The 57,671-nt window shown below is 58.5% G+C and carries 46 protein-coding genes and 1 pseudogene (1 of these 47 running past the window's edge); 16 read left to right on the top strand and 31 right to left on the bottom strand.

What is annotated here, in order from left to right; translation table 11 throughout:
• Nucleotides 1-1,563: the 3' portion of a phosphoenolpyruvate carboxykinase (ATP) gene (gene pckA, locus ABLU50_RS20520; protein ID WP_004202159.1), read on the top strand. 60 nt of this gene lie to the left of the window's left edge; 1,563 of the gene's 1,623 nt are visible here — the last part of the coding sequence; the start codon falls outside the window, past its left edge; its stop codon occupies nucleotides 1,561-1,563.
• A 77-nt stretch (nucleotides 1,564-1,640) separates the two neighbouring features.
• On the opposite strand, the gene envZ is transcribed toward pckA, so the two are convergent.
• A complete protein-coding gene (gene envZ, locus ABLU50_RS20515; RefSeq protein ID WP_004202158.1) occupies nucleotides 1,641-2,996 on the bottom strand; it encodes a two-component system sensor histidine kinase EnvZ in 1,356 nt (451 codons plus the stop codon).
• Nucleotides 2,993-3,712 carry a two-component system response regulator OmpR gene (gene ompR / locus ABLU50_RS20510; RefSeq protein WP_001157751.1) on the bottom strand — a complete coding sequence of 240 codons (720 nt, stop codon included), beginning with the start codon at nucleotides 3,710-3,712 and terminating at the stop codon, nucleotides 2,993-2,995. The genes envZ and ompR overlap by 4 nt, the downstream gene beginning before the upstream one ends.
• A 227-nt stretch (nucleotides 3,713-3,939) precedes the next feature.
• Here ompR and greB point away from each other — a divergent pair, with 227 nt between their 5' ends.
• The 5 genes from greB (at nucleotide 3,940) to feoC (ending at nucleotide 10,083) form a co-directional block, all read left to right on the top strand.
• Nucleotides 3,940-4,413 (top strand): transcription elongation factor GreB, encoded by a 474-nt coding sequence (gene greB, locus ABLU50_RS20505; protein WP_002920503.1) that lies wholly within the window; start codon nucleotides 3,940-3,942, stop codon nucleotides 4,411-4,413.
• 100 nt (nucleotides 4,414-4,513) lie between these two features.
• A complete protein-coding gene (locus tag ABLU50_RS20500; protein WP_023319252.1) occupies nucleotides 4,514-6,844 on the top strand; it encodes a Tex family protein in 2,331 nt (776 codons plus the stop codon).
• A 412-nt stretch (nucleotides 6,845-7,256) separates the two neighbouring features.
• Nucleotides 7,257-7,484: a ferrous iron transporter A gene (gene feoA, locus ABLU50_RS20495; protein WP_004202154.1), complete on the top strand. Its 228-nt coding sequence runs from the start codon at nucleotides 7,257-7,259 to the stop codon at nucleotides 7,482-7,484.
• Between the two features lie 28 nt (nucleotides 7,485-7,512).
• Complete coding sequence (gene feoB / locus ABLU50_RS20490; protein ID WP_023319253.1) at nucleotides 7,513-9,831, top strand: Fe(2+) transporter permease subunit FeoB; 2,319 nt, start codon at nucleotides 7,513-7,515, stop codon at nucleotides 9,829-9,831.
• A 12-nt stretch (nucleotides 9,832-9,843) separates the two neighbouring features.
• Nucleotides 9,844-10,083 carry a [Fe-S]-dependent transcriptional repressor FeoC gene (feoC, locus tag ABLU50_RS20485; protein ID WP_004202151.1) on the top strand — a complete coding sequence of 80 codons (240 nt, stop codon included), beginning with the start codon at nucleotides 9,844-9,846 and terminating at the stop codon, nucleotides 10,081-10,083.
• An 87-nt stretch (nucleotides 10,084-10,170) separates the two neighbouring features.
• Here the strand turns inward: feoC and ABLU50_RS20480 are convergent, their stop codons facing one another.
• On the bottom strand, nucleotides 10,171-10,440 hold the full coding sequence (locus tag ABLU50_RS20480) for a YdgH/BhsA/McbA-like domain containing protein (protein ID WP_004202149.1): 270 nt from the start codon (nucleotides 10,438-10,440) through the stop codon (nucleotides 10,171-10,173).
• A 120-nt stretch (nucleotides 10,441-10,560) separates the two neighbouring features.
• The gene (gene bioH, locus ABLU50_RS20475; protein WP_004202147.1) at nucleotides 10,561-11,334 is read right to left on the bottom strand and encodes a pimeloyl-ACP methyl ester esterase BioH; all 774 of its coding nucleotides are present in this window, start codon (nucleotides 11,332-11,334) and stop codon (nucleotides 10,561-10,563) included.
• A 39-nt stretch (nucleotides 11,335-11,373) separates the two neighbouring features.
• Here bioH and gntX point away from each other — a divergent pair, with 39 nt between their 5' ends.
• From gntX to gntT, 3 genes are all read left to right on the top strand, one after another.
• Nucleotides 11,374-12,048, top strand: coding sequence for a DNA utilization protein GntX (gene gntX / locus ABLU50_RS20470; RefSeq protein ID WP_087832500.1), 675 nt, complete (start codon nucleotides 11,374-11,376; stop codon nucleotides 12,046-12,048).
• Between the two features lie 58 nt (nucleotides 12,049-12,106).
• Nucleotides 12,107-12,682, top strand: a complete 576-nt coding sequence (gene nfuA / locus ABLU50_RS20465; protein WP_004202143.1) for a Fe-S biogenesis protein NfuA — start codon at nucleotides 12,107-12,109, stop codon at nucleotides 12,680-12,682.
• Between the two features lie 336 nt (nucleotides 12,683-13,018).
• Entirely contained in the window at nucleotides 13,019-14,335 is a 1,317-nt protein-coding gene (gene gntT, locus ABLU50_RS20460; RefSeq protein WP_004202142.1) for a gluconate transporter, read from the top strand.
• 102 nt (nucleotides 14,336-14,437) lie between these two features.
• Here gntT and malQ read toward each other — a convergent pair whose 3' ends face one another.
• Together malQ and malP are read right to left on the bottom strand one after the other, a co-directional pair.
• A complete protein-coding gene (malQ, locus tag ABLU50_RS20455) occupies nucleotides 14,438-16,531 on the bottom strand; it encodes a 4-alpha-glucanotransferase (RefSeq protein WP_087832499.1) in 2,094 nt (697 codons plus the stop codon).
• A 10-nt stretch (nucleotides 16,532-16,541) separates the two neighbouring features.
• Nucleotides 16,542-18,932 (bottom strand): maltodextrin phosphorylase, encoded by a 2,391-nt coding sequence (gene malP, locus ABLU50_RS20450; RefSeq protein ID WP_004202140.1) that lies wholly within the window; start codon nucleotides 18,930-18,932, stop codon nucleotides 16,542-16,544.
• Nucleotides 18,933-19,556: 624 nt separating this feature from the next.
• Between malP and malT the strand changes: the two genes are divergently transcribed.
• Nucleotides 19,557-22,262, top strand: coding sequence for an HTH-type transcriptional regulator MalT (malT, locus tag ABLU50_RS20445; RefSeq protein WP_087832498.1), 2,706 nt, complete (start codon nucleotides 19,557-19,559; stop codon nucleotides 22,260-22,262).
• A 15-nt stretch (nucleotides 22,263-22,277) separates the two neighbouring features.
• Here malT and ABLU50_RS20440 read toward each other — a convergent pair whose 3' ends face one another.
• Genes ABLU50_RS20440 through glpE form a run of 3 tightly spaced genes read right to left on the bottom strand, consistent with a single transcriptional unit; the run spans nucleotide 22,278 to nucleotide 24,296 of the window.
• Nucleotides 22,278-23,036 (bottom strand): DeoR/GlpR family transcriptional regulator, encoded by a 759-nt coding sequence (locus ABLU50_RS20440; RefSeq protein WP_002920548.1) that lies wholly within the window; start codon nucleotides 23,034-23,036, stop codon nucleotides 22,278-22,280.
• A gap of 49 nt (nucleotides 23,037-23,085) precedes the next feature.
• Complete coding sequence (gene glpG, locus ABLU50_RS20435) at nucleotides 23,086-23,916, bottom strand: rhomboid family intramembrane serine protease GlpG (protein WP_004151408.1); 831 nt, start codon at nucleotides 23,914-23,916, stop codon at nucleotides 23,086-23,088.
• 50 nt (nucleotides 23,917-23,966) lie between these two features.
• Nucleotides 23,967-24,296 (bottom strand): thiosulfate sulfurtransferase GlpE, encoded by a 330-nt coding sequence (gene glpE, locus ABLU50_RS20430; RefSeq protein ID WP_004202138.1) that lies wholly within the window; start codon nucleotides 24,294-24,296, stop codon nucleotides 23,967-23,969.
• 204 nt (nucleotides 24,297-24,500) lie between these two features.
• On the opposite strand from glpE, the gene glpD reads away from it, so the two are divergent.
• Nucleotides 24,501-26,009, top strand: coding sequence for a glycerol-3-phosphate dehydrogenase (gene glpD / locus ABLU50_RS20425; protein WP_004202136.1), 1,509 nt, complete (start codon nucleotides 24,501-24,503; stop codon nucleotides 26,007-26,009).
• 89 nt (nucleotides 26,010-26,098) lie between these two features.
• Here glpD and glgP read toward each other — a convergent pair whose 3' ends face one another.
• The 6 genes from glgP to asd form a co-directional block, all read right to left on the bottom strand.
• Nucleotides 26,099-28,546, bottom strand: coding sequence for a glycogen phosphorylase (glgP, locus tag ABLU50_RS20420; protein WP_004202135.1), 2,448 nt, complete (start codon nucleotides 28,544-28,546; stop codon nucleotides 26,099-26,101).
• 17 nt (nucleotides 28,547-28,563) lie between these two features.
• A complete protein-coding gene (gene glgA, locus ABLU50_RS20415; protein ID WP_004202133.1) occupies nucleotides 28,564-29,997 on the bottom strand; it encodes a glycogen synthase GlgA in 1,434 nt (477 codons plus the stop codon).
• Nucleotides 29,997-31,292, bottom strand: a complete 1,296-nt coding sequence (gene glgC, locus ABLU50_RS20410; protein ID WP_002920566.1) for a glucose-1-phosphate adenylyltransferase — start codon at nucleotides 31,290-31,292, stop codon at nucleotides 29,997-29,999. Before glgC ends, glgA begins: the two co-directional genes overlap by 1 nt.
• Nucleotides 31,293-31,371: 79 nt before the next feature.
• Entirely contained in the window at nucleotides 31,372-33,348 is a 1,977-nt protein-coding gene (glgX, locus tag ABLU50_RS20405) for a glycogen debranching protein GlgX (RefSeq protein ID WP_087832497.1), read from the bottom strand.
• Complete coding sequence (gene glgB, locus ABLU50_RS20400) at nucleotides 33,345-35,531, bottom strand: 1,4-alpha-glucan branching enzyme (protein WP_087832496.1); 2,187 nt, start codon at nucleotides 35,529-35,531, stop codon at nucleotides 33,345-33,347. The genes glgX and glgB overlap by 4 nt, the downstream gene beginning before the upstream one ends.
• 237 nt (nucleotides 35,532-35,768) lie before the next feature.
• A complete protein-coding gene (gene asd / locus ABLU50_RS20395) occupies nucleotides 35,769-36,875 on the bottom strand; it encodes an aspartate-semialdehyde dehydrogenase (RefSeq protein WP_049093784.1) in 1,107 nt (368 codons plus the stop codon).
• Nucleotides 36,876-36,978: 103 nt separating this feature from the next.
• Between asd and ABLU50_RS20390 the strand changes: the two are divergent.
• Nucleotides 36,979-37,341 (top strand): annotated as a pseudogene (locus tag ABLU50_RS20390) (hypothetical protein).
• Here the strand turns inward: ABLU50_RS20390 and gntU are convergent.
• From gntU to ABLU50_RS20365, 5 genes are all read right to left on the bottom strand, one after another.
• Complete coding sequence (gene gntU / locus ABLU50_RS20385) at nucleotides 37,338-38,678, bottom strand: gluconate transporter (RefSeq protein ID WP_004202127.1); 1,341 nt, start codon at nucleotides 38,676-38,678, stop codon at nucleotides 37,338-37,340. The pseudogene ABLU50_RS20390 and the gene gntU sit on opposite strands and share 4 nt — an antisense overlap.
• Nucleotides 38,678-39,208 carry a gluconokinase gene (gene gntK / locus ABLU50_RS20380; RefSeq protein ID WP_087832495.1) on the bottom strand — a complete coding sequence of 177 codons (531 nt, stop codon included), beginning with the start codon at nucleotides 39,206-39,208 and terminating at the stop codon, nucleotides 38,678-38,680. Before gntK ends, gntU begins: the two co-directional genes overlap by 1 nt.
• Nucleotides 39,209-39,390: 182 nt before the next feature.
• On the bottom strand, nucleotides 39,391-40,386 hold the full coding sequence (gene gntR, locus ABLU50_RS20375) for a gluconate operon transcriptional repressor GntR (protein WP_002920777.1): 996 nt from the start codon (nucleotides 40,384-40,386) through the stop codon (nucleotides 39,391-39,393).
• Between the two features lie 239 nt (nucleotides 40,387-40,625).
• Nucleotides 40,626-41,321 (bottom strand): pirin family protein, encoded by a 696-nt coding sequence (locus ABLU50_RS20370; protein WP_002920779.1) that lies wholly within the window; start codon nucleotides 41,319-41,321, stop codon nucleotides 40,626-40,628.
• Nucleotides 41,322-41,442: 121 nt separating this feature from the next.
• Nucleotides 41,443-42,480 carry an oxidoreductase gene (locus ABLU50_RS20365; protein WP_087832494.1) on the bottom strand — a complete coding sequence of 346 codons (1,038 nt, stop codon included), beginning with the start codon at nucleotides 42,478-42,480 and terminating at the stop codon, nucleotides 41,443-41,445.
• Between the two features lie 264 nt (nucleotides 42,481-42,744).
• On the opposite strand from ABLU50_RS20365, the gene ABLU50_RS20360 reads away from it, so the two are divergent.
• The gene (locus ABLU50_RS20360) at nucleotides 42,745-43,386 is read left to right on the top strand and encodes a polymer-forming cytoskeletal protein (protein ID WP_106479123.1); all 642 of its coding nucleotides are present in this window, start codon (nucleotides 42,745-42,747) and stop codon (nucleotides 43,384-43,386) included.
• A 239-nt stretch (nucleotides 43,387-43,625) separates the two neighbouring features.
• A complete protein-coding gene (yhhY, locus tag ABLU50_RS20355) occupies nucleotides 43,626-44,102 on the top strand; it encodes an N-acetyltransferase (RefSeq protein WP_072140523.1) in 477 nt (158 codons plus the stop codon).
• A gap of 89 nt (nucleotides 44,103-44,191) precedes the next feature.
• Here the strand turns inward: yhhY and ggt are convergent, their stop codons facing one another.
• Nucleotides 44,192-45,937, bottom strand: coding sequence for a gamma-glutamyltransferase (ggt, locus tag ABLU50_RS20350; RefSeq protein ID WP_017899976.1), 1,746 nt, complete (start codon nucleotides 45,935-45,937; stop codon nucleotides 44,192-44,194).
• Nucleotides 45,938-46,060: 123 nt separating this feature from the next.
• On the opposite strand from ggt, the gene ABLU50_RS20345 reads away from it, so the two are divergent.
• The gene (locus ABLU50_RS20345; protein WP_004202118.1) at nucleotides 46,061-46,381 is read left to right on the top strand and encodes a DUF2756 family protein; all 321 of its coding nucleotides are present in this window, start codon (nucleotides 46,061-46,063) and stop codon (nucleotides 46,379-46,381) included.
• Between the two features lie 24 nt (nucleotides 46,382-46,405).
• Here ABLU50_RS20345 and ugpQ read toward each other — a convergent pair whose 3' ends face one another.
• The 10 genes from ugpQ to livK all read right to left on the bottom strand — a co-directional run bounded on the left by ugpQ (nucleotide 46,406) and on the right by livK (nucleotide 56,489).
• Entirely contained in the window at nucleotides 46,406-47,146 is a 741-nt protein-coding gene (ugpQ, locus tag ABLU50_RS20340; protein WP_004202117.1) for a glycerophosphodiester phosphodiesterase, read from the bottom strand.
• A complete protein-coding gene (locus tag ABLU50_RS20335; protein ID WP_004150074.1) occupies nucleotides 47,143-48,213 on the bottom strand; it encodes a sn-glycerol-3-phosphate import ATP-binding protein UgpC in 1,071 nt (356 codons plus the stop codon). Before ABLU50_RS20335 ends, ugpQ begins: the two co-directional genes overlap by 4 nt.
• Nucleotide 48,214: 1 nt before the next feature.
• A complete protein-coding gene (gene ugpE, locus ABLU50_RS20330) occupies nucleotides 48,215-49,060 on the bottom strand; it encodes a sn-glycerol-3-phosphate ABC transporter permease UgpE (protein ID WP_004202115.1) in 846 nt (281 codons plus the stop codon).
• Complete coding sequence (gene ugpA / locus ABLU50_RS20325; RefSeq protein ID WP_002920792.1) at nucleotides 49,057-49,944, bottom strand: sn-glycerol-3-phosphate ABC transporter permease UgpA; 888 nt, start codon at nucleotides 49,942-49,944, stop codon at nucleotides 49,057-49,059. Before ugpA ends, ugpE begins: the two co-directional genes overlap by 4 nt.
• A gap of 106 nt (nucleotides 49,945-50,050) precedes the next feature.
• Nucleotides 50,051-51,367: a sn-glycerol-3-phosphate ABC transporter substrate-binding protein UgpB gene (ugpB, locus tag ABLU50_RS20320; RefSeq protein WP_004174008.1), complete on the bottom strand. Its 1,317-nt coding sequence runs from the start codon at nucleotides 51,365-51,367 to the stop codon at nucleotides 50,051-50,053.
• A 271-nt stretch (nucleotides 51,368-51,638) separates the two neighbouring features.
• The gene (livF, locus tag ABLU50_RS20315) at nucleotides 51,639-52,352 is read right to left on the bottom strand and encodes a high-affinity branched-chain amino acid ABC transporter ATP-binding protein LivF (RefSeq protein ID WP_004145133.1); all 714 of its coding nucleotides are present in this window, start codon (nucleotides 52,350-52,352) and stop codon (nucleotides 51,639-51,641) included.
• A gap of 1 nt (nucleotide 52,353) precedes the next feature.
• Nucleotides 52,354-53,121 (bottom strand): high-affinity branched-chain amino acid ABC transporter ATP-binding protein LivG, encoded by a 768-nt coding sequence (gene livG, locus ABLU50_RS20310; protein ID WP_002920803.1) that lies wholly within the window; start codon nucleotides 53,119-53,121, stop codon nucleotides 52,354-52,356.
• Nucleotides 53,118-54,395 (bottom strand): branched chain amino acid ABC transporter permease LivM, encoded by a 1,278-nt coding sequence (livM, locus tag ABLU50_RS20305; protein WP_004202111.1) that lies wholly within the window; start codon nucleotides 54,393-54,395, stop codon nucleotides 53,118-53,120. The genes livG and livM overlap by 4 nt, the downstream gene beginning before the upstream one ends.
• Nucleotides 54,392-55,318 (bottom strand): high-affinity branched-chain amino acid ABC transporter permease LivH, encoded by a 927-nt coding sequence (gene livH / locus ABLU50_RS20300; RefSeq protein WP_002920807.1) that lies wholly within the window; start codon nucleotides 55,316-55,318, stop codon nucleotides 54,392-54,394. Before livH ends, livM begins: the two co-directional genes overlap by 4 nt.
• A 61-nt stretch (nucleotides 55,319-55,379) precedes the next feature.
• A complete protein-coding gene (gene livK, locus ABLU50_RS20295) occupies nucleotides 55,380-56,489 on the bottom strand; it encodes a high-affinity branched-chain amino acid ABC transporter substrate-binding protein LivK (protein ID WP_002920808.1) in 1,110 nt (369 codons plus the stop codon).
• Between the two features lie 423 nt (nucleotides 56,490-56,912).
• Between livK and panM the strand changes: the two genes are divergently transcribed.
• The gene (panM, locus tag ABLU50_RS20290) at nucleotides 56,913-57,296 is read left to right on the top strand and encodes an aspartate 1-decarboxylase autocleavage activator PanM (RefSeq protein WP_323084269.1); all 384 of its coding nucleotides are present in this window, start codon (nucleotides 56,913-56,915) and stop codon (nucleotides 57,294-57,296) included.
• The last annotated feature ends 375 nt before the right edge of the window (nucleotides 57,297-57,671 follow it).

The following is a 57,671-nucleotide window of genomic DNA, read 5'->3' as shown; positions in this document are numbered from 1 at the left end:
CAGGATATCGTCCACAATCCCAGCTACGACATGTTGTTTCAGGAAGAGCTCGACCCCAACCTGGAAGGCTACGAACGTGGCGTATTAACCAGTCTCGGTGCTATCGCCGTCGACACGGGCATTTTTACCGGTCGTTCTCCGAAAGATAAGTACCTCGTGCGCGACGACACCACCCGCGATACCGTCTGGTGGTCCGATAAAGGCAAGGGTAAAAACGACAACAAGCCGCTTTCGCAGGAAACCTGGCAGCATCTAAAAGGGCTGGTAACACAGCAGCTGTCCGGTAAACGCCTGTTTATCGTCGACGCCTTCTGCGGCGCTAACGCCGATACCCGTCTCAGCGTACGTTTCATTACCGAAGTGGCCTGGCAGGCGCACTTCGTTAAAAACATGTTCATCCGCCCGAGCGACGAAGAGCTGGCGGAATTCACGCCCGACTTCATCGTGATGAACGGCGCGAAGTGCACCAACCCGCAGTGGAAAGAGCAGGGCCTGAACTCGGAAAACTTCATCGCTTTCAACCTCACCGAGCGCATTCAGCTGATCGGCGGCACCTGGTACGGCGGCGAGATGAAGAAAGGGATGTTCTCGATCATGAACTACCTGCTGCCGCTGAAGGGCATCGCCTCCATGCACTGTTCTGCCAACGTGGGCGAGAAAGGCGATGTCGCCATTTTCTTCGGCCTCTCAGGCACCGGCAAAACCACCCTCTCCACCGACCCGAAACGCCGCCTGATTGGCGATGACGAACATGGCTGGGATGACGACGGTGTGTTTAACTTCGAAGGGGGCTGCTACGCCAAGACCATCAAGCTCTCTGAAGCGGCCGAGCCGGATATCTATCACGCCATCCGCCGCAACGCCCTGCTGGAAAACGTGGTGGTGCGCGCCGACGGGACAATCGATTTCGATGACGGCTCAAAGACCGAAAACACCCGCGTCTCCTACCCCATCGACCATATCGATAATATCGTCAAACCGGTCTCCAAAGCGGGTCACGCCACCAAAGTGATCTTCCTGACGGCCGATGCGTTCGGCGTACTGCCGCCGGTCTCCCGCCTGACCGCCGATCAGACGCAGTACCATTTCCTGTCCGGGTTTACCGCCAAACTGGCCGGCACCGAGCGCGGCGTGACCGAACCCACGCCAACTTTCTCCGCCTGCTTCGGCGCCGCCTTCCTGTCGCTGCACCCGACGCAGTACGCCGAAGTGCTGGTCAAACGCATGCAGGCGGCCGGCGCGCAGGCTTATCTGGTCAATACCGGCTGGAACGGCACCGGCAAGCGCATCTCGATTAAAGATACCCGCGCCATCATCGACGCCATCCTCAATGGCTCGCTGGACAACGCGGAGACCTTTACCCTGCCGATGTTTAACCTGCAGATCCCGACGGCCCTCCCGGGCGTGGATCCTCAGATCCTCGATCCGCGCAGCACCTATGGTTCCCCGGAGCAGTGGCAGGAAAAAGCCGACCAGCTGGCGAAGCTGTTTATTGAGAACTTTGAGAAGTATACCGATACGCCAGCGGGCGCCGCGCTGGTGGCGGCAGGGCCGCAGCGCTAACGGGCGCAAAGATGAAAAAGCCGGGCTTGCCCGGCTTTTTATTGTGCAGCGTTCTGACCAACCAACCGCGGGCGCGATCAGCTCTCTTTGGCCGGTTTCATCGGCGCCAGTACCCGGTGCACCGGCAGCCAGGCGCGGATCAGTAACCCGCCGCGTTCGCTGGAGCCAATCTCCAGCCGCCCGTTGTGATTATCGATAATACGCTGAACAATCGCCAACCCCAGCCCGGTGCCGCTGGTGCTGCGGGCGCTGTCTCCACGTACAAACGGCTGAAACAGGTGCTCTCGCTGCTCAGGTTTAATCCCCGGTCCGTCATCTTCTACCTGGAACCAGGCCCGGCTCGCTTCGCTGCCGCTGCTGACCTTGATCCAGCCATTGCCATAGCGGGCCGCGTTGACCACCATATTCGCCAGCGCGCGCTTGATAGACAGAGGATGCATGCGTACCGGAATTTCGCCGGCCTGCAGGGCGGTGGCGATCTCCCGCTCATAGCCGCTCTCCGCAGCGATCACTTCCCCCAGCACCGCATTCAGATCCGCCAGCTCCATCGGCATCTCCTGCCCGGTGCGCAGATAGTCGATAAACTGCTCGATGATGGCGTTGCACTCTTCGATATCTTTGTTGATCGACTCCGCGAGATAGCCGTCCTGCTCGCCCATCATCTCGGTAGCCAGACGAATGCGGGTCAGCGGAGTCCGTAAATCATGGCTGACCCCGGCCATCAGCAGCGTACGGTCGTCGGCCAGCTGCTTCACGCCCGCGGCCATGTGGTTGAAGGCACGGGTCACCGATCGCACCTCAGAGGCGCCATACTCGCGCAGCGGCGGCGGAATAATGCCGCGCCCGACCTGCAGCGCCGCATGCTCCAGATCCACCAGCGGGCGGTTCTGAATACGGATAAACAGCCAGGCGCCGCCTATCGCCAGCAGCATGATCGCCAGGGTATAGCGGAACAGCGGCGAGAAGTCGCCCTGATGGATCTCGGTCAGCGGCACCCGCACCCAAATATTGGGCGACAGCCAGGTCTTCAGCCACACCACGGGGGAGCTTTTATTGACCTCCACCCGCACCTCAGTGGGGCCGCCAAGCTGATGAGCCATCTGCTGGCTCAAGAATTCATAATGCTGCGCCCAGCGCAGGCCTGCGTCTTCCGCCGCTTCATTGGAATAGAGAGAAATCCCCAGCTCGCGATAAATTTCACGGCGAAACGCCGGGGGCACCACCAGCTGGGTGCCATCCTCCAGCTGCAGCTTATCAGTCATCAGCATACGCACTTCGTAGGCCAATACTTTATTAAACTGCTGGAGACTTGGCAGGATCGCGAAATTCAGTACTACCAGATAGGTCGTCACCAGGCTGACGAACAGCAAGGTGACGATCAGGAGCAGCGTGCGAGCAAAGGAGCTGCGCGGCGAAAAGCGCACGCGTTTCATGCCTTAGAACCGTCCGGGACGAAGACGTAGCCCAGACCCCAGACGGTCTGGATATAGCGCGGATGCGCCGGGTCCTCTTCCACCATGCGGCGCAGGCGGGAGATCTGTACGTCGATGGAACGCTCCATCGCAGAGTATTCGCGGCCGCGAGCGAGGTTCATTAACTTATCGCGCGACAGCGGCTCACGAGGATGGCTTACCAGCGCCTTCAGGACCGCAAACTCGCCGCTGGTCAACGGCATCGGCTCGTCTTCACGGAACATCTCGCGGGTGCCCAGGTTCAGTTTGAATTTACCAAAGGCGATAACCGCCTCTTCCTGCGACGGCGCGCCCGGCAGCTCGTTCGCCTGACGGCGCAGCACCGCCCGGATGCGGGCCAGCAGTTCACGCGGGTTGAACGGCTTCGGAATGTAGTCGTCGGCCCCGATCTCCAGGCCCACAATACGATCAACCTCTTCGCCTTTCGCCGTCACCATAATGATCGGCATCGGGTTGCTCTGGCTGCGCAGACGGCGGCAAATCGAGAGACCATCTTCCCCAGGCAGCATCAGATCCAGCACCATCAGGTGGAAGGATTCGCGGGTTAACAGACGATCCATCTGTTCGGCGTTCGCCACGCTACGAACCTGGAAGCCCTGCTCGGTCAGATAACGTTCGAGCAGCGCACGCAGGCGCATGTCGTCATCCACAACCAGAATCTTATAATTCTCTTGCATTGTTTGTACTCCCAAAGGTTCACTGCAATAGTCAGTGCGTATTCTCAAAAAAGCCCGGCGCGCTCACCAGCTAAATCTGGTATATATTCCAGGCTAAATTGTTACAAAGCATATTTAACAGCAGGTTAAGTATACATTTAATCATAAGACACAGTATTTATCCTGTCGGTATTATTACGCGCTACAAATTGTGCGCAACGACAGACTGTCAGAAGGTTGAACTCACGATGAAAACGCCGCTGATCACCCGCGAGGGATATGAAAAACTGAAGCAGGAGATGGACTACCTGTGGCGCCAGGAGCGCCCGGAAGTGACCAAAAAGGTGACCTGGGCCGCCAGCCTTGGCGACCGCAGCGAGAACGCGGATTACCAGTACAACAAAAAGCGCCTGCGCGAGATCGATCGCCGGGTCCGCTATCTGACCAAATGTCTGGAACAGTTGAAAATTGTCGATTACTCGCCGCAACAGGAAGGTAAAGTCTTCTTCGGCGCCTGGGTAGAGATTGAAAACGATGAAGGCGATATCAAGCGCTTTCGCATCGTCGGTTACGATGAAATTTTTGGCCGCAAAGACTATATCTCCATCGACTCGCCGATGGCGCGCGCACTGTTAAAAAAAGAGGTTGGCGATCTGGCCATCGTCAACACGCCGGCGGGCGAAGCCAGCTGGTATGTCAACGAGATCGAATACGTTAAATAGACAAGAACTTTCCGAGAGACGCCCGGCGCGACTGGCATTTTTAGCCGTCAGTCCGTATAACTAGTCCCTGTTTTTTGACCCTAAAGATGAATTAAAAGCCATGATGAATGATTCGCTCTGCCGCATTATTGCGGGTGAACTTCAGGCCAGAGCCGAACAGGTAGAAGCTGCCGTTCGCCTGCTTGATGAAGGGAACACCGTGCCGTTTATTGCACGTTATCGTAAAGAAGTCACCGGCGGTCTGGATGACACGCAGCTGCGTAATCTGGAAACCCGCCTCGGCTATCTGCGCGAACTGGAAGACCGTCGTCAGGCGATCCTCAAATCCATCGCTGAACAGGGCAAACTGACCGACGCGCTGGAAAAAGCCATCAACACCACGCTCAGCAAAACTGAACTGGAAGATCTCTACCTGCCGTATAAACCGAAGCGCCGCACCCGCGGGCAAATCGCTATCGAAGCGGGGCTGGAGCCGCTGGCTGACCTGCTGTGGAACGAACCGTCCCACGATCCGGAAACGGAAGCCGCAAAATATATTGATGCCGATAAAGGCGTGGCCGACAGCAAAGCGGCGCTGGATGGCGCGCGCTATATCCTGATGGAGCGTTTTGCCGAAGACGCCGCGCTGCTGGCGAAGGTCCGTGACTATCTGTGGAAAAACGCCCACCTGGTCTCCACCGTCGTCAGCGGCAAAGAAGAGGAAGGTGCCAAATTCCGCGACTACTTCGATCACCATGAACCGATCGCCACCGTGCCGTCGCATCGCGCACTGGCGATGTTCCGCGGTCGCAACGAAGGCGTCCTGCAGCTCTCTTTAAACGCTGACCCGCAGTTTGACGAGCCGCCGAAAGAGAGCCACGGCGAGCAGATTATTATCGACCATCTGGGCCTGCGCCTGAATAACGCCCCGGCGGACAGCTGGCGTAAAGGCGTCGTCAGTTGGACCTGGCGGATCAAAGTCCTGATGCATCTCGAAACCGAGCTGATGGGTACCGTGCGCGAGCGCGCCGAAGACGAAGCTATTAACGTCTTCGCCCGCAACCTACACGACCTGCTGATGGCTGCGCCCGCCGGGCTGCGCGCTACCATGGGCCTTGACCCGGGCCTGCGCACCGGGGTGAAAGTGGCCGTGGTTGACGGTACCGGCAAACTGGTGGCCACCGATACCATCTACCCCCACACCGGCCAGGCGGCTAAAGCGGCGGTTGTCGTGGCGGCGCTGTGCGAGAAGCACAACGTCGAGCTGGTGGCGATCGGCAACGGCACCGCCTCGCGTGAAACCGAGCGTTTCTTCCTCGACGTGCAGAAACAGTTCCCGAAGGTCACCGCCCAGAAGGTGATCGTCAGCGAAGCCGGGGCTTCCGTTTACTCCGCCTCCGAGCTGGCGGCGCAGGAGTTCCCTGACCTCGACGTGTCGCTGCGCGGCGCGGTCTCCATTGCCCGCCGTCTGCAGGATCCCCTGGCCGAGCTGGTGAAAATCGACCCGAAATCCATTGGCGTCGGCCAGTATCAGCACGATGTCAGCCAGACCCAGCTGGCGCGTAAGCTGGACGCGGTGGTGGAAGACTGCGTGAACGCCGTTGGCGTTGACCTGAACACCGCCTCCGTGCCGCTGCTGACCCGCGTGGCCGGCCTGACCCGCATGATGGCGCAGAACATCGTCGCCTGGCGCGACGAGAACGGCCAGTTCCAGAACCGCCAGCAGCTGCTGAAGGTCAGCCGCCTGGGGCCGAAAGCCTTTGAACAGTGCGCCGGCTTCCTGCGTATCAACCACGGCGACAACCCGCTGGATGCCTCCACCGTTCACCCGGAAGCCTACCCGGTGGTCGAACGCATTCTGGCCGCTACCCAGCAGGCGCTGAAAGATCTGATGGGCAATAGCAGTGCGCTGCGCCACCTGAAGGCCGTGGATTTCACCGATGAGAAGTTCGGCGTACCGACCGTGACCGACATCATCAAAGAGCTGGAAAAACCGGGCCGCGACCCGCGTCCGGAGTTTAAGACAGCGAAGTTCGCCGACGGCGTAGAGACCATGAACGATCTGCTGCCGGGGATGATTCTGGAAGGGGCCGTCACCAACGTCACCAACTTCGGCGCATTTGTCGATATCGGCGTCCATCAGGACGGACTGGTCCACATTTCGTCGCTTTCTGACAAGTTTGTTGAAGATCCGCACACCGTGGTGAAAGCGGGCGACATCGTGAAGGTCAAGGTCATGGAAGTCGATCTGCCGCGTAAGCGTATCGCCCTGACCATGCGTCTCGACGAGCAGCCGGGCGACAGCAACGCCCGCCGCGGCGGCGGTCAGGATCGCCCGCAGGGCAACCGCCCGGCCGCGAAAGCCGCCAAACCTCGCGGTCGCGACGCGCAGCCTGCCGGCAACAGCGCGATGATGGATGCCCTCGCGGCGGCGATGGGTAAAAAACGCTAATCCCACCCTGCCCCTTTTCAGGGGCAGTTTTCTTTTCATGACCAGGCCATCGCCATCACGCGCAAAACAGGTTCAGTTGTTTCTGAAAACCTGTTTTTATTCCACGCCTGAAGACAGCGAAATTAATATTTTCATTTCGTTAACTTAAGAAACCTTAATTAAACATTAGATCGCCGAAATAATATTTCGTGCATTTTCGATCACAGAAAGATTTTGCGGCACATCAATAAAAAAGTGATTTCCGCTTTAAAAATAGCGTTGATCGCATCATATGTATTGATGATAAAAACCATTCTCATTATCATCACTTTCAGAATGATTTTTTCTTTTTTCGTTGGCTATGGTATCCGGCGCGGTGACATCCCGACGCCCGGTCAATTCATCTTCGGTTAGCGATAGACAAGTAGGCCCTATGCAATTCACACCTGATAGTGCGTGGAAAATCATTGGATTCTCCCGCGATATTAGCCCAGCATACCGTCAGAAATTGCTCTCCCTCGGCATGCTGCCCGGATCCTCTTTTCATGTGGTGCGCGTGGCGCCGCTCGGCGATCCTGTTCATATTGAAACCCGACGCGTCAGTTTGGTATTACGCAAAAAAGATCTCGCCTTAATCGAACTGGAAGCGGTTGCACAATAACGGCTGGCCCGGCACAAGAGTCTGAAATATGAAAAAATTAACCGTTGGTTTAATTGGTAATCCTAATTCCGGCAAGACCACTTTATTTAATCAACTGACCGGCGCCCGCCAGCGCGTGGGCAACTGGGCCGGGGTCACCGTTGAGCGTAAAGAGGGCGTATTCGCCACCACTGACCACCAGGTCACGCTGGTTGACCTCCCCGGGACCTACTCTCTGACCACCATCTCTTCGCAGACCTCGCTGGACGAGCAGATCGCCTGCCACTACATCCTCAGCGGCGAGGCCGACATGCTGATTAACGTGGTCGACGCCTCCAACCTCGAGCGAAACCTCTATTTGACGCTGCAGCTGCTTGAGCTGGGGATCCCCTGCGTCGTGGCGCTGAACATGCTGGATATTGCCGAAAAGCAGCAGGTGCGTATCGATATCGATGCCCTCGCCGCGCGCCTCGGCTGCCCGGTCATTCCGCTGGTTTCGACCCGCGGACGCGGGATCGAAGCGCTGAAGATTGCCCTCGACCGTCATCAGGCGAACAGCGATATTGAGCTGGTCCATTATCCGCAGCCGCTGCTGCGCGAAGCTGACCTGCTGGCGCAGCAGATGTCAGCGCAGATCCCGGTCAAACAACGGCGCTGGCTCGGTCTGCAGATGCTGGAGGGCGACATCTACAGCCGGGCCTATGCCGGCGACGCCGCCGATAAACTGGATATCGCCCTGGCGAATCTTAGCGACGAGATCGACGACCCGGCGCTGCATATCGCTGACGCGCGCTATCAGACCATCGCCGCCATTTGCGACGCCGTCAGCAACACCCTGACCGCCGAGCCAAGCCGCTTTACCGCGGCGATGGACAAGGTGATCCTCAACCGCTTCCTCGGGTTGCCGATTTTTCTCTTTGTCATGTATCTGATGTTCCTGCTGGCGATCAACATCGGCGGCGCGCTGCAGCCGATTTTTGACGCCGGCTCGGTCGCGGTCTTTATTCACGGTATTCAATGGCTGGGCTACACCCTGCACTTCCCGGACTGGCTGACCGTGTTCCTCGCCCAGGGGATCGGCGGCGGTATCAACACCGTGCTGCCGCTGGTGCCGCAGATCGGCATGATGTATCTGTTCCTCTCTTTCCTTGAGGACTCCGGCTACATGGCGCGCGCCGCCTTTGTCATGGACCGCCTGATGCAAGCCCTCGGCCTGCCGGGAAAATCCTTTGTCCCGTTGATTGTCGGTTTCGGCTGTAACGTGCCGTCGGTAATGGGCGCCCGCACCCTCGACGCCCCGCGCGAACGTCTGATGACCATTATGATGGCGCCGTTTATGTCCTGCGGCGCGCGGCTGGCGATCTTCGCCGTCTTCGCGGCCGCGTTCTTTGGTCAGAACGGCGCGCTGGCGGTCTTCTCGCTCTACGTGCTGGGCATTGTGATGGCCATTCTCACCGGCCTGATGCTGAAGCACACCATTATGCGCGGCGAAGCCTCGCCGTTCGTGATGGAGCTGCCGGTGTACCACGTCCCGCATATCAAGAGCCTCATTATCCAGACCTGGCAGCGCCTGAAAGGCTTTGTGCTGCGCGCCGGGAAGGTGATCGTCATTGTCAGCATCTTCCTCAGCGCGCTGAACAGCTTCTCGCTGAGCGGTAAGGTCGTCGACAACATCAACGACTCCGCGCTGGCCTCGGTGAGCCGGGTCATTACTCCGGTGTTTAAACCGATCGGCGTGCATGAAGATAACTGGCAGGCCACCGTGGGCCTGTTTACCGGCGCGATGGCGAAGGAGGTGGTGGTCGGTACGCTGAACACCCTCTATACCGCCGAAGATATCCAGAACGAGGAGTTCAATCCGCAGACCTTCAGCCTCGGCGAAGAACTGCTGGCCGCCGTCGACGAGACATGGCAGGGACTGAAAGACACCTTCAGCCTCAGCGTCCTGGCCAACCCCATCGAAGCCAGCAAAGGCGATGGCGAAATGGCCACCGGCGCGATGGGCGTGATGGGCAGTAAATTTGGCAGCGCCGCGGCGGCTTACAGCTATCTGATCTTCGTTCTGCTCTACATCCCCTGCATCTCGGTGATGGGCGCCATCGCCCGCGAATCGAGCCGCGGCTGGATGACCTTCTCCATTCTGTGGGGGCTGAATATCGCCTATTCGCTCTCGACGCTCTACTACCAGACCGTCAGCTTTAGCGACCATCCGCGCTACAGCCTGGCGTGTATCCTGGCGGTGGTATTGTTCAACGTGGTGCTCTTCGGTCTGCTGCGTCGGGCGCGCAGCCGGGTTGACGTCTCGCTGCTGGCCACCCGGAAAACGCCGACCTCCTGCTGTTCCAGCCCGGCTGGCGATTGCCACTAAGGAGGAGCGGTGGTGGCGTCGTTAATGGAAGTCCGCGATATGCTGGCCCTGCAGGGCCGCATGGAGGCGAAACAGCTCAGCGCCCGCCTGCGGACGCCTCAGCCGCTGATTGACGCCATGCTCGAACGCATGGAAGCCATGGGCAAGGTGGTACGGATCAGTGAAACGAGCGAGGGCTGCCTCTCCGGCAGCTGTAAAAGCTGTCCTGAAGGGAAAGCGGCGTGCCAGCAGGAGTGGTGGGCGCTGCGATGAAGGGAGTAAGGCCAGCCAGCGCCATGGGGTAAAACGAGTGTGACAGGAGAGAAAAACGGGCCAACAGGCCCGTTTTTTATGACTGGATTATTTATACACGTCAGCGTTAGCGTGAACGGTTTTTTCGTTTTTCTGCCCGGCAATCACCACAAAGTATTTTCCACCCAGCTCATCAGCTTTTTTCGACAGATCGCGTCGGGCGTCCATCGGCGAGGTCGTCCTTGAGGTCGTGATGCTGCCGACCTTGGTCAGATTCATCTTCGCCACGTCCTCTTTTTGGATCTCTTTCGCTGCGAATGCGCCAAAAGACAGACAGCCAATCACCAGAGATGCAACCATTCCTGTAACAAGTTTCATAGCCTCTACTCTCCATTAGGTTGTTATTGTAGGTCACGGTGGCGGAATGAAATAATCAACCACCGTAACAACCTAAGTATTGCTGTGAATGGCCCTTTTACCATGGCGCGGCAAAAAAAATTACCCCAGCCGTTTTTTCAGCGCCATCAGCGGCTCGCAAAAGGCCGCGGGATGGGAAACAAACGGCGCATGCGCTGCCTTGTCAAAGAGAATTGACTCGCTTTCCGGCCATAGCTTATCCAGCAGCGGGACAATCTTGCGCGGCACCAACCCGTCCAGTCGACCGTACAGCCGCAGAAACGGCATCGGCAGCCCGACCAGCGCCTGGCGCAGATCAACGGTTCTGAGGATCTCCAGACCGCCGTTCAGCGCCTCAGCGGAAGGCATCGGCAGCGAGAGCACCGCCTGCTTTAACGCCCGCGCATCCTGACGGGCGCTCTCCGTTCCCATGGTTTGCAGTGCGAGGAACCGCTCGACGGTGCGCTGGAAATCCTCGCTCAGCTGCTGCTGAAATCCGGCCAGCACCTCCGGCTTGATGCCGGGCCAGTCCTCATGAGCCGCGAAACAGGGGGAAGAGGCAACCGTTACCAGCGCCTGCACCCGTTGCGGACGCATAATCGCGACCTGGCTGGCCACCAGCCCGCCCAGGCTCCAGCCCAGCCACACCGCCTGAGGCGGAGCCTGCTCCAGCACCCGCTGCGCCATCGCCTCCAGCGACATCGCCCCAAACCCGCCGCTACGGCCATAGCCAGGCAGGTCCACCAGGTGAAGGGTAAAATGCGAAGCCAGCTGCGGCGTGATGCAATCCCAGACCTGAGCGTTCAGTCCCCAACCGTGCAGCAGCACAAGATGACAATCACCTTCGCCGATTGTTTGCCACCAGATGTCGTTCATCCGTTACCGTTCTCTTTTTTACTGGACAGAAGGCCAAATATGCTAACAGCACACAGCTTATGCTGGCTATGCCAAATGCCGCTGGCGGTCGCCCGCTGGGGGATCTGCTCTCGCTGCAGCCGCGCCCTGCTCGCCTGCCCCCCGCTCTGCCCGCAGTGCGGCCTGCCGGCGGCAATGTCCCGGCATCCCTGCGGCCGCTGCCTGCAAAAGCCGCCGCCCTGGCATCGAATGGTGGCGGTCAATGACTATCGTTCGCCGCTGAGCGACCTGGTGCGGCAGCTGAAGTTTCACCATCGTCCGGAACTGGGCCCCGCCCTGGCGCGCCTGCTGCTGCTGCGCCTTAAACAGCGCGACGATTTGCCGCCGGTAGACGCGCTGGTCGGCGTGCCGCTGTGGCATCGCCGCCGCTGGCGCCGGGGTTATAATCAGTGCGATGAGCTGTGCCGACCGTTGGCCCGCTGGCGTGGGTGCGTCTGGCGTCACGACGGCCTGACGCGCCAGCGAGCGGGCGCCGTGCAGCATTCGCTCAATGCCCGCCTGCGCAGGCAGAACCTGAAAAATGCCTTTCAGCTTGAATTTGCCGTCCAGGGACTCCATATCGCTCTGGTGGATGATGTCGTCACGACCGGCAGCACCGTCGCCGAGATATCCCGCCTGCTTTTGCGAAACGGCGCCGCGACGGTTCAGGTATGGTGTATATGCCGTACCTTGTAGACCCCCGCTGATGGGCGTATTATAACCCAGTAAAATAGTCAACTATTAGGCCAACGCTATGATCCGTATTTCCGATGCTGCACAAGCGCACTTTGCCAAACTGCTGGCAAATCAGGAAGAAGGGACGCAAATTCGCGTATTTGTGATTAATCCCGGCACCCCAAACGCTGAGTGCGGAGTATCCTACTGCCCACCGGATGCGGTGGAAGACACCGACACGGCGCTGAAATTTGAACAGCTGACCGCCTATGTCGATGAGCTCAGCGCGCCCTATCTGGAAGACGCTGAAATTGATTTCGTCACCGACCAGCTTGGCTCGCAGCTGACCCTGAAAGCGCCGAACGCCAAAATGCGCAAAGTCGCTGACGATGCCCCGCTGATGGAGCGCGTCGAGTACCTGCTGCAGTCGCAGATTAACCCGCAGCTGGCCGGCCACGGCGGTCGCGTGTCGCTGATGGAGATCACCGACGACGGTCTGGCTATCCTGCAGTTCGGCGGCGGATGCAATGGCTGCTCGATGGTCGACGTAACCCTGAAAGAAGGTATTGAAAAACAGCTGCTGAACGAGTTTCCAGAGCTGAAAGGGGTTCGCGATCTGACCGAGCACCAGCGCGGCGAGCACTCCTACTACTAAGCCTTTCCTCCGGCGGCACCCTGTCGCCGGCTCTCCTTGCTCCTTTCTGTGTTACCGCGCAACATCTCCCACTAAACGACCGGCAAAAACCGGGGAAAGAGTATGACTTAAGTCTCATATTTAACATTTTCCCCGGTCAGGTGATTCTCAACCCTCACATGTTACCCGTATCATCCACTTCAGGCACCACCGGCAAAAAAATAGCCAGCTATCCTTTCTCTGGGTAAGGATAATGCTAGCGTTTACGGTGCCAGACTATTTTGCTCCCTGACGGAGCGGATGCTCTACAGGTTCAAACTTTGACGTTACCCATAACAAATTAAGGCCAGGTAAATCATGCCATTAGTCATCGTTGCTATCGGGGTTGCCCTGTTATTGCTGTTAATGATCCGTTTCAAAATGAACGGCTTCATTGCGCTGGTTCTGGTGGCGCTCGCCGTCGGATTAATGCAGGGTATGCCACTGGATAAAGTGATCGTTTCCATCAAAAACGGCGTTGGCGGCACCCTTGGCAGCCTCGCGCTGATCATGGGCTTCGGCGCTATGCTCGGTAAGCTGCTGGCAGACTGCGGCGGCGCTCAGCGTATCGCCACCACGCTTATCAATAAGTTCGGTAAGAAGCATATTCAATGGGCGGTGGTCCTGACCGGCTTCACCGTCGGTTTCGCCCTGTTCTATGAAGTGGGCTTCGTACTGATGCTGCCGCTGGTGTTTACCATCGCCGCCTCGGCCCGTATTCCGCTGCTGTACGTCGGCGTACCGATGGCCGCCGCGCTCTCCGTCACCCATGGCTTCCTGCCGCCGCACCCGGGTCCGACCGCGATCGCCACCATCTTCCACGCCGATATGGGTAAGACGCTGCTCTATGGCACCATTCTGGCTATCCCGACGGTTATTCTCGCCGGCCCGGTTTTCGCCCGTTTCCTGAAAGGCATTGATAAGCCGATCCCGGAAGGCCTGCATAACCCGAAAGTGTTCACTGAAGAAGAGATGCCTGGCTTTGGCGTCAGCGTCTGGACCTCGCTGGTTCCGGTGATCCTGATGGCGATGCGCGCCGTGGCCGAGATGATCCTGCCGAAGGGCCACGCCTTCCTGCCGATTGCCGAATTCTTCGGCGACCCGGTCATGGCCACCCTGATTGCGGTACTGATCGCCCTGTTCACCTTCGGTTTGAACCGCGGCCGCTCCATGGAGCAGATCAACGATACCCTGACCTCTTCTATTAAAATCATCGCCATGATGCTGTTGATCATCGGCGGCGGCGGCGCCTTCAAACAGGTGCTGGTGGATAGCGGCATGGATAAATACATCGCTTCTATCATGCACGAATCGAATATGTCTCCGCTGTTTATGGCATGGTCCATCGCCGCGGTACTGCGTATCGCGCTGGGTTCGGCGACCGTTGCCGCCATCACCGCGGGCGGGATCGCCGCGCCGCTGATCGCCACCACCGGTGTCAGCCCGGAGCTGATGGTTATCGCGGTCGGCTCCGGCAGCGTTATCTTCTCCCACGTGAACGATCCGGGCTTCTGGCTGTTCAAAGAGTACTTTAACCTGACCATCGGCGAGACCATCAGGTCCTGGTCGGTACTGGAAACCATTATCTCGGTCTGCGGCCTGGTAGGCTGTCTGCTGCTGGGGATGGTGGTGTAAGGCCACTCCCGCCACAGAAAAAGGCCGGTCCGCATGATGCGGACCGGCCTTTTTTATCGGACATACTCTTCGCCGCGTAGAGGAGCGCGCGGCGGGGTGTCATCAGGAGGCGGCTTTTTTGCTCGCCGCCTTGCGCCGTTTATCCAGATCCTTAATCAGCTTATTGACCTGTTCATCGGCAAACATCTGCTCAAGGGTGACGGAAAGCTTCCGGCGCCAGTTCGGGTACTCGGTGCTGGTGCCCGGAATATTGACCGGCGACGCCATCTCCAGCCAGTCTTCCGGCTGCAGGCCCAGAAGGGCGCTGTTGCTGTCGGCAATATAACGTTGCATCCCCCGGTTGAGGATCCCCGTCATGCTCATCAGGGAGGCCTTATGGCCGGCACGCTTGGGCAGACAGCCGTACTTATGCAGCGCATCCAGCAGCCCTTGTTTCGCCAGCTCACGGTCCTGGTACAGCCCGCGCAGCACCACCTCATCAGGATAGAGACCCAGCGCTTTACCTAACGTCAGATCGCCGCTTTCCCAGTAGCCGCGGAGGGTGGGCAGGTCGTGCGTCGTCGCCACAGCCATTGATTGCTCCGGGTACAGCGCCGGCGCGCGGAACGTTTTCTCTGCATCGCTCTCAAAATAGAGCACCTTATAAGAATAGACGCCGCTGTTGCGTAACTTGCTGACGATCTCCACCGGTACCGTACCCAGATCTTCGCCGATCACCATGCAGCGATGACGCTGACTTTCCAGCGCCAGCAGCGACAGCAGATCGTCGACGGGATACTGAACGTAAGCGCCAAGGTCGGCGGTTTCACCATAGGGGATCCACCACAGACGCAGCACAGACATCACGTGATCGATGCGCAGCGCGCCGCAGTTCTGCATATTGGCGCGCAGCAGGTCGATAAACGGCTCATAGGCGCGAGCGGCAATAATATGCGGATCCATCGGCGGCAGGCCCCAGTTCTGGCCCAGCGGACCCAGAATATCCGGCGGCGCGCCCACGGACGCTTTCAGGCAGTACAGCTCACGGTCGCACCAGGTCTCCGACCCGCCTTCGGCGACGCCCACCGCCAGATCGCGGTAGAGGCCGATCGGCATCCCATCGCGCTGGCTGGTTTCCCAGCAGGCGGCAAACTGGCTCCAGGCCAGCCACTGCAGCCAGAGATAGAAACTGACGTCGTCCTCATGCTCGACGCAGAAGGCTTTCACCTCCGGGCTGTCGATATCCTGAAAGGCCTTCGGCCAGGCCGGCCAGCCCCAACGCAGCGGGTCCTGTTGAACCTGCCAGGCGTGCAGCGCATCGAAAGCGGCCTGCCAGTAAAGGCTTTCCCCTTCACGCAGAACAAACTCGCGGAACGCCGTCACCTGCTCATCTTCACGACGAGAGAATCGTTTCCACGCCATACGCAGCGCGGTCATTTTCAGCGTGGTGACCGCGGTATAGTCCACATCATCCGTTTGCCGCGCCGCCTGCAAGGCCTGCTGCGTCGCTGAGGACTGCCACCACGCCTGCGCCTCTTCGCTATGCTGGAAATCTTCAACCGCATTGACGTCGATGTAGATAACGTTCAGCCAGCGACGTGAAGACGGGCTATAGGGGCTGGCGCTCTCCGGGTTCGCCGGATAGAGGGCATGGATCGGGTTGAGACCAATAAACGACCCGCCGCGGCGGGCGATTTCCGGCAGCATGGCGCGCAGATCGCCAAAATCGCCGATCCCCCAGTTTTTCTCCGAACGCAGGGTATACAGCTGCACGCAGGTGCCCCACAGCTTTTTCCCCTCTTTCAGCGGCTGCGGCTCATAGCAGCGGGCCGGGGCGACGATGGTACGGCAGTGCCAGCGCTCCCCCTCCTGGGTGAGCGTCAGGGAGTGATACCCCTCCGGCAGTTTGGCCGGCAGCGGCAGCGTCTCGCCGCCGCGGGTTTTACCCTGATACTGCTTACCGTCCTCAGTGGTCAGGATCCACTGATACTCACCGCGTCCTGCCACCGGCAGCGACATTTTTTTGCCGTGGGTGAAGATCTTCACGTTCGGCAGCGGGTTAACCGCCACTTTCGTGGCGGCGGTTGAGCGATGCATCGCATCCAGTAGACGCTGTTTGGTGACAGCCGCGATAGACTGCGGCTTGCCGTGCGCGTTGATATAGCTGGGGCTGATGCCCGCCGCCAGCGCGGCATTATCGAGGCGTTTACTCTCCATAGGCCTTCCTTTAGCGTTTCGCCTGCCAGATACGTTGCTGATAATCGCGGATCGAGCGGTCGGAGCTGAACATGCCGCAGCGCGCGGTGTTGAGAATTGTCGCGCGGGTCCAGGCCTCCTGGTCGCGATACAGCTCATCTACCCGTTTTTGCGCCGCCACGTAGGCTTCGAAATCGGCCAGCACCAGATACGGGTCGCCGCCCTGCAGCAGGCTGTGCAGCATCTGGTCGAAGGCATGCTTGTCGCCGTTGCTATAGGTGCCGTTCTCCAGCTCCTTAAGCACCGCATCAAGCAGTTTGTCTTTTTTACGCCATTTCAGCGGATCGTAGCCTTTCGCTTTCAGGGCTTTCACTTCTTCTACCGTGTGGCCGAAGATAAAGATGTTCTCTTCACCGACCTGCTCGGCGATTTCCACGTTGGCGCCATCCAGCGTCCCGACGGTCAGCGCGCCATTCAGCGCCAGTTTCATGTTGCCGGTGCCAGAGGCTTCTTTGCCCGCGGTGGAGATCTGCTCGGAGATATCTGCCGCCGGGATCAGTTTTTCCGCAGCCGAAACACAGTAGTCCGGCAGGAAGACCACTTTCAGCTTATCGCCGACTTTCGGGTCGTTGTTGATCGCTTCCGCTACCTTGTTGATGGCGAAAATAATGTTCTTCGCCAGATAGTAGCCCGGCGCCGCTTTCGCGCCGAACAGGAAGACGCGCGGTACGCGATCGGCCTGCGGGTTTTCGCGGATCTCTTTGTACAGCGCAAGGATATGCAGCAGGTTGAGGTGCTGACGCTTGTACTCGTGCAGACGTTTGATCTGAATGTCGAAAATCGCCTGCGGGTTGATCTCAATCCCGGTACGCTGCTTCACAAACTCGGCCAGATGAACTTTGTTGGCCTGCTTAATATCGCGATAGGTCTGACGGAATGCCGCATCGTCAGCGTATTTTTCCAGATTGATCAGCTGGTCAAGGTCATTGGCCCACTCTTTTTTCAGCGTCTCATCCAGCAGCGTGGCCAGCGCCGGGTTGCACTGCTTGATCCAGCGGCGCGGTGTGATGCCGTTGGTCACGTTATGGAATTTGTTCGGCCACAGCTGGTTATATTCCGGGAACAGATCTTTCACCACCAGGTCCGAGTGCAGCGCCGCTACGCCGTTGACGGCAAAACCGCCCACCACGCACATGTTGGCCATCCGCACCTGCTTGTTATGCACCACCGCCAGTTTCGCCCAGACCTGCTTATCGCCCGGCCAGGTTTTGTCCACCAGCAGTTTAAAGCGGTCGTTAATCTCTTTAATGATCTGCATATGGCGCGGCAACAGCGCTTTCACCAGCTTCTCATCCCAGCACTCCAGCGCTTCCGGCATCAGGGTATGGTTGGTGTAAGCAAAGGTTTTGCTGGTGATCGCCCAGGCGTCATCCCAGCTCAACTGGTGCTCGTCGATCAGCACGCGCAGCAGCTCCGGGATGGCGATGGTCGGGTGCGTATCGTTCAGCTGGATCACTTCGTAATCCGCCAGCTCGGCCAGCTTGCGGCCTGCCAGATGATGACGACGCAGGATATCGGCCACTGAGCAGGCACACTGGAAGTACTGCTGCATCAGGCGCAGTTTTTTACCGGCCTGATGGTTGTCGTTCGGGTACAGCACCTTGGTCAGTTTTTCCGCGTCGATGCCCTGCTGCTCGGCGCGCAGGAAATCGCCGTCGTTGAATTTGGTCAGGTTAAACGGATGAGCGTGTTTGGCCTGCCACAGACGCAGCGGCTGGGCGACGTTGTTGCGATAGCCTAGCACCGGCAGGTCCCAGGCTTCGCCGGTAATGACGAACGCCGGCTGCCACTCGCCGTTTTTACTGACTTTGCCGCCGATACCGACCTGGACATCCAGCGCGTCGTTATGGCGGAACCACGGGTAGCTGCTGCGGCCCCAGTCGTCCGGAGCTTCCTTCTGCTGGCCGTCGTCAAAGGACTGGCGGAACAGACCATACTGGTAATTGAGGCCGTAACCGGTCGCCGACTGCCCCACGGTCGCCATGGAGTCGAGGAAGCAGGCTGCCAGACGGCCCAGGCCGCCGTTACCCAGCGCCGGGTCGGTCTCTTCTTCCAGCAGATCGGTGAGGTTGACGTCATAGCCTTTCAGCGCGTCGCTCACGCCCTCGTACCAGCCCAGGTTGAGCAGGTTGTTGCCGGTCAGGCGGCCAATCAGAAACTCCATCGAGATGTAGTTAACGTGACGCTGTCCTTGCGCTGGTTTTGCCACCGGCTGCGCCGACAGAAGTTCCGCCAGCGCTCCGCTGACGGCGCGCCACCATTGACGCTGCGTCATCTCGGAAGCGGACTGTAAACCAAAACGCTGCCACTGACGCGTCAGTGCAGCCTGAAACTGAGCTTTGTTAAATGAAGTCTGTGACATAATGAGATCCGGGTCCTTTACTAAAACGATGGCGCTAGTGTGCCGACCTCCCGATTCATCGTCCTCATCCCGACGGGGATTAGACAGGGAGGAGTGCCGGGGATGAGCGAAAAGTGTGATCCTGACCACTATAGTGTGGGTGAGAAGGCCAAAATATGCTGTAAAAATCACCGCAGTATGACAGTCGAGATGCCATTTCTGCCGACCAAAAATTTGTTACAGGCCAATACGCGGCAAAAATTTTCCCGCCCTTCGCAGGGTTATTAAAAAAATAAATAGAGACCTCCGGGAAAATAAGCACATTTCATCACATTAACCCGCAAAAAAGATTACTTCTAAGAAATCACTGACAATAATTTAATAAAAACAAACAACTACTTCAGACATAAAATTAATCTCTCCCCGCTCCGCTCACCACCGGCTAAAAACCGCTAATGACGAGCCCTGCCTGCGATTTTTCCCCATTCGCAACCAATGTCGAAATTTGTGACATAGAGCAAATTCAAGAGCATAAACTTCGGACATAACTTGCAATAAATTTCATAATCACCGACCTTATTAGATATTAATTACGAAGCGCAAAAAAAATCGCAACCTCTCTCTTGCACAGCGAAATGTAGAACTATGTTGATTCCGTCCAAATTAAGTCGTCCGGTCCGCCTTGAACACACCGTGGTTCGTGAGCGTTTACTGGCGAAACTTTCCGGCGCGAACAATTATCGTCTCGTGCTGATCACCAGTCCTGCCGGGTACGGTAAAACAACGCTCATTTCTCAGTGGGCCGCAGGTAAAAACGATCTTGGGTGGTTTTCGCTGGACGAAGGCGACAACCAGCAGGAGCGTTTTGCCAGTTATCTGATCGCGGCGATCCAGCAGGCCACCGGCAACCACTGCGCGGCCAGTGAAGCGATGGTGCAAAAGCGCCAGTACGCCAGCCTCTCCTCTCTTTTTGCGCAGCTGTTTATTGAACTCGCCGACTGGCAGCGCCCGCTGTACCTCGTCATTGATGATTACCATCTGATCAATAATCCGGTGATCCATGACGCGATGCGCTTTTTCCTCCGCCATCAGCCGGAGAATATGACCCTCGTGGTCCTGTCGCGGAACCTGCCGCAGCTGGGGATTGCCAACCTGCGCGTCCGCGATCAGCTGCTGGAGATTGGCAGCCAGCAGCTGGCCTTTACCCACCAGGAAGCGAAACAATTTTTCGACTGCCGTCTGACGTCGCCTATCGAAGCCGACGACAGCAGCCGGCTGTGCGACGACGTCGCCGGGTGGGCCACCGCGCTGCAGCTCATCGCCCTCTCCGCCCGCCAGAATAACTCCTCCGCCCAACACTCCGCCCGCCGACTCGCCGGGATTAACGCCAGCCATCTGTCGGATTATCTGGTGGATGAAGTGCTGGATAACGTCGACGCCCGCACGCGCAACTTTTTGCTGAAGAGTTCGCTGCTGCGCTCAATGAACGACGCGTTAATCGTTCGCGTCACCGGCGAAGAGAATGGCCAGATGCAGCTGGAGGAGATCGAACGTCAGGGGCTGTTCCTGCAGCGGATGGATGATTCCGGCGAATGGTTCCGCTATCACCCGCTGTTTGGCAGTTTCCTGCGCCAGCGCTGTCAGTGGGAGCTGGCGGTTGAACTGCCGGAGATCCACCGCGCCGCGGCGGAGAGCTGGATGGCGCAAGGCTTCCCCAGCGAGGCTATCCACCATGCGCTGGCGGCCGGCGATGCCAAAATGCTGCGCGATATCTTGCTCAATCACGCCTGGGGCATGTTTAACCATAGCGAACTGGGTCTGCTGGAGCAGTCGCTGTCGGCGCTGCCCTGGTCAAATCTGCTGGAAAATCCACGCCTGATCCTGCTGCAGGCCTGGCTGATGCAGAGCCAGCATCGCTACAGCGAAGTCAACACCCTGCTGGCGCGCGCCGAACAGGAGATGAGCGTCGAAATGGATACCGCGATGCATGGCGACTTTAACGCCCTGCGCGCGCAGGTGGCGATTAACGACGGCGACCAGGACGAAGCGGAACGTCTGTCGATGGTGGCTCTGGAAGAGCTGCCGCTGGCCAACTATTACAGCCGCATCGTCGCCACCTCGGTACATGGCGAAGTCCTCCACTGTAAGGGTAAACTGACCAAATCTCTCGCCGTGATGCAGCAGACCGAACAGATGGCCCGCCGTCACGACGTGTGGCATTACGCCCTGTGGAGCATCATTCAGCAAAGCGAAATTCTGTTCGCCCAGGGCTTCCTGCAGGCCGCCTGGGAGAGCCAGGAGAAAGCCTTTCAGCTGGTACGCGAACAGCATCTTGAGCAGTTGCCGATGCATGAGTTCCTGTTGCGCATCCGCTCTCAGCTGCTGTGGGCATGGGCGCGCCTCGACGAAGCTGAAGCCTGCGCCCGTCAGGGGATGGAGGTCCTCTCAACTTATCAACCACAGCAGCAGCTACAGTGCCTGGCGCTCATGGTGCAATGCTCGCTGGCGCGCGGCGATCTGGATAATGCCCGCAGCCACCTGAACCGACTGGAAAACCTGCTCGGTAATGGTCACTATCACAGCGACTGGGTCTCCAACGCCGACAAGGTGCGGGTGATCTACTGGCAGATGACCGGCGATAAAACCGCGGCGGCCAACTGGCTGCGCCAGACGCCGAAGCCGGAATTCGCCAATAACCACTTCCTGCAGAGCCAATGGCGCAATATTGCCCGCGCGCAGATCCTGCTGGGCGATTTCGAACCCGCGGAAATGGTGCTGGAAGAGCTGAACGAAAATGCGCGTTCGCTGCGTTTGATGAGCGATCTCAACCGCAACCTGCTGCTGCTCAACCAGCTGTACTGGCAGGCAGGACGCAAGAGCGAAGCGCAGAAAGCCCTGCTGGAAGCCCTGACGCTCGCCAACCGCACCGGCTTTATCAACCACTTTGTGATTGAAGGCGAGGCGATGGCCCAGCAGCTGCGCCAGCTGATCCAGCTGAACACCCTGCCGGAGCTGGAGCAGCATCGCGCCCAGCGTATTCTGCGCGACATCAACCAACATCATCGCCACAAATTCGCCCACTTTGACGAAGGGTTCGTCGAGCGGCTGCTGAATCACCCGGAGGTGCCGGAGCTTATCCGCACCAGCCCGCTGACCCAGCGCGAATGGCAGGTGCTTGGCTTAATCTATTCCGGCTACAGCAACGAGCAGATTGCCGGCGAGCTTGACGTGGCGGCTACCACCATCAAGACCCACATTCGCAATCTGTATCAGAAACTGGGCGTCGCCCACCGTCAGGACGCGGTGCTGCATGCCCAGCAGTTGCTTAAGATGATGGGATACGGCGTCTGACGACGCCGTTGCCGTTTAGCACAGCTCGAGCTGGAGGTTGTTATCGGTAATGACCTTCAGCACGCCCGCCGGGGGCAGCACGTCGGTATAGACCGCATCGACCATGCTGATGCTGCCCATGTTGACCATCGCGTTACGGCCAAACTTAGTATGGTCCACCACCAGCATCACGTGGCGTGAATTCTCAATGATCGCGCGCTTGGTGCGCACTTCATGATAATCAAACTCCAGCAGCGAGCCATCGCTGTCGACGCCGCTGATGCCGAGAATGCCGAAGTCGAGACGGAACTGCGAGATAAAGTCGAGGGTAGCTTCTCCAATGATCCCGCCGTCGCGGCTGCGCAGTTCGCCGCCGGCGAGAATAATGCGGAAGTCCTCTTTCACCATCAGCGTGTTGGCGACGTTAAGGTTATTGGTCACAATCCGCAGATCGTTGTGATCGAGCAGGGCGTGCGCCACCGCTTCCGGCGTGGTGCCGATATCGATAAACAGCGTCGCCCCGTCCGGGATCTCGCTGGCCACCCGCCGGGCGATACGCTCTTTCTCCGCCGTCTGGGTCGCTTTGCGATCGTGCCAGGAGGTGTTCACCGAGCTGGAGGGCAGCGCCGCGCCGCCGTGGTGGCGGAGGATCATTTTCTGTTCGGCTAAATCGTTCAGGTCGCGGCGGATGGTCTGCGGGCTGACCGCAAACTGCTCAACCAGCTCTTCCGTGCTAACGTAACCCTGTTTTTTTACCAGCTCGATAATGGCGTCATGACGTTGTGTTTGTTTCATGAAATATCCCTGGAAAAATGTCGCCTACCCGACCCCTGTCGGTAAGTCTTTATGCGCGTTTTCGCCCATGCAAGGTATCGACAAACGCCATCGCCAGACCGGTCGCCAGACCAGCCACGTGCGCGCCGTTGGCGATCGCCATGCCGAAAACATCAAACCAGCCAGCAATTAACCACACTAAAGAGAAGAGTATTAACCCGCGCTGCAGATAAATACCGCTCTGCGGATCGCGCTCGCCCCGCAGCCAGACATAGCCCATCAGCGCGTAGACCACGCCCGACAGGCCGCCAAACCACGGGCCGCTAAACTGGTGCTGCACAAAGCCGCTCAGCAGGGCGCTGATGACGGTGATCACCACCAGCTTGCCGCTGCCGATGCGCTTTTCCACCGCGCCGCCGAGATACCACCACCATAGCAGGTTGAAGAGAATATGCATCAGCGAGAAATGCATGAAAGCATGGCTGAAATAGCGCCAGGCTTCGAACTGCAGCGAAGGATCGTAGGGCCAGGCCAGCCAAATCATCACCGGCTGATCGCCCAGCAGATTTTGCAGGATGAACACCGCGATGCAGATTAGCAGAATCGCCCAGGTGAACGGGCCGGCGTTATGCCGCAGCGTGGCAAAGAAAGGAAAGCGCTGATAGCGCAACCCGCTATTGGTCTGTCCGGACTGCCAGCTCGCCGCCAGATAGCGCGGGTCCGCCGGGTTTTCGAGAAAACGCGCCAGCTCAGCCCTGACGCGCCCGGCCTGGCTCTCATCAGCCAACCAGACGTCGCTCTGGGTGTGCTGCTGGATAGTCAGGATAATCCCCTGCGTCGCCATATAATCGACAAACGCCTGGGCCACGCGCGGGTTGGCAAAAGAGGTAATCATTAACATGCAGCGAATCGCTTATTCCACACAAAGGGAGATAGTATACCTGCCAGTCGTTAAAACGTCCCGTGCGCCACTTCCGCCGGGAAATGGCGATGCCAGGCGTCGAACCCGCCGTCAACGCTGTAGACCTTATCAAACCCCTGCTGCAGCAGATACTGCGCGGCGCCCTTGCTGCTGTTGCCGTGATAGCACATCACCATCACCGCCGTGTCAAAGTCGTGGTCACGCATAAACGCGCCCAGCGTATCGTTGGTCAGATGAAACGCGCCCGGCGTATGGCCCATCGCATAGCTTTGCGGATCGCGGATATCGACCAAAACCGCCGTCTGCTGATGCAGTTTCTGGTGCGCTTCTTCAACGTTGATACATTCAAACTGTTCCATGGTTCTCTTCTCTTTCTCGTCATGACGGGCGATGGCCGGCCCAATTTTACCCTGTAGTGTACCGTCAGGCGGTAAAGAAACGCCAATATGTTACACCCATCACTCCAAAATGTTTTTTTGATGTTACCAAAAGCGCGTTTGTTTGCTATAGTGAGCGATATCGAGCATTTGTGAGCTTAAACGAAAGTGTGAGAGGGTAAGAACGTGGAAACCAAAGATCTGATTGTGATAGGCGGAGGCATCAACGGTGCCGGTATCGCGGCAGATGCCGCCGGGCGTGGTTTATCCGTACTGATGCTGGAAGCGCGCGATCTCGCCTGCGCCACCTCCAGCGCCAGTTCCAAACTGATCCACGGCGGGCTACGCTACCTCGAACACTATGAGTTCCGCCTGGTCAGCGAAGCGCTGGCCGAACGCGAAGTGCTGTTAAAAATGGCCCCGCATATCGCCTTCCCGATGCGCTTTCGTCTCCCGCATCGCCCGCATCTGCGTCCGGCATGGATGATCCGTATCGGCTTGTTTATGTACGATCATCTGGGCAAACGCACCAGCCTGCCGGGATCCACCGGCTTGCGTTTTGGCGCAGAATCGGTACTTAAGCCGGAAATTGTGCGCGGTTTCGAATATTCCGACTGCTGGGTCGACGATGCCCGCCTGGTGCTGGCCAACGCGCAGATGGTCGTCCGCAAAGGCGGCGAAGTACGCACCCGCACTCGCGCCATCTCGGCAAAACGAGAGAATGGCCTGTGGGTGGTGGAAGCGGAAGATATTGATAGCGGCGAGAAGTTTACCTGGAAGGCGCGCGGTCTGGTCAATGCCACCGGTCCATGGGTCAAACAGTTCTTCGACGAAGGGATGCATCTGCGCTCGCCTTACGGTATCCGCCTGATTAAGGGCAGCCACATCGTGGTGCCGCGGGTACATACCCAGAAGCAGGCCTACATTCTGCAAAACGAAGATAAACGTATTGTGTTTGTTATCCCGTGGATGGATGAGTTCTCGATCATCGGCACGACGGACGTCGAGTATAAGGGCGATCCGAAAGCGGTGGCCATTGATGATAAAGAGATTAACTACCTGCTGAACGTCTATAACGCGCACTTTAAAAAAACCCTCAGCCGGGACGATATCGTCTGGACCTACTCCGGCGTCCGTCCGCTGTGCGACGACGAGTCGGATTCGCCGCAGGCGATCACCCGCGACTACACGCTGGATATTCACGATGAGAACGGCCAGGCGCCGCTGCTCTCCGTCTTCGGCGGGAAGCTGACCACCTATCGCAAACTGGCCGAGCACGCGCTGGAAAAACTGACCCCTTATTACAAAGGGATCGGCCCGGCATGGACCAAAACCGCGGTGCTCCCCGGCGGCGATATTGGCGGCGACCGCGACGACTACGCGGCAAAACTGCGCCGTCGCTTCCCGTTCATCAGCGAATCACTGGCCCGCCATTATGCCCGCACCTACGGGAGCAACAGCGAGTGGATCCTGAAGGAAGCCAGCGCCCTGAGCGATCTGGGAGAAGATTTTGGCCATGAGTTTTATGAAGCCGAGCTGAAGTATCTGGTGGAGCATGAATGGGTGCGCAGCCTGGATGACGCCATCTGGCGCCGTACCAAACAGGGCATGTGGCTGAATGGCGAGCAGCAGGCGCGCATCAGCGAATGGCTGGCGCAGCATGCGGGAAAGTCTGAGCTGTCGTTAGCGTCGTAACGCTGCCCGGCGGAAACGCCTGAGGCCAGGTTCAACCGCAATAATCAAACAACGGGGCCAAATGGCCCCGTTGTGTTGCGTTGACTGGCTTACAGCCTTACCGGGTCGATATGCCAGATATATTTCGCGTACTCCTGGATCGTCCGGTCGGAAGAGAAGTAGCCCATGTTGGCAATATTCAGCATCGCCTTATAGGCCCACTCTTCCGGATGTTGATACAGCTCGTCGACGCGATCCTGGCAGTCCACATAGCTGCGATAGTCCGCCAGCACCTGGTAGTGATCGCCAAAGTTAATCAGCGAATCCAGCAGGTCGCGGTAGCGCCCCGGTTCCGACGGGCTGAAAACGCCGGTACCGATCTGGGTCAGCGCCTGGTGAAGCTCTTCATCCTGTTCGTAGTATTCGCGTGGTTTATAGCCGCTGCGACGCAGCTCCTCCACCTCTTCCGCGGTGTTACCGAAGATAAAGATATTCTCTTCGCCCACGTGCTCCTGCATCTCCACGTTCGCCCCGTCGAGGGTGCCGATAGTCAGCGCGCCGTTAAGGGCAAACTTCATATTACTGGTGCCGGAAGCTTCCGTGCCTGCGAGGGAGATCTGTTCCGACAGGTCTGCTGCCGGAATGATCAGCTGCGCCAGGCTGACGCTGTAGTTGGGGATAAAGACCACCTTCAGCTTGTCGCCAATCTGCGGATCGTTATTGATTACCGCTGCCACATCGTTGATCAGGTGAATAATATGCTTGGCCATGTAGTAGGCTGAAGCCGCCTTACCGGCGAAAATATTCACCCGCGGCACCCACTCGGCCTGCGGATCGGCTTTGATCCGGTTATAGCGGGTAATAACGTGCAGCACATTCATCAGCTGGCGTTTGTACTCGTGAATGCGTTTGATCTGCACATCAAACAGCGCCTTCGGATTCACCACCACATTGAGCTGCTGCGCAATATAGCTGGCCAGCCGCTGTTTGTTTTCCAGTTTAGCCTGACGCACTGCCTGGTTGACCGTCGGATAGTCGATATGCTGCTTCAGCTCGTCAAGCTGGCTCAGATCGGTCCGCCAGGTGCGGCCGATATGCTCATCCAGCACTTTCGACAGCGGCGGGTTGGCCAGCGCCAGCCAGCGGCGCGGCGTGACGCCGTTGGTCACGTTGGTAAAGCGCATCGGGAAAATTTTAGCGAATTCGGCAAACAGCGACTCCACCATCAACCGGGAATGGAGCTCCGACACCCCGTTGACTTTGTGGCTGACCACCACCGCCAGCCAGGCCATCCGCACGCGACGGCCGTTGGACTCGTCAATGATCGAGGTACGGCTGAGCAGCGCGGTATCGTTGGGATACTGCTCCTGCAGGGTCTTGAGAAAGTAGTCGTTAATCTCAAAGATAATCTGCAGATGGCGCGGGAGAATTTTACCCAGCATATCCACCGGCCAGGTCTCGAGCGCTTCGCTCATCAGGGTATGGTTGGTATAGGAGAAGACCTGGCAGGTCACCTCGAACGCCTCGTCCCAGCTGAATTTATGCTCATCGATAAGCAGACGCATCAGCTCCGGTATCGATAGCACCGGGTGGGTATCATTCAGATGAATGGCAATCTTGTCCGCCAGGTTGTCATAGGTCTTATGCAACATGTAATGGCGGCTCAGGATATCCTGCACCGTGGCCGAGACGAGAAAATACTCCTGGCGTAGGCGCAGCTCGCGGCCGGAGTAGGTTGAGTCGTCCGGATAGAGCACGCGGGAGACGTTTTCGGAGTGGTTCTTATCCTCTACCGCGGCGAAATAGTCACCCTGGTTGAACTTACCGAGGTTTATTTCGCTACTGGCCTGTGCGCTCCACAGACGCAGCGTGTTGGTGGCGTCAGTGTCAAAGCCGGGGATAATCTGGTCGTAGGCTTCGGCGATGATCTCTTCCGTCTCAATCCAACGGGTTTTCTTCCCCTCCTGCTGAATGCGGCCGCCGAAGCGCACTTTATAGCGGGTATTGTGGCGCTCAAACTCCCACGGGTTACCGTACTCCAGCCAATAGTCAGGGGACTCTTTTTGCCGGCCATCGACGATATTCTGTTTAAACATCCCGTAGTCGTAGCGGATCCCATAGCCGCGTCCCGGCAGGCCTAGCGCCGCCAGGGAGTCAAGGAAGCAGGCCGCCAGGCGGCCCAGACCGCCGTTGCCAAGCCCGGGGTCGTTCTCTTCATCGATCAGCTCTTCGAGATCGAGCCCCATCTCCGCCAGCGCGCTGCTCACATCGTCATAGATGCCGAGCGACAGCAGGGCATTCGAGAGGGTACGGCCGATCAGGAACTCCATCGACAGATAGTATACCTGGCGCACTTCCTGCGAGAGCTGCGCGCGGTTGGAGCGCAACCAGCGCTCCACCATGCGATCGCGAACGGCAAACAGCGTGGCGTTAAGCCATTCATGCTTGTTGGCGATGGCCGGATCTTTGCCGATGATAAACATCAGCTTATAGGCAATAGAATGCTTTAACGCCTCAACGCTCAGCGTCGGTGATGCATAGCTAAAGGGTACATTCATAACAATGACTCCAGTGGTTACATCAAGCGTTGATAAAGTTCGCGATAGGAGTTCGCGGCAACCTGCCAGCTAAAATCCATATTCATCGCCTGACGCTGCACATAGCGCCAGAGCGATGGGCGCGACCAGAGGACAAAGGCGCGACGAATAGCGCGCAGCAATGACAGCGCATTGCTGTCCTCAAAGACAAAACCTGTCGCCAGACCATCGGCAAGGTTCTCCAGCGAACTGTCTGAGACCGTGTCCGCCAGACCGCCGGTGCGGCGCACCAGCGGCAGCGTACCGTACTTCAGACCGTACAGCTGGGTCAGGCCGCAGGGTTCAAAGCGGCTCGGGACCAGAATGACGTCGGCGCCCCCCATAATGCGGTGGGAGAAGGCCTCATGGTAGCCAATCTGCACGCCCACTTTGCCTGGATGTTCGGCGGCGGCGGCGAGGAACCCTTCCTGCAGCACCGGATCGCCGGCGCCCAGCAGCGCCAGCTGGCCGCCCTGCTCAAGCAGGCCCGGCAGCGCTTCGAGCACCAGATCCAGCCCTTTCTGGCTGGTGAGACGGCTAACGACAGCAAACAGCGGCGCTTTATCATCGACCTTCAGGCCCATGGCGATCTGCAGCTGACGCTTGTTCTCCGCCTTCTCCTCCAGCGTGTCGCGATCGTAGCGCATCGGCAGCAGGAGGTCGTTTTGCGGGCTCCAGATACCGTCGTCAACGCCGTTGAGAATTCCCGACAGCCGCCCTTCATGATGGCGCTGACGCAGCAGCCCCTCCATGCCGTAGGCGTACTGCGGCTCGGTGATCTCGCGCGCGTAGGTCGGGCTCACCGCCGTAATATGATCGGCGTAGTAAAGACCGGCCTTCAGAAACGAGATCTGGCCGTTAAACTCGAGGCCATGCATGTTGTAAAACGACCACGGCAGTTCGATATCATTCATATGCCAGGAGTAAAACATCCCCTGGTACGCTAGGTTATGCACGGTAAAGACCGATTTAGCCGGGCGGCCGCGCGCCGCCAGGTAGGCCGGCGTCAGGCCGGCGTGCCAGTCGTGGGCATGGACCACATCCGGACGCCAGAATGGATCCAGTCCGCTGGCCATTTCGCTTCCCACCCAGCCCAGCAGCGCAAAGCGCAGAACGTTGTCGGTATAAGCGTGCTGGTTGGTATCGTGGTAAGGGCTCCCCGGCCGGTCATAGAGATGCGGGGCGTCTATCAGATAGATCCCCACGCCGTTAAAGTGGCCGTACAGCAGCGTGATCCGCCCGGCGAACGTATCCCGGCGGGTCACCACCTGGGCATCCACCACGCCGCGGCGGATATCAGGAAACGCCGGCAACAGCACACGCGTATCGATACCCTCCGCGATTTGCGCCGCCGGCAGCGCGCCGATGACGTCCGCCAGACCGCCCGTCTTTAACAGCGGGAACATCTCAGAACATACATGTAAGACCTGCATTAGCGCTCCTGTTTGTGCCCCAATTTCCGCAGCATGTCGCGGGTCACCAGCACGATACCTTCCTCTGAGCGATAGAAGCGGCGTGCATCCTCTTCCGCGTTCTCACCAATCACCATACCTTCCGGGATGACGCAGGCGCGGTCAATCACGCAGCGACGCAGGCGGCATGAGCGCCCCACCCAGACATCTGGCAACAAGACTGCCGAATCAATGTTACAGAATGAGTTCACCCGCACGCGCGGGAACAGCACCGACTGCACCACCACCGACCCTGAGATAATGCACCCCCCGGAAACCAGCGAGTTCAGGGTCATGCCGTGGCTACCGGAGCGGTCCTGCACGAACTTCGCCGGCGGCAGCGATTCCATATGGGTACGGATCGGCCAGTTCTGGTCGTACATATCCAGCTCCGGCGTGACTGACGCCAGATCGAGGTTGGCCTTCCAGTAGGCTTCCAGCGTCCCCACGTCGCGCCAGTACGGCTCGGCGTTCGGGTCGGACTGCACGCAGGAGAGCGGGAAAGGATGTGCATAAGCCATGCCAGCTTCAGTGATCTTCGGAATGATGTCTTTGCCGAAATCATGGCTGGAGTTCTCGTTGCGATCGTCTTCTTCCAGCAGCTCATAAAGATAGGCGGCGTCAAAGACATAAATGCCCATGCTGGCCAGCGATTTGGTCGGATCGGTCGGCATCGCCGGCGGGTTGGCGGGTTTCTCGACAAACTCAATGATCTTTTCGTTTTCGTCGACCGCCATGACGCCGAAGGCGGATGCCTCTTCAATGGGCACCGGCATGCAGGCCACGGTGCAACGCGCCCCTTTTTCGACATGGTCGATCAGCATGCGCGAGTAGTCCTGCTTATAAATATGGTCGCCCGCGAGGATCACCACGTACTCGGCCTTGTAGCGGCTGATGATATCCAGGTTCTGCGTCACCGCATCCGCCGTGCCGCGATACCAGTTTTCGCCGTGTACGCGCTGTTGAGCCGGCAGCAGATCGACAAACTCGTTCATCTCTTCGCTGAAGAAAGACCAGCCGCGCTGGATGTGCTGCACCAGCGTATGCGACTGATACTGGGTAATAACGCCGATGCGGCGGATCCCTGAGTTAATGCAGTTAGATAATGCGAAATCGATAATACGGAACTTGCCGCCGAAGTGAACGGCAGGTTTCGCACGCTTAATGGTGAGATCCTTAAGCCGGGTGCCACGGCCGCCCGCGAGGATCAACGCCACGGATTTGATGGGTAATTGACGCGCCAGCATCAGCGGATCGTTTTTTTCAAGCCTAACCATGATTAACTCCTTTTTACACCCCCGCTTTCCTGCTCATCCCGCCGCGCCGCCGCCACGGGTTTACCGGAAGCTTCAGGGCTTACGACCTTTGAAATACGCACACTCCGTGCGCGGGCCCATGCCAGACAGCCATGATGACCGGATTATCCTCTCCGGCGAATGGAGGAACGGCGCGCCATTCCCCCTCGGGTAAAACCATATCGACCACCTCTGCGGTGGCGTTCAGCGTGAGCAGCCAGCGATCCGACAACTGGATTTGCATACACGCTGCCCCCTGCTGCCACTCCCCGGCAGTCAGCGGCTGGGCATTGCGATTAAGCCAACGGACGCTGCCATCCCCCTCCTGCCACCAGCGGTTGCGGGTGAGCGCCGGAATGCGCCGGCGCAGGTGGATCAGCGCCGCGGTAAAGGCGGTTAATCCCGGGTTCGCCTGGCGCCAGTCCAGCCACGTCAGGGCATTGTCCTGGCAGTAAGCATTATTGTTGCCGTGCTGGCTGTGGCCTTGCTCATCGCCCGCCAGCAGCATCGGCGTCCCCTGAGCCAGCAGCAGCGTCGTCAGCAGCGCATGCACGCTGGCGCGTCGCCGTTCAATCACCGCAAAATTAGCTTCTAATCCTTCTATACCATGATTGTTGCTGTAGTTATTGTTAGTCCCATCGCGATTCTCCTCCCCGTTTGCCTCATTGTGTTTCTGATTGAAACAAACGCAGTCGCGCAGCGTGAAGCCATCGTGGGCCGTCACCAGGTTGACCGTCGCCGATGGCGGCTTGCCATCACGGGCAAAGAGATCGCTGGAGGCCGCGAAGCGTTGCGCAAAATCCCCCAGGGAGACGTTTTGCTGCAGCCAGAAGCGGCGGGCGCTATCGCGAAAATGGTCGTTCCACTCGGCGAACAGCGGCGGAAAATTGCCCACCTGGTAGCCCCCCGGGCCGATATCCCAGGGTTCGGCGATCAGTTTCACCTGCGACAGCACGCTGTCGTGGCGGATAGCCTCGAACAGTGGCGCATCTTGGCGGAATTCCGGCGTCCGCCCCATCACTGAGGCGAGATCGAAGCGAAAACCGTCGACATGGCACTCATCCACCCAGAAGCGCAAACACTGGCGCGCCAGTTCCACTACCCCCGGGTGGCTGAGATTGAGCGTATTCCCGCACCCGGTCCAGTTGTGATAATCGCCATCTTCCCTTACCCAATAATAGCTACGGTTGTCGATTCCGCGCAGGGAGACGGTGGGACCTTCAAGATCGATTTCCGCGCTATGGTTGAGCACGATATCCAGAATCACTTCGATACCGGCGGCGTGCAGCGCCTTAACCGCATCGCGAAACTCATCCAGGGCGCGCGTCGGGTCGCTGGCATAGCGCGGATCCAGCGCGAACCATGCCAGTGGGTTGTAGCCCCAGTAGTTGCTCAACCCCATCCGCTGCAGTCGCGGCTCGCTGGCGAACTGCGCCACCGGCAACAGCTCAAGGGCGCTAATGCCCAGCGATTTGAAGTAAGCGATCATTACCGGGTGGCCCAGCGCCTTATAAGTTCCGCGAATGGCTTCCGGCAGCTGCGGATTAAGCAGGGTGAGTCCTTTCACGTGCGCTTCATAAATCACCGTTTCCCCCCACGGGGTACGCGGCGGTTGATCGCCCAGCCAGTCGTAATGCAGATCCACGACCTGCGATTTTGGCGCTATCGCGGCGCTGTCGCGATGATCCGGCTGCCACATTCCGCCGTGCAGGCGTTCGTCGTCCGGCAGCTCGCCTTCCACCCGGTGCGCGCAGGGATCGAGCAGCAGCTTGGCCGGGTTAAAGCGGTGTCCCTGCGCCGGAGCCCAGGGGCCATGCACCCGGTAGCCGTAGCGCAGGCCCGGCCCGACGCCAGCCAGCCAGCCGTGCCAGATGTCGCCGCTGCGCGCCGGGAGATCGAAGCGTTGCTCGTTGCCCTGCTCGTCGAACACGCACAGCTCCACCCGCTCCGCGTGGGCGGAGAAGAGGGCGAAGTTCACCCCTTTGCCGTCATAGCTGGCGCCCAACGGCGCAGGTTTGCCTGCCGCGAGGTTGGTCATTGCGCCTCCCGGACCAGCCAGATCGTCGCCAGCGGCGGCAGGGTCAGGGACAGCGAATGTTCGCGACCGTGGCTGGGGATAGCATCGCTTTCCACCACGCCGCCGTTGCCCTGGTTGCTGCCGTGATAGTGCATTGAGTCGGTATTCAACGCCTCGCGCCAGCGGCCCGGCTGGTTGATGCCGAAGCGGTAGTCGTGGCGCGGTACCGGCGTGAAGTTGCTGGCGACGATAATCTCGTTCCCGTCCCGGTCGCGGCGCACAAAGACAAACACCGAGCGCTCATGGTCGTCGACCACCAGCCATTCGAAGCCGTACGGGTCGAAATCCAGCTCGTGCAGCGCCTTATGGTGGCGATAGGTATGGTTCAGGTCGCGCACCAGCCGCTGGACGCCGTGGTGCCAGTTGTCACCGCCCTCCAGCAAGTGCCAGTCGAGGCTGGTGTCATGGTTCCACTCGCGGCCCTGAGCAAACTCATTGCCCATAAACAGCAGCTTTTTCCCCGGAAAGGCGAACAGCCAGCCGTAGTAGGCGCGCAGGTTAGCGAACTTCTGCCAGGCATCCCCCGGCATGCGGTCGAGAATCGATTTTTTGCCGTGCACCACTTCATCGTGGGAGAGCGGCAGCACAAAGTTCTCGGTGTAGTTGTAGAGCATGCCGAAGGTCATTTTGTCGTGATGGTAGCGGCGATGCACCGGATCGAGCTTCATGTAATCCAGGGTGTCATGCATCCAGCCGAGGTTCCATTTGAACCAGAAACCGAGGCCGCCGCCGGCTGGCGGACGGGTTACCCCGGCGAAATCGGTGGACTCTTCCGCCATGGTGACCGCGCCCGGCGTCTGTTCGCCAAGGATGCGGTTGGTGTTGCGCAGAAACTCAATGGCTTCCAGATTTTCCCGGCCGCCGTATTCGTTAGGGATCCACTCCCCCGCCTTGCGGCTGTAGTCGCGATAGATCATCGAGGCCACCGCGTCGACGCGCAGCGCATCGATGCCGAAGCGTTCGATCCAGTACAGCGCGTTACCCACCAGGTAGTTGCTGACTTCCCGACGTCCGTAGTTGTAGATCAGGGTATTCCAGTCCTGGTGATATCCCTCGCGCGGATCGCTGTGCTCATACAGCGAAGTGCCGTCAAACGAGGCAAGGGCAAAATCATCCGCCGGAAAGTGGCCGGGCACCCAGTCAAGAATGACGTTCAGTCCGGCGGCGTGCGCGGCGTTGATAAAGTAACGGAAATCGTCACGAGTGCCGAAACGGCGGGTCGGCGCATAGAGGCCGGTAGGTTGATAGCCCCAGCTGCCGTCGAACGGGTGTTCGTTAACCGGCAGCAGCTCGAGATGGGTGAAGCCCATCCATTTCGCGTAGGGGACCAGCTGGTCGGCCAGCTCGCGGTAGCTCAGCCAGAAATTATTGTCGGTATGGCGGCGCCAGGAGCCGAGATGCACTTCATAGATAGAGATCGGGGCATCAAACTGGTTCGCCGCTCTGCGGTCCGCCGGCTGTTCCACTTTGGGCGGTAGGTCGCAGATAAGCGAGGCGCTTTCCGGACGCATTTGCGATTCAAAGGCGTACGGGTCGGCTTTGACCCGCAGGTGGCCGTGGGCGTCAATCAGTTCGAATTTATACAGCTGGCCATTGTGCGCGCCGGGAACGAACAGCTCCCAGATCCCGGACTCTTTGCGGAATCGCATCGGGTGGCGTCGACCGTCCCAGTAGTTAAACTGCCCCACCACCGAGACACGGCGGGCGTTCGGCGCCCACACCGAGAAACGGGTGCCGGTAACGCCGTCCATGGTGGCGGCATGCGCTCCCAGCGTTTCGTAAGGGCGCAGGTGGGTCCCTTCCGACAGCAGCCAGACGTCAAGATCCTGCAGCAGCGGACCAAAGCGATAAGGGTCATCAATCAGATTCTGCTGTCCGTGCCAGGTGACGGCCAGCTGATAGCGAAAGGCGTTTTTACGCCGCGGCAGAACGCCGCTGAAAAAACCACGCGAGTCGAGGCATTCGAGCTTGCCGACTTTGCGTCCGGTTTTTGGTTCAATAACCCACACATCGGTGGCATCGGGTAATAATGCGCGCACTTCCAGCCCGGCGTCGGTACGGTGCATGCCGAGCACGGAAAAAGGGTCCGCGAAATGACCGGCGATTAGCGCATTAATCACGTCTCTATCGATATGATTAGACATGCTTTCATCCTGTTGTAAGTGTCGCTCATTCCTGTAACTGGCGACTTTTTTGACCTGAACGGCGCAGCGCTTTTTGCATCCTTCTGCTCCGTCCCACCTTCAGGTAAGGAATTCCTTACTTAAAGCATAGCCAAGGCTGAGTTACCTCCGTGGGGAAAAATCTAACATCCGCGTTTACTCCTTGTATTACGCAAAAAAAAAGGGGGCTCGAAGACCCCCTTTCTGTTCATCCTGCGCTTACGCCAGCTGGCGAAGCATCCGGCGCAGCGGCTCGGCGGCGCCCCACAGCAGCTGGTCGCCAACGGTAAAGGCCGACAGGTATTCCGGTCCCATATTCAGTTTACGCAGGCGTCCGACAGGGGTGGTCAGGGTGCCAGTCACCGCGGCTGGGGTCAGCTCGCGCATGGTAATGTCGCGATCGTTCGGTACCACTTTGGCCCACGGGTTGTGCGCGGCCAGTAGCTCCTCAACGGTCGGGATAGAGACATCTTTTTTCAGCTTGATGGTGAACGCCTGGCTGTGGCAGCGCAGCGCGCCAACGCGGACGCACAGGCCGTCTACAGGGATAACGGACGAGGTGGCGAGGATCTTGTTGGTCTCCGCCTGGCCTTTCCACTCTTCGCGGCTCTGGCCGTTATCCAGTTGTTTGTCGATCCACGGGATCAGGCTGCCCGCCAGCGGAACGCCGAAGTTATCCACCGGCAGCTCGCCGCTGCGGGTCAGCGACGTCACTTTGCGCTCGATATCCAGAATGGCGGAAGCCGGGTCCGCCAGCTCTGTCGCGACGTGGTTGTGCAGCTGGCCCATCTGGCTCAGCAGTTCGCGCATATGACGCGCGCCGCCGCCGGAGGCCGCCTGGTATGTCGCCACGCTGACCCACTCCACCAGATCCTGGGCAAACAGGCCGCCGAGGGACATCAGCATCAGGCTTACGGTACAGTTGCCGCCGACAAAGGTTTTTACGCCGTTGTTCAGGCCGGCGGTGATCACGTCCTGGTTAACCGGGTCGAGGATAATGATCGCATCGTCCTTCATGCGCAGCGAAGAGGCGGCGTCAATCCAGTAACCCTGCCAGCCGCTTTCGCGCAGCTTCGGGTAAATCTCGTTGGTGTAATCGCCGCCCTGGCACGTGACAATAATGTCCAGTGCCTTCAGCGCGTCCAGATCGAACGCATCCTGAAGCGTGCCACCGGTGCTACCGCCGAATGACGGCGCTGGCTGTCCCAGCTGGGAGGTAGAGAAGAACACCGGGCGAATGGCGTCGAAATCGCGCTCTTCAACCATGCGTTGCATGAGAACAGAGCCGACCATTCCGCGCCAGCCGATAAAACCAACATTTTTCATAACGTATTCCTGCGAGGTGTGTGCTGTTTGTGCCTGACCAGTTTCCAACTGGATTATCCCTCACCTTACAAAATGCAGCTAAAGTCGCAAGTGAAATTAATCAATGATTGCTGAACAATCAGAAAAGCAACTTATCCTGCGCATTGTCCACCGTCGCTGGTAGTCGTCAAAAGCGCAATGATTATCGGGGAAATCACCCAGGGAATGGAACATTTTCCGTTGCGATTTTATTGATCCTGATTATGGATTAAGCACGAAATCGGCTGATTTTCCCCTTGCCAAAAAGAAGCAACAAACCCAGGTGCAGCAAGGCTTGCCGAAGGATACGAGTATCGTCGTAGCGCTAATAAGGGCGAGGAGCCGGAAGAGAAAAGAGGGAAAAAGCGCGGCTTATTGCCGGGAAGCCAGGGTAAACGGCGTTACCCTGGCTTTTGCCCTCCCGCGAGCGGGTGGCGAACAGACTTAGCTCAGCAGCTGGAAGGCAATCATGCCGACAATCGCCCCGGTGGTGCCGAGGATGGTTTCCATCATCGTCCAGGTTTTCAGCGTCTGGGCTTCGGTGGCGCCGGTAAATTTACCGAACAACCAGAAGCCGGCGTCGTTCACGTGGCTCACCACAATCGAGCCGCCGGCGATACAGATAGATAATGCCGCCATCTGCGCGCCGCTGTAGTTCAGCTGCTCAATCACCGGCATCACCAGGCCGACAGCCGTCAGGCACGCCACGGTGGCAGATCCCTGGATGATACGCACCGCCGCCGCCAGCACGAAGCAGGTAATGGCGATCGGCAGCCCCATGCCGGTCAGCGCTTCACCAAGCGCCGGGCCGACGCCGGAGTCAACCAGCACCTGCTTGAAGACGCCGCCAGCCCCGATCACCAGCAGGATAATTCCCGCCGGCTGCAGCGCATGGCCGCAGATCTCCATTACCCGGTCTTTCGCCATCCCCTGACGTACCGCCAGGCCGTAGATCGCCACCAGGCAGGCCACCAGGATCGCGGTGAACGGGTGACCGATAAATTCGAACCATTCGTAAGCGGTAGACCCCACCGGTACAAAGCGCGCGGCGATGGTTTTCAGGCCTACCAGCACCAGCGGTAGCAGGATCAGCGACAGGCTGAAGCCGAAGGAGGGCATTTTGCCTTCGCCGAGATGCGGCTCGGTCACGTCGTCAGGAATATGCAGCTCAACGTAGCGGCTGATGAAGTTGCCCCACAGCGGCCCGGCGATAATCATCCCCGGAATTGCCGCGCACAGGCCAATCAGGATCATCCAGCCAAAGTCGGCGTGCATTTGCGACGCCAGCAGCATCGGCGCCGGTCCCGGCAGCAGGAACGCTGCGGCGGCGGCCACCCCGGCAAACAGCGGGATCACCAGTTTCACGAGGTTAGTGCCGGTATGGCGCGCCATCGAGAAGGCGACGCTGATCAGTAGTACGATCGCCACTTCGAAAAACAGCGGCAGCGCGCAGATGAGGCCGGCGAGACCAATCGCATAGTGCGCGCGATTGTGGCCGAAGGATTTGAGCATCTTGACGGCAATCTGATCGACCGCCCCCGTTTCATGCAGGATCTTACCGAACATCGCGCCCAGCGCGACGACGATCGCCAGGAAGCCCAGCGTACCGCCCATCCCCTTCTCCATCGTCGCCGCGATTTTATCCAGCGGCATGCCGGAGAAGAGACCTGCACCAATAGAAACCACCATCAAAGCCACGAAGGCGTGCATCCGCGCCTTCATGACTAAAAACAGCAGAAGCAATACCGAGCCGACTGCTGTTAAAACAAGCGTTAAAGTACTCACTAGTGACTGCCTTTGTTGATCACCTCAATGGTGCTGGCCACCACGCCTTCCAGCGGCTGGTCGATATCGACGATAAGCACATCGCTCTCGTCGGCGCCTGGTTCCTGCAGCGTTTCAAACTGCGTCACCAACATTTGGGTTTTGAAGAAGTGCCCTTTACGCGCCTTCAGACGGTTTTCGATCACCTCGAAGTCGCCTTTCAGGTAGATGAAGGAGAGGTTCGGGTTGCCATTGCGCAGAATGTCGCGATAGCTCTTCTTCAGCGCCGAGCAGACGATCAGCGACACCTTATTGGTACGCTGCATGGCAAACGCGGCGTCATTTAACGCCTGCAGCCACGGGGTACGGTCGTCATCGTTGAGCGGCTCACCGGAAGCCATCTTGGTGATATTGCTGCGCGGATGCAGAAAGTCGCCGTCGAGAAACGCGGCATGCAGCTGATGCGCCACTTCGCTGGCGACAGCGGATTTTCCGCTGCCGGAAACGCCCATCAGAACGTAGACGTGGTGATCATGATTAGTCGTGCTCAAAGCATCCTCCCACCGGACAGGTACGCCGCGCCGTGGCTGAGACTCATTGAGCGCGAAGGCGGCGTATCGGTTAATTGTTACGGGTAACTGTTATCGGTAACATTGTCATGCCGGACCTGTGGAGAAGCAATATCCATTCGTGCCAGATGTGAATATGTGTGATCTACTTCAAACTTGTCAGTTTAAATTGATCCGCCCGGTGACAATGTGAAACCTAAATCTAACATCTTAGGGGTAATCGCTTCGCCACGAATGCGCGCCAGCAGACGTTCGGCGCCGATGCGCCCCATCCGCTCACGCGGAGTCAGGACGCTGGCCAGCCGCGGCTCCATCACCTGGCCGATATCGTGGCCGTGGAAACCGGCAATTGCCATATCATCGGGGATCTTCAGCCCCAGGCGCTGGCACTCAAAGGCCGCGCCGACCGCGAGGTCATCGTTGGTGCAAAAGATGCCGTCAAGCTGCGGGTATTCGCGACGCGCCTGGCGCATCAGCTCAATCCCGGATGAATAGGACGAGGACTGCTCCACCATCACGCTGTAGGGCGTCATGCCGGCGTCGAGCATCGCCTGCTCGTACCCCTTCTGTTTGATGATAGTACGTTCATCAAGACGCGCCCCCAGATAGGCGACGTGGCGGTGGCCGCGGGCGATGATCGCCGCGGTCATCTGCCGGGCAGCTTCAAAGTTATCAAACCCGACCGCAATATCGAGGCATGGCGACCGGCTGTCCATCAGCTCCACCACCGGAATGCCGGCGACTTCAATCATCTTCAGGGTGCGGGGCGTATGGGTGCGTTCGGTGAGGATCAGGCCGTCAATGTTCCAGGAGAGCATTGATTCGAGGCGTTTCTCTTCCATTTCCGGCTTGTAGCCGTAGTGCGCCAGCATGGTTTGATAGCCGAAGGCGTCGGTGACGCTTTCAATACCGCGCAGCACTTCCGAGAACACCTGGTTGGTTAACGATGGCAGCAGCACGCCAATCGCGCGGCTGGTGGCGTTGGAGAGAATGTCAGGGGCGCGATTGGGAATATAACCCAGTTCATCGAGAGCAACGGCAATCTTGCCACGCAGCGCTTCGGAGACCTGCTCCGGGTTGCGTAAATAGCGACTGACCGTCATTTTGGTCACGCCGACAAGATCGGCTACATCCTGAAGTACGGGTCTTTTCTTTTTCATCGTCCTGACTGTGATCAACGGGGAAACATTTTCTCAGTTTATCACGGACAAAGCGCAACCTTCCCTCATGTTAGGGAAGGTTGCGCAATTTATTTATACCCATCATAGTTCAAGTTGCATGCACGTTGGCTTTCCTCGCTCACCCCAGTCACTTACTTATGTAAGCTCCTGGGGATTCGCTGCGTCGCCGCCTTCCTGCAACTCGAATTATTTTGGGTATAGACTACCTCAGATAACTATCAAACCGGCGGCAGATCGAACAGCAGGATTTCGCTATCGCTGTCGGCATGAACCGAAATCGCCTGCTCATCCCAGATGGCCAGACCATCGCTGGTGGTAGCTTTGGTACCGTTAATGGTCACTTCGCCTTTGACGACCTGGATCCAGACGCGGCGTTCCGCAGCAATCTGGTGAACCGACTGCTCATCTTTCAGCAGCGCCCAGCGATACAGTTCCATATCCTGGTACACCTTCAGCGAGCCATCTCGCGCATCCGGCGACAGCACCAGCTGTTTGCCCTGGGCGGCGTCGAAGCGGCGCTGCTCGTAGCGCGGGGTAATGCCGGTTTCTTCCGGAATAATCCAGATCTGGTACAGACGCAGACGATCGGTTTTGCTCGGATTGTACTCAGAGTGACGCACCCCGGTACCCGCGCTCATGATCTGAAACTCGCCCGCCGGCACCTGCTCTTTGTTGCCCATGCTGTCCTGGTGCTCCACCGCCCCTTCCAGCACATAGGTCAGGATCTCCATGTCTTTGTGCGGGTGGGTACCGAAGCCCTGACCGGCGTCGATGACGTCATCGTTAATCACCCGCAGGGCGGAGAAGCCCATAAAGTTCGGGTCGTAATAGTTGGCGAAAGAGAAAGTATGCCAGGAATCCAGCCAGCCATGGTTAGCATGGCCACGTTCGTTCGCTTTGCGTAAGTAGATCATGTTGCACCCCCATATGTTTTCGATGGAGTCAGTGTGGACCCATTTCGCCAACGATCATAGAGGGTGAAAATTGACTCCTCTGTTCAAAAAATATGAACAAGCGCAGAGGAGCCGATTGGGCTTATTTCACCAGGGTAATAGTGGCCGGTGATGGCTGCTCAAAGCCGCGCTGCAGGATCTCCATATTGGTAAGAACGTCAGATTCCTTGACGTAATTTGGCTGGCCGTTGACGAGGGTATCGTACAGCGCGTCGTATACCCGGCCATAGTCGCCGCTCTCCAGCGGGACCGCTTCGCGCACCGTCTCCCCCGCGTCGTTGACATACACCAGCTCGCCGACGCTGTCATCCGCGTCAAAGCCCGGCTCGCCCGGCATGATATTGGCTTTCAGGCTGGTTTCCTGCTGGTCGATACCATATTTCACAAACGAGCCTTTATGGCCGTGGACAATGAATTTCGGGTAGTCGATCTGCACCAGATGGCTGGTCTTAACGATAGCCTTCAGATCGCCGTAGAACAGCTGGGCCTCAAAGGTATCGTCCGGGTTAGCTTTGTTGCGCAGCGAGCGCAGATCGTAAGCAACATGGTCCGGGCGGCCGAACAGCGAAATAATCTGGTCCAGGGTATGTACGCCAAGGCCATAGAACTCGCCGTTTTGCGGACCGCCAGGGTTGGTCTCCGCCAGCGGGCGGTAGTTGTCAAAATGGCTTTCGATCTCCACCAGTTCGCCAAGCTTGCCGCTCTCAATCACCTTCTTGGTGGTCAGGAAGCAGGAATCGAAGCGGCGGTTCTGGTAGGGCGTCACCGTCAGGCCTTTGCTGTTCGCCAGCGCAAACAGGGTTTTGGCTTCCTCCAGCGTCGGGGTGAACGGCTTTTCCACCAGCACATTTTTCCCCGCCTCCAGCGCCTTTTTCGCATATTCAAAATGGCTGTCGGCATGGGTGCAGACCACCACCAGCCTGACCTGCGGGTCGTTTAATACTTCATCGAGATCGCTGGTGAAATGGATGTGGGAATACTGCGGCGCCTGCTCTTCGGGCTTCGCCCGACGGCGGTAGATGTGCGCCACCTGCCAGCGGTCCTGGCGGTGTAATACGTAAGGAAGATGGTAGCGGGTGGTGCTTTTGCCGAAGCCAATAAATGCGCAGTGCAGAGTCATAACGCTGTCCTTAGTGAATGAACTACCTTCAACCATAGCGCAAGCCGGGACATCACTTCATCCTCTCAGTCCGTTTTCCGTGAAGATTCGTCAAAAAAATAGGTAGTGCACTACTTATACGTAATTATTAATAACCAATTGATTAATAAGTGATTAAATCACCATTTTCCGGCTAAATCTCTTGATCTCAATGGCGAAACTGCGGATAAGTGGAGGGCAAACCAGGACGTTGCTGATGACTAACGGAGTAGCCAGCCGCTGCTAATGGACAAACAGTATCTCGCCTTAAACGGCGCCCTTTTTTTCTGGCTTCTCGCGCTGATCGCCTGGTCTGTCGATGCGATCGTGCCGGCGCGCCTGGCGGCCGCCTGCGCGCTGGTCGCCTTCCTCCTCCATAGCCAACGGAACAAGATTAACGCAATGTTTATTAAGAAAAATAAAACGGAACCCCAGACTTCAGAAGTGGTCACGCCTCCGGCAAATAACCCAGAATCCCCAACGGTCGCCAGTGAAAAACAAGAGACCACGGTCATCGCCAGCGGGGTGCATTTCGTTGGCAATATTGTCGCCAGCGGCCATGTCTACATTCACGGCCAGCTTACCGGCAACATTGAGGCTAAAGAACATCTGATTAAGGTGATGCGTGAAGGCCAGGTGGAGGGCAACATCAGCTGCCGGGAGCTGATTATTGACGGCAAGGTGCAGGGCCAGTGTCGCGGCGACAGTATCACCATTGAGGAGCATGGCAATTTGGATGGCACCCTCACCTATCGCTCGCTGGCGATTAAAAAGGGGGGCCTGTTCACCGGCAGCGCCGAGGTGCTGGCCGCGGCGGAAAGCAAAAGTCATCTCATCGGCCTGGTTGCGGAAGACGGCGTGACGTCCGCCAGGCCGCAAAGCGCCTGAGATTGCAGCAAAAAAAAAGCCAGCACCCGGCTGGCTAAAGTAATACTGGAAGCAATGTGAGCAATGTCGTGCTTTCAGGCTTTCCGCAGGGGTCTTCCTGAATGCAGGACAATAATAATCATTCTCATTCGCACTTGTCTATCTTTTTTTGCAAAAAACAACATTGACTCCCCGGCTGCCGTCAGAGATGGTGAAGGGGAATCAACCACCAAAAAGAGGATAGGGGAATGAGTGACATAGTGATACGCCATGCCGAACCGCGCGATGCTGAACCTTTACGTATGCTGATGGCGCACCCGGAGGTCTATCATGACACGCTACAGATCCCTTACCCCGCCATGGAAGCCTGGCAGGAGAAGCTACAGCCCAAACCCCATACCTTCCACCTGGTAGCGACGCTGGACGATCGGGTTACCGGGCATCTGTCGCTCCATGTCGAGCCGCGCCCTCGTCGCAGCCACGTTGCGACCTTTGGTATGGCGGTTTCAGCAGGCCATCAGGGCCGCGGTATCGGCAGCGCCCTGATGCGCGAGATGATCGACCTGTGCGATAACTGGCTGCGCGTTGACCGCATCGAGCTGACGGTATTCGCCGATAACGAGCCAGCGATTGCGGTGTACAAAAAACACGGATTTGAGATCGAAGGCACCGGCAAGCGTTACGCGCTGCGCAACGGTGAGTATGTGGATGCGTATTATATGGCGAGAATGAAGTAGCTTATTGCCGGGTGGCGGCTTCGCCTTACCCGGCATACGTGCGTGCCGTGGTTGGCCCGGTAAGCGCAACAGCGCCACCGGGCAACATATCAATACCCCGCCGTTAAATCATCCGGCGAACGCGGATCGGAGGCGCCATACAGCATCCCGTCCGGCCCCACCATAATGCTCTGGGTACTGCCCATCGCCTCTTTCAGCGCCACTTTCTGCCCCTTCGCCTCCAGCAGCTTCAGGGTATCCGGGCTAAAGCCTTTCTCCACCCGGAGCTCATCCGGCAGCCATTGATGGTGAAAACGCGGGGCGTTGGTGGCTTCTGCGACGTTCATCCCGAAATCGATGGTATTGACCACCATCTGCAGTACGGTGGTGATGATCCGGCTGCCCCCGGGACTGCCCGTCACCAGCCAGGTTTTGCCGTCTTTCACCACAATGGTCGGCGACATCGACGACAGCGGGCGTTTTTTCGGCTCCACCGCATTGGCGTCGCCGCCCACCAGGCCATAGACGTTAGGCACGCCGGGCTTCGCCGAGAAATCATCCATCTGGTTATTCAGCAGAATGCCGGAGTCGCCGGCCACAATGCCGGTACCGAAGGTGGTATTCAGCGTATAGGTCACCGCCACCGCATTGCCCTCTTTATCCACCACCGAGAAATGGGTGGTCTGGTTGCTTTCATAGGGCGCCAGTTTGCCCGGGCGGATCTGGCTGGAAGGCTTCGCCTTATTGACGTCGATCTCAGCGGCGATCGCTTTGGCGTAGGCTTTGCTGGTCAGCGCCTGCCACGGCACTTTGACGAAGTCAGGATCGCCGAGATATTCAGAGCGGTCGGCATAGGCGTGTTTCTCCGCCTCCGCCATCACCTGCATGGCGTCGGCGCTGCCGAAGCCATATTTCTGCAGATCAAAGTTTTCGAGGATATTGAGGATCTGCACGATGTGGATCCCGCCGGAAGACGGCGGCGGCATGGAATAAACCTCATACCCGCGATATTCGCCGCTAATCGGCGTGCGCTCCACCGCCTTATAGTTAGCGAGGTCGGCTTTGGTGATAAGCCCGCCGTGCTTTTTCATCTCCTCAGCGATCTGGTCGGCGATGGCGCCTTTATAGAAGGCATCCGGACCGTGCTCGGCAATCAGCTCGAGGCTTTTCCCCAGGTTCTTCTGTACCAGCCGGTCGCCCTTCTTTAGCGGCTCGCCGTTCTTCCAGAAGATCGCTTTGCTGTTTTCGTGCTGCGGGATCACTTCGCTGCCGTAGGTCTTCAGATCGTCCGCCAACGCATCGTTAACGATAAAGCCCTCTTCCGCCAGCTTAATCGCCGGGCGGATCACTTTGTTCAGCGGCATGGTGCCGTATTTTTCCAGGGCAAGAGAGAAACCGGCGACGCTGCCTGGCGTGCCGGAGGCGAGATGCGAGGTGAGCGATTTTTTACTGTCCGGGTTACCCTGATCGTCAAGGAACATGTCGCGGGTGGCCTGCTCCGGCGCCATTTCGCGGAAATCGATGGCCGTGGTCTTGCCGTCTTTCGTACGCAGCAGCATAAAACCGCCGCCGCCGATATTCCCGGCCTGCGGATGGGTGACCGCCAGCGCGTAGCCGACCGCCACCGCCGCATCGACGGCGTTGCCGCCCTGGCGCAGAATGTCCACACCGACGCGGGTGGCCAGGGCATCCACCGAGGCCACCATCCCCTGTCGGGCGCGAACCGGGTGGAACACATCCTCCTCTACGCCATAAGAGACCGGCGGCGGCGGTGGCGGACTGGCGGCAACGGTAAAACTCCCGCCCGCCAGCAACGCAGCGATGACCACCTGACGCCAGATTGTTGTTTTTATCATTGTCTTACTCCTGATAGGTAGGTTTCATTCCCCGCTTAAGCCTGGTTGATAACTCCTAAAAAATCATTGTTATGGCGGATTCGAGGTACACTTAAGCGATCCCACACACGGGAGGAGAAAACCATGAAAGCGATGTTATTTCTGGCGGCGCTGATGCCGCTCGGCGTTTTAGCCCAGCCAATCAATATTGATAACAACCCCAATCAGCCGGGTTACGTGGTCCCCAGCCAGCAGCGCATGCAAAATGAGATGAAGGTGCAGCAACAGCAGCAGCAGAGCATGCTGAAGCAGAATCTGAACAATCAGACTCGCTCCCAGCAGCAGCATCTGCAAAACCAGCTGCAGACCAATCAGCAGCGTGCCGCACAGGGCGGGAATATCAATCCGCCGCAGCAGGTGCTGCCGAACAATAATGGAGGGATGCTGCGGCAGACCAACCCGTAAAGGCCAGCCGCCGCGCAGTGGATATTAAGGCTGGAAATCCGGCCCGATGACGTCAATGGCATCGGTGCAGATGCAGTCTACGCCCCAGCGCAGCAGCTCGGCGGCGCGCTGGGGTTTGTTAACGGTATACACCAGGATATGCAGGCCGGCCTGTTTCAGGCTTGCCACCCGCCCGGCGTCCAGCAGCTTGTGGTTGAGGTGAATGGACACGCAGCCCAGCCGGGTGGTCAACTCCCGCCAGTCATCGCGCCACTCATCCAGCAGCAGCCCGCGCGGCAGCTCGGGAGCGGCTTCCTGCGCCGCCTCCAGGGCATCGATTTCAAACGACGACAGCAGCGGCGCGGTCATTCCCGCCCACAGCTCCCGTGCCGCCAGGGCCACCACGTTGCCGGTCTGCGGCCCAAGGCCAGTGGTCGGTTTAATTTCGATATTCGCCATCATGCCGTGACGGCGGCAGCGCTCCGCCACCTGGGAGAGCAGCGGCAGCGGCTCGCCCTTAAATTCACGGCTGAACCAGCTGCCGGCATCGACCTTCAGCAGATCGTCCCATGGCAGCTCCCCCGCCACGCCCCAGCCGTTGCTGGTGCGTTCGAGATTATCGTCATGCAGCAGAAAGATCTGCCCGTCCTTTGACAGCTTGGCGTCAAATTCAATCATCGTATGCCCGTAGCGGGCGCCAACATCGATAGCCGCCAGGGTGTTCTCCGGCGCCAGTTTACCGCCGCCGCGATGGGCGACGATACGGGGATAAGGCCAGTTACTCATGCGCGTTGTCCTGTTTCACCATCAAAGAGGTGCAGATGTTCCAAAGGCAGATGCAGCCATAGCGTGCTGCCTGCCGCCGGACGCTGCTGGTGCGGCAGTCTGACCACCAGCTTCTGTTCGCCCCAGCGCCCGTGGGCGAGGTTATCGGCACCTAAAATTTCCAGGGTGTCCATCAGCAGCGGAATGCCGCCTTGCGCCTGCGAGCTTAAGATAAAATGCTCCGGGCGGATACCGAGCGTCATTTTACGCCCGGCGTGGCGCCGATGCTCATGATTCGTCGGCAGCTGCATGCCGCCCGCCAGCTCAAAGCGACCGCCGTCATCGCTGATGCGCCCTTCCAGCAGGTTCATGGCCGGGCTGCCGATAAAGCTCGCCACAAAGCGGCTGGCCGGTTTCTCATATACTTCGACCGGGGTGCCGATCTGCTCGGCAACGCCTTTGTTCATCACCATCACCCGCTGGGCGAGGGTCATCGCCTCCACCTGGTCATGGGTAACGTACAGCGAGGTGGTTTTCAGGCGGCGATGCAGCTGCTGCAGCTCAAGACGCATCTGCACGCGCAGCTTGGCGTCGAGGTTTGACAACGGTTCGTCGAAGAGGAATACCGCCGGGTCGCGCACGATGGCGCGGCCCATCGCCACGCGCTGGCGCTGGCCGCCGGAGAGCTCGCGCGGGCGGCGCTTGAGCAGGCCGTCCAGCTCAAGAATACGCGCCGCCTCCTGCACCCGTTCGGCGATCAATCCCTTACCCATGCCGCGGATCTTCAGCCCCCACGCCATGTTCTCTTCCACGCTCATATGCGGATAAAGGGCATAGTTCTGGAACACCATGGCGATACCGCGATCCTTCGGCTCCATCTCGGTCACCCGCTTGCGGTCGATCCAGATATCGCCGCTGGTCACCCGCTCCAGTCCGGCGACCATCCGCAGCAGCGTAGATTTCCCGCAGCCCGACGGGCCGACCATGACGATAAATTCCCCGTCCGCCACGTCCAGCGTCAGCGGTTGAATCACCTGGGTTTTGCCATCCCAGCTTTTGCTTACTGCCTGTAGTTTTAAACCAGCCATTTTATTTCTCACTATCGACCAGGCCACGCACAAACGCGCGCTGCATGGCTAAAACGATGACAACCGGCGGGATCAGGGTCAGCAGCATCGCCGCCATCACCTGATTCCACTGGGTAGTACCTTCGCCGGTGGCGATCATGCCTTTAATACCGGCGACGGCGGTGCCAAGATTCACATCCTGAATAATCAGCAACGGCCACAGATACTGGTTCCAGCCGTAGATAAAGGTGATGACGAACAGCGCCGCGAGGTTGGTTTTCGACAGCGGCAGCACGATGTCGCGAAAAAAGCGCATCGGCGAAGCGCCATCGATACGCGCCGCTTCAATCAGCTCGTCCGGCAGGGTCATAAAGAACTGGCGGAACAGGAAGGTGGCGGTGGCCGAGGCCATTAGCGGCAGCGTAAGCCCGGCATAGCTGTCGAGCATGTTGAGATTGGCGATCACTTCCACCGTCGGGAAAATACGCACCTCGACCGGCAGCATGAGGGTGATAAAGATCAGCCAGAAGAACAGGTTACGCAGCGGAAAGCGGAACCAGACGATGGCGAACGCCGAAAGCATCGACACCACGATTTTGCCCACCGTAATGGCGAACGCCATGATGAAGCTGTTGAGCATCATCAGCCAGAACGGCGCGCTGTTGACGCCGACGCCGTTCACCCAGATGGTCTTCATGTTCTCCAGCAGATGTCCGCCGGGGATCAGCGTCATCGGCGTTTCGAACACCGATTGGTTATCCAGCGTCGCCGCCACGAAGGCAACATATAGCGGGAATAAAATGACGGCGATACCCAAAATCAGCATGGTGTGGCTGAAAATCGTCAGCCCGCGACGGTTCTCAATCATTGGTAACGCACCTTACTTTCAACGTAACGGAATTGCACCACCGTCAGGATAATGACGAGGAACATCAGCACCACCGACTGCGCGGCGGAAGCGGAAAGATCGAGCCCGGCGAAACCTTCGCGATAGATTTTGTAAATCAGGGTGGTGGTCGCCTGCACCGGGCCGCCGGCGGTGGCAGCATCGATCACCGGGAAGGTGTCGAAGAAGGCGTAAACCAGGTTGACCACCAGCAGGAAGAAACTTACCGGCGCAATCAGCGGCAGCGCCAGCTTGAAGAAGCGGCGGATTGGTCCGGCGCCGTCGATGGCAGCGGCCTCAACCAGCGAACGCGGGATCGACTGCAGCGCGGCGAAGAAAAACAGGAAGTTGTAACTTATCTGCTTCCATACCGAGGCAAAGACCACCAGGAACATCGCCTGGCCGCTGTTCTGAGCGTGGTTCCAGTCGTAGCCCAGCTCGCCAAGGAAGTGAGTGATCAGCCCGCGCCCGGGGTTAAAGAGGAAGATCCACAGCACCGCCGCGACGGCGGGGGCCACGGCGTACGGCAGCAGCATCAGCGTTTGATAAAAGCGGCTGCCGCGCACCACGTAGTCGACCAGCGCGGCGAAAAACAGCGAAATGAGCAGGCCGCTGACGGTCACCAGGGCGCTGAATTTTATGGTGGTCCAAAATGAGTCCAGATAGTACGGGTCATGGAACAGCGCAACGAAGTTATCCAGGCCGACGAACTGGCTGGAGAGGCCAAACGGGTCGACGCTCTGTAGCGAATACCACAGCGCTTCGCCCGCGGGCCAAATAAAGAAAATCAGCGTGATAATCAGCTGCGGCGCGACCAGCACGTAGGGCAGCCAGCGCGAGCGGAATACCGGACGGGATGATGACATGGAGATTGGGTTCCTGAACAATGCCGGGTGGCGGCTACGCCTTACCCGGCCTACATAGGGCACATCGTAGGCCCGGTAAGCGCAGCGCCACCGGGCAAGTTACAGATTACGATTTGGTCGCTTGTTCGAAGCGGCGCAGCAGCTGATTCCCACGCTGAACGGCGGAATCCAGCGCCTGTTGCGGGGTTTTCTTGCCGGTCCACACGCTCTCCAGCTCTTCATCGACGATGGTACGGATTTGCGGCATGTTGCCCAGGCGCAGGCCTTTGGTGAACGGCAACGGCGGCTTGTTCAGCATCTGGCGGGTGGCGATATCGGCGCCCGGGTTCTTATCATAGAAGCCCTGCTGGCGGGTCAGATCGTAGGCCGCGGTGGTGATCGGCAGATAGCCGGTTTTCTGGTGCCACTCGGCGGCGTTTTCCGGTTTGGTCAGGAAGTCGAGGAACTTCGCCACGCCGGTGTAGGTCTCTTTGTCTTTGCCCTGCATCACCCACAGGCTGGCCCCGCCAATGATAGCGTTCTGCGGCGCGCCTTTCACATCGGCATCGTAAGGCATCATGCCGACGCCGTAGTTAAATTTGGCGTACTGGCGGATATCGGCCAGCGAGCCGGACGAGGCAGTGGTAATGGCACAATCGCCGTTATAGAACTTTTCAGTGGACTCGTCTTTACGCCCGAAGTAGCTGAAATCGCCCTTCTTGTTCATCTCTTCGAGCAGCGCAATATGCTTCACCTGCTCCGGCTTATTGAACTCAAGAACCGCGTCGGTGCCGTCAAAGCCATTATTTTTCGTCGCCACCGGCAGACCATGCCAGGCGCTGAAGTTCTCGATCTGGATCCAGCCCTGCCAGCCGCTGGCGTAGCCGCACTTCATCCCGGCAGCTTTCAGCTTCGCGGTGTAGGCCGCCAGATCCTGCCAGGTCTTCGGCGGCTGCTCTGGATCTAAACCGGCTTTTTTGAAGGCGTCTTTATTGTAGTACAGCACCGGCGTGGAGCTGTTAAACGGCTGGGAGAGCAGATGGCCGGTTTTCGAATCGGTGTAATACCCGGCGACCGTCGGCACAAACTGCGATTCATCAAACTTGATGCCCGCCTCGCTAAACACCTGGTAGACCGGCTTAATGGCTTTCGACGCCATCATGGTGGCGGTGCCCACTTCATACACCTGCAGGATCGCCGGCGCGTTGCCGGTACGGAAGGCGGCGATACCGGCGCTCAGGCTCTGTTCATAGTTGCCCTTGTATACCGGAACGATTTTGTAATCAGGATTGGCCGCGTTAAAGCGTTGCGCCAGAGAATCCACTTCTTTACCCAGTTCGCCTTCCATTGAGTGCCAGAACGGGATGGTGGTAACCGCCAGGGCCTGACCGGCAAAAGCCAGGCTCAGCGCCAGTCCTAAAGCTGTATGTCGTAACGATATCATCGGTTATCTCTCTTGTTGTGCCGGATGCGCGATTTCACGCGTTTTATGCTCGCGGGGTAACATGACATGTTCGAATTACAGAAAAATAACTTTTTTATTACAAAAAAAAGATAGTAACGGGTCAGAGAGATGACAAGCCGATGAAAGGACGGGGGAAGTAAAGTGGGAGCTGAGACACGGATAATAGTTGTGCGATCGGCTCCCGGGGTCGGCGCAAGCGCCTCGCCCGGGCTACTATCCGGCGAAGTGAACGACGCCGGGTTGCGATGAATTAACCGCCGAGATAGGCGCTGCGCACCGCCTCGTTGGCCAGCAGCGCGTCGCCGGTATCCTCCAGCACCACGTGACCGTTCTCCAGCACGTAGCCGCGGTCGGCCAGCTTCAGCGCCTGGTTGGCGTTCTGCTCGACGAGGAAGATAGTCATCCCCTGCTCGCGCAGTTGCTCAATGGTATCGAAGATCTGCTGAATAATGATCGGCGCCAGCCCTAATGACGGTTCATCCAGCAGCAGCAGACGCGGCTGGCTCATCAGGGCGCGGCCGATCGCCAGCATCTGCTGTTCGCCGCCGGACATGGTGCCGGCGCGCTGAATACGGCGCTCGTGCAGACGCGGAAACAGCTCATACACCCATTTGATGCGGGTCTGGAACTGATCGCGGTCGGCAAAGAAACCGCCCATCGCCAGGTTCTCTTCCACCGTCATACGCGAAAAGACGCGCCGCCCTTCCGGGACGATCGCCACCGCCTCGCGCATGATCTTCGCCGTCTGCCAGTCGGTAATATCCTTACCGTCAAAGACAATGCGCCCGCTGGAGGCGCGCGGATCGCCGCACAGCGTGCCGAGCAGGGTGGTTTTCCCCGCGCCGTTGGCGCCGATAAGCGTCACAATCTCGCCCTGTTTGATATGCAGGCTGACGTTGTGCAGCGCCTGAATCTTGCCGTAGTGGGCGCTGACGTTGTCAAAAGTTAACATCGCGTTTTCCATCTTATGCCTCACCAAGGTATGCGCGGATCACGTCCGGGTTATTACGAATCTCTTCCGGCGTCCCGTTGGCCAGCGGTGTCCCCTGGTTCACGACGTAGATGCGATCGGAAATGCCCATCACCAGCTTCATATCGTGTTCGATAAGCAGGATGGTGGTGTTGTGATGGTTACGCAGCTCGGCGATAAGCTCGTCCAGCTCTTTGGTCTCTTTCGGGTTCAGCCCCGCCGCGGGTTCATCGAGCATCAGAATTTCCGGCTGGGTCACCATGCAGCGGGCAATCTCCAGCCGGCGCTGGTCGCCATAGGCCAGGTTGCTGGCCTGGCGGTTAGCGTGCTCCAGCAGGCCGATACGCTCCAGCCAGGTGGCCGCGCGATCCAGCGCTTCGCTCTGCGCCCGACGGAAGGCCGGCGTTTTCAGCAGACCGGAGAAGAGTCCGGTTTTCAGCTGCTGATGTTGCGCCACCAGCAGGTTTTCAATCACCGTCATTTCGCGGAACAGACGCACGTGCTGGAAGGTCCGCACCACGCCCATCCGCGCAATCTGCTGGCCCGGCAGCCCTTCCAGATGCTGGTCGCGCAGCAGAATGGTGCCGCCGGTAGGCTTGTAGAAACCGGTCAGGCAGTTAAAGACCGTGGTCTTCCCGGCGCCGTTGGGGCCGATCAGCGAGACGATCTCGCGCTCTCTGAGCTCCAGCGACACATTGTTGACGGCCAGCAGACCGCCGAAACGCATCATCAGGCCGCTGACGGATAATAATGGCTGACTCATGCCTGCTCTCCTTTCGCCTGACCGTTTTTCAGCTTCAACTGCACGCGCGTCATTGGCAGAAGCCCCTGCGGACGCCAGATCATCATCAGCACCATCAGGCCGCCGAGCATTAACATGCTGTATTCGTTAAAGTCACGCATCAGCTCACGCGAAACCACCAGCAGAATAGCCGCCAGGATCACCGCGAACTGCGAGCCCATCCCGCCCAGCACGACGATCGCCAGTACGAAGGCGGACTCGGCGAAGGTAAAGGATTCCGGACTGACGAAACCCTGGCGCGCGGCGAACAGCGTCCCGGCAAAGCCGGCAAACGCGGCGCTGATGGTAAAGGCGGTCAGCTTAATGCGCGTCGGGCTCAGGCCCAGCGAACGACAGGCGATTTCATCTTCACGCAGCGCTTCCCACGCCCGCCCCAGCGGCATCCGCAGCAGGCGGTTGATAACGAACAGGCTCAGCACCACCAGCAGCAGCGCCACCAGGTAGAGGAAAATCACCCGGTCGGAGGGATCGTATTTGACGCCGAAGAAGTTGCTGAAGGTATCCCAGCCGCCTTCGCGGGCGCTACGGCTAAATTCGAGGCCAAAGAAGGTCGGTTTCGGGATCTGGCTGATGCCGTTCGGCCCGCCGGTGATTTCGGTATTGTTGAGCAGCAGAATACGCACGATCTCGCCGAAGCCTAAGGTCACGATCGCCAGGTAGTCGCCGCGCAGACGCAGTACCGGGAAACCGAGCAGGAAGCCAGCCGCCGCGGAGACCAGGCCGGCCAGCGGCAGACAGGTCCAGAAACCGAGACCGTAATAGTGGTTCAGCAGCGCGAAAGTGTAGGCGCCGATGGCGTAGAACCCGCCGTAGCCCAGCACCAGCAGGCCGGAAAGCCCGACCACCACGTTCAGCCCGAGGCCGAGGATGATATAGATCATCGTCAGGGTGGCGATATCCACCGTGCCGCGCGACACCATAAACGGCCAGGCCACGGCAATGACCAGCAGGGCGATCAGGAACAGCTTCTGCTTCACCGTTGAGCCGTCAATCGCCGGCATAATAAACTTCGGCCCGGAGACGTTCTTAACCGCTTTCTGGAACAGCGGCCGCAGCAGCTGGAAGAAAAAGACCACCGCGGTGCCGATGAAGATCCACTGCCAGCGAATATCGGCGGCGGTATCCACCACCAGTTTGGTGCCGTTCAGCTCCAGCTGCACGCCCATAAAGACGCCCGCCAGAATGAAGAACATCGCAGCAGAGAGCAGCGCCATTGCAATTTGCATCGGTTTCATACTTTTTCCACCTCCGGGCGGCCCAGAATGCCGGTCGGCATTACTAACAGCACCAGAATCAGCAGCGCGAAGGAAACCACGTCCTTATATTCAGTGCTGAGATAGGCAGAAGAGAGCGCTTCGGCAATACCCAGGATCAGGCCGCCGATCATCGCGCCCGGAATACTGCCGATACCGCCGAGCACGGCGGCGGTGAAGGCCTTCATCCCGGCCATAAAGCCGATGTAGGGGTTAATCACGCCGTAGAACTGCCCCAGCAGCACGCCGGCCACCGCCGCCATCGCTGCCCCGATGACAAAGGTCAGGGCGATAACGCGGTCGGTGTTAATCCCGAGCAGGCTGGCCATTTTCAGGTCTTCAGCACAGGCGCGGCAGGCGCGTCCCATCCGCGAGTAGCGAATGAACAGCGTCAGGGCCAGCATGGCGATAAAAGTCACCACCCAGATCACCAGCTGCATGGTGGTGATCGTCGCAGAGAAGCTGTCGCTGTGGCCGACGACCCACTGGCCGTTAAACAAGCTCGGCAGCGCCACGTCGCGGGAGCCCTGGGTCAGGCTGACGTAGTTCTGCAGGAAGATAGACATCCCGATAGCGGAGATCAGCGCAATCAGACGTTTGGAGTTACGCACCGGCCGATAGGCCACGCGCTCAATGCTCCAGCCGTAGGCGCTGGCAATCACAATGGCGCCCACGAAGCCGGCGGCGACCAGCAGCCAGCTGGTGTCGATGCCCATCATCATCAGCGCGGCGATGATCATGAAGGAGACATAGCTGCCAATCATATAGACCTCGCCGTGGGCGAAGTTGATCATGCCGATAATGCCGTACACCATCGTATAGCCGATGGCGATCAGCGCATAGGTACTGCCCAGCGTGACGCCGTTAAACATCTGCTGCAGAAAATAGAGAAACTGCTCGGACATAAGGTAACCTTTTTCAAACCGCCCGCGGTTCGCGGGCGGAGGGATAACTCGTCTTCAGCGCTTATTTCGCCGCGCTCGAAGAGCCGTCGGCGTGCCACTGGAAGACACCAAACTCAAATCCCTTCAGATCGCCTTTTTCATCCCAGGTCAGCGGCCCAATCACGGTTTTCGCCCCGTGCGCTTTCAAATCTTTGATTAAATCCAGCGGCTGCTGGCTGCCGGTTCTGTCCATCGCCTGCGCCAGCGACTGAACCGCGGCGTAAGTGATCCAGACATACGGCCCGCTCGGATCTTTCTTCTCCGCTTTCAGCGCGTTGACGATGGCGCTGTTGGCAGGGTCCTGATCGTAGCGTTTTGGCATTGTCACCAGCATCCCTTCCGCCGCGGCGCCCGCGATATTGGACAGCGAGGCGTTGCCGACCCCTTCCGGCCCCATAAACACGGTTTTCAGCCCCACGGAGCGCGCCTGGCGCAGCATCTGCCCCATTTCCGGGTAGTAACCGCCGTAGTAGACGAAGTCGATGTTCTCTTTCTTCAGGCGCGCCAGCAGGGCGGAAAAATCTTTTTCCCCCGCGGTGATGCCGTCAAAGAAGACGATGTTGGCCCCGGCTTTTTTCAGGTTGTCCTGCACCGAACGCGCCAGCCCTTCGCCGTACTGCTGCTTGTCATGAATGATAGCGATACGCTGCGGTTTCACTTTCTCGACGATATATTTCGCCGCGGTCGGCCCCTGCGAGGAGTCGAGGCCGGCGGTACGCATGATGTACTGGTATCCGCGCTGGGTCAGCTCCGGGTTGGTCGCTCCCGGGGAGATCATCAGGATGCCTTCATCCTCATAGATATCGGAAGCCGGCTGGGTGGAAGAGGAGCACAGGTGGCCGATAACGTACTGAATGCCGTCGTTGACGATTTTGTTGGCCACCGCGACCGCTTGCTTCGGATCGCAGGCGTCGTCGTATTCGACGGCCACCAGCTTGTCGCCCTTAATGCCGCCGCTGGCGTTGATGTCTTTGATCGCCTGACGCGCGCCGTTGAACTCCATGTCGCCCCACTGGGCCACTGGGCCCGACATCGCGCCGACCACGGCGACCTTAATATCCTTGGCCATCGCCGCGTGCGACATCGCTAATGCGACAATGCCCGCGACGATGGTTTTCGCGTTCCTTTTCATGCTGCAGAACCCCGTTCGTGATGTGGTGTAAATGTTTTGTATTTTTATGGTTAAAAAGCATTCTGTGCTTTTATTAAACAACGCCATTTTTACCATTGAGTTTAATGGTTTAGCGCAGCTTTTCACTAAAAAACAGATTAAAATCTCTATTTTTCAGTCGATTAAGCAAAGATAATATTCTGTATTTTGCTGAAGATAAACAAAAAAAAGTCCATGCGGCAGCATAAAATAACGATACATAAGGCGGAATAAAACGCTGCACATTAGGTTAAAATTCTGCTTATTTTTCGATCCATGACGGATTGCGCTACCCCAACAACGCCAGGAAAACGAATCCCCTGATGTATGCGCAAAAAACAGCGCTCCGCCAGACAGCAATTTTGGGTACACTGGCGCCTCTGTTTTGCACTGGACTTGCCGCCCATGAGACTGACCATTATCCGTTTACAGCACTTCAGCGATCAGGATCGCATTGATCTGGGGAAAATCTGGCCGTCGCAGGATCTGTCGACGCTGACCCTTGATGAAAACCATCGTCTCTACGCCGCCCGCTTTAACGAGCGCCTGCTGGGCGCCGTGCGCGTTACCCTGCGCGGCGTTGAAGGTGAGCTCAGCGATCTGTGCGTGCGTGAAGTGACCCGCCGCCGCGGCGTCGGGCAATATTTAGTGGAAGAGACCTTACGGGATAACCCGACGATCAATAGCTGGCGCGTCGCCGACCGTGGGGTGGAAGACCGCGGCGTGATGGCGGCCTTTATGCAGGCGCTCGGCTTTAGCGCCCAGCACACCGGTTGGGAAAAGCATTAAGCTGTAGCCCCGGTAAGCGCAGCGCAACCGGGGTCAGACAACGCATTTGCAGCGTGAAAGGCGCCCCGCCCATTTAACCCAGCATTTCGCGTGGCAAAAAGGCGTCAAGACCCGAAATCCCCGGGAGCTTACCTCAGTAAGTGACCGGGGTTGAGGGTCGCAGACAACGCATTTGCAGCGTGAAAGGCGCCCCCCCCATTTAACCCAGCATTTCGCGTGGCAAAAAGGCGTCAAGACCCGAAATCCCCGGGAGCTTACATCAGTAAGTGACCGGGGTTGAGGGTCGCAGACAACGCATTTGCAGCGTGAAAGGCGCCCCCCCCATTTAACCCAGCATTTCGCGTGGCAAAAAGGCGTCAAGACCCGAAATCCCCG

Origin of the sequence: Klebsiella sp. GG_Kp173, assembly GCF_040062415.1 — a bacterium.
GTDB lineage: Bacteria > Pseudomonadota > Gammaproteobacteria > Enterobacterales > Enterobacteriaceae > Klebsiella > Klebsiella quasipneumoniae.
This window is presented reverse-complemented; position numbering and strand designations above follow the sequence as displayed.

Coding starts and splice junctions, on each gene's coding strand:
- gntR (WP_002920777.1), bottom strand. CDS start 40,386: ATGAAAAAGAAAAGACCCGTACTTCAGGATGTAGCCGATCTTGTCGGC.
- glgX (WP_087832497.1), bottom strand. CDS start 33,348: ATGACCAACCTCGCGGCAGGCAAACCTGCGCCGTTGGGCGCCAGCTAT.
- malP (WP_004202140.1), bottom strand. CDS start 18,932: ATGTCACAGACTTCATTTAACAAAGCTCAGTTTCAGGCTGCACTGACG.
- ABLU50_RS20335 (WP_004150074.1), bottom strand. CDS start 48,213: ATGGCTGGTTTAAAACTACAGGCAGTAAGCAAAAGCTGGGATGGCAAA.
- ABLU50_RS20370 (WP_002920779.1), bottom strand. CDS start 41,321: ATGATCTACTTACGCAAAGCGAACGAACGTGGCCATGCTAACCATGGC.
- livH (WP_002920807.1), bottom strand. CDS start 55,318: ATGTCCGAGCAGTTTCTCTATTTTCTGCAGCAGATGTTTAACGGCGTC.
- ugpQ (WP_004202117.1), bottom strand. CDS start 47,146: ATGAGTAACTGGCCTTATCCCCGTATCGTCGCCCATCGCGGCGGCGGT.
- glgA (WP_004202133.1), bottom strand. CDS start 29,997: ATGCAGGTCTTACATGTATGTTCTGAGATGTTCCCGCTGTTAAAGACG.
- ABLU50_RS20360 (WP_106479123.1), top strand. CDS start 42,745: ATGGACAAACAGTATCTCGCCTTAAACGGCGCCCTTTTTTTCTGGCTT.
- bioH (WP_004202147.1), bottom strand. CDS start 11,334: ATGAACGACATCTGGTGGCAAACAATCGGCGAAGGTGATTGTCATCTT.
- livF (WP_004145133.1), bottom strand. CDS start 52,352: ATGGAAAACGCGATGTTAACTTTTGACAACGTCAGCGCCCACTACGGC.
- glgB (WP_087832496.1), bottom strand. CDS start 35,531: ATGTCTAATCATATCGATAGAGACGTGATTAATGCGCTAATCGCCGGT.
- gntT (WP_004202142.1), top strand. CDS start 13,019: ATGCCATTAGTCATCGTTGCTATCGGGGTTGCCCTGTTATTGCTGTTA.
- livK (WP_002920808.1), bottom strand. CDS start 56,489: ATGAAAAGGAACGCGAAAACCATCGTCGCGGGCATTGTCGCATTAGCG.
- ugpA (WP_002920792.1), bottom strand. CDS start 49,944: ATGTCATCATCCCGTCCGGTATTCCGCTCGCGCTGGCTGCCCTACGTG.
- ABLU50_RS20440 (WP_002920548.1), bottom strand. CDS start 23,036: ATGAAACAAACACAACGTCATGACGCCATTATCGAGCTGGTAAAAAAA.
- glpE (WP_004202138.1), bottom strand. CDS start 24,296: ATGGAACAGTTTGAATGTATCAACGTTGAAGAAGCGCACCAGAAACTG.
- nfuA (WP_004202143.1), top strand. CDS start 12,107: ATGATCCGTATTTCCGATGCTGCACAAGCGCACTTTGCCAAACTGCTG.
- livG (WP_002920803.1), bottom strand. CDS start 53,121: ATGAGTCAGCCATTATTATCCGTCAGCGGCCTGATGATGCGTTTCGGC.
- malQ (WP_087832499.1), bottom strand. CDS start 16,531: ATGGAGAGTAAACGCCTCGATAATGCCGCGCTGGCGGCGGGCATCAGC.
- ompR (WP_001157751.1), bottom strand. CDS start 3,712: ATGCAAGAGAATTATAAGATTCTGGTTGTGGATGACGACATGCGCCTG.
- panM (WP_323084269.1), top strand. CDS start 56,913: ATGAGACTGACCATTATCCGTTTACAGCACTTCAGCGATCAGGATCGC.
- ABLU50_RS20500 (WP_023319252.1), top strand. CDS start 4,514: ATGATGAATGATTCGCTCTGCCGCATTATTGCGGGTGAACTTCAGGCC.
- greB (WP_002920503.1), top strand. CDS start 3,940: ATGAAAACGCCGCTGATCACCCGCGAGGGATATGAAAAACTGAAGCAG.
- ABLU50_RS20480 (WP_004202149.1), bottom strand. CDS start 10,440: ATGAAACTTGTTACAGGAATGGTTGCATCTCTGGTGATTGGCTGTCTG.
- feoB (WP_023319253.1), top strand. CDS start 7,513: ATGAAAAAATTAACCGTTGGTTTAATTGGTAATCCTAATTCCGGCAAG.
- malT (WP_087832498.1), top strand. CDS start 19,557: ATGTTGATTCCGTCCAAATTAAGTCGTCCGGTCCGCCTTGAACACACC.
- asd (WP_049093784.1), bottom strand. CDS start 36,875: ATGAAAAATGTTGGTTTTATCGGCTGGCGCGGAATGGTCGGCTCTGTT.
- ABLU50_RS20365 (WP_087832494.1), bottom strand. CDS start 42,480: ATGACTCTGCACTGCGCATTTATTGGCTTCGGCAAAAGCACCACCCGC.
- gntX (WP_087832500.1), top strand. CDS start 11,374: ATGCTAACAGCACACAGCTTATGCTGGCTATGCCAAATGCCGCTGGCG.
- ugpB (WP_004174008.1), bottom strand. CDS start 51,367: ATGATATCGTTACGACATACAGCTTTAGGACTGGCGCTGAGCCTGGCT.
- glpG (WP_004151408.1), bottom strand. CDS start 23,916: ATGTTAATGATTACCTCTTTTGCCAACCCGCGCGTGGCCCAGGCGTTT.
- feoA (WP_004202154.1), top strand. CDS start 7,257: ATGCAATTCACACCTGATAGTGCGTGGAAAATCATTGGATTCTCCCGC.
- ABLU50_RS20345 (WP_004202118.1), top strand. CDS start 46,061: ATGAAAGCGATGTTATTTCTGGCGGCGCTGATGCCGCTCGGCGTTTTA.
- glgP (WP_004202135.1), bottom strand. CDS start 28,546: ATGAATGTACCCTTTAGCTATGCATCACCGACGCTGAGCGTTGAGGCG.
- ugpE (WP_004202115.1), bottom strand. CDS start 49,060: ATGATTGAGAACCGTCGCGGGCTGACGATTTTCAGCCACACCATGCTG.
- envZ (WP_004202158.1), bottom strand. CDS start 2,996: ATGAAACGCGTGCGCTTTTCGCCGCGCAGCTCCTTTGCTCGCACGCTG.
- livM (WP_004202111.1), bottom strand. CDS start 54,395: ATGAAACCGATGCAAATTGCAATGGCGCTGCTCTCTGCTGCGATGTTC.
- ggt (WP_017899976.1), bottom strand. CDS start 45,937: ATGATAAAAACAACAATCTGGCGTCAGGTGGTCATCGCTGCGTTGCTG.
- glgC (WP_002920566.1), bottom strand. CDS start 31,292: ATGGTTAGGCTTGAAAAAAACGATCCGCTGATGCTGGCGCGTCAATTA.